This is a genomic window from Halopiger djelfimassiliensis (genome assembly GCF_000455365.1).
In the GTDB taxonomy this organism is placed as follows: Archaea; Halobacteriota; Halobacteria; order Halobacteriales; family Natrialbaceae; genus Halopiger_B; species Halopiger_B djelfimassiliensis.
The window spans coordinates 685,382-740,435 of the sequence record NZ_HG315684.1 but is presented as its reverse complement, the minus strand read 5'-3'; the positions used below and the strand labels follow the sequence as shown (position 1 = coordinate 740,435).

Annotated in this window: 63 protein-coding genes and 1 tRNA gene (2 of these 64 cut by a window edge); 22 read left to right on the top strand and 42 right to left on the bottom strand. The window is 65.2% G+C overall.

Annotation, left to right across the window (positions count from 1 at the left end):
* Positions 1-330: the beginning of a class I SAM-dependent methyltransferase gene (locus TX80_RS03630; protein ID WP_049921509.1), read on the bottom strand. It extends 387 nt beyond the left edge of the window; 330 of the gene's 717 nt are visible here — the first part of the coding sequence; the start codon lies at positions 328-330; its stop codon lies off the left edge, out of view.
* Between the two features lie 50 nt (positions 331-380).
* On the bottom strand, positions 381-1,157 hold the full coding sequence (locus TX80_RS03625; RefSeq protein WP_049921508.1) for an NAD(P)H-hydrate dehydratase: 777 nt from the start codon (positions 1,155-1,157) through the stop codon (positions 381-383).
* 130 nt (positions 1,158-1,287) lie between these two features.
* On the opposite strand from TX80_RS03625, the gene TX80_RS03620 reads away from it, so the two are divergent.
* Positions 1,288-1,911 (top strand): phosphoribosyltransferase, encoded by a 624-nt coding sequence (locus tag TX80_RS03620; protein WP_049921506.1) that lies wholly within the window; start codon positions 1,288-1,290, stop codon positions 1,909-1,911.
* A gap of 13 nt (positions 1,912-1,924) precedes the next feature.
* On the opposite strand, the gene TX80_RS03615 is transcribed toward TX80_RS03620, so the two are convergent.
* From TX80_RS03615 to TX80_RS03610, 3 genes are all read right to left on the bottom strand, one after another.
* Positions 1,925-2,677, bottom strand: coding sequence for a TraB domain-containing protein (locus TX80_RS03615; RefSeq protein WP_049921505.1), 753 nt, complete (start codon positions 2,675-2,677; stop codon positions 1,925-1,927).
* 101 nt (positions 2,678-2,778) lie between these two features.
* Positions 2,779-2,919: a rubrerythrin-like domain-containing protein gene (locus TX80_RS18885; protein WP_154658564.1), complete on the bottom strand. Its 141-nt coding sequence runs from the start codon at positions 2,917-2,919 to the stop codon at positions 2,779-2,781.
* Positions 2,920-3,033: 114 nt separating this feature from the next.
* Entirely contained in the window at positions 3,034-5,973 is a 2,940-nt protein-coding gene (locus TX80_RS03610; protein WP_049921504.1) for a bacterio-opsin activator domain-containing protein, read from the bottom strand.
* A 100-nt stretch (positions 5,974-6,073) separates the two neighbouring features.
* Here TX80_RS03610 and TX80_RS03605 point away from each other — a divergent pair, with 100 nt between their 5' ends.
* On the top strand, positions 6,074-6,736 hold the full coding sequence (locus TX80_RS03605) for an ERCC4 domain-containing protein (protein WP_049921502.1): 663 nt from the start codon (positions 6,074-6,076) through the stop codon (positions 6,734-6,736).
* 28 nt (positions 6,737-6,764) lie between these two features.
* On the opposite strand, the gene TX80_RS19300 is transcribed toward TX80_RS03605, so the two are convergent.
* The 4 genes from TX80_RS19300 to TX80_RS19295 form a co-directional block, all read right to left on the bottom strand.
* Complete coding sequence (locus tag TX80_RS19300) at positions 6,765-6,938, bottom strand: DUF7556 family protein (protein WP_195893026.1); 174 nt, start codon at positions 6,936-6,938, stop codon at positions 6,765-6,767.
* Between the two features lie 249 nt (positions 6,939-7,187).
* On the bottom strand, positions 7,188-7,394 hold the full coding sequence (locus TX80_RS03600) for a DUF2196 domain-containing protein (protein WP_049921501.1): 207 nt from the start codon (positions 7,392-7,394) through the stop codon (positions 7,188-7,190).
* A 67-nt stretch (positions 7,395-7,461) separates the two neighbouring features.
* Entirely contained in the window at positions 7,462-7,869 is a 408-nt protein-coding gene (msrB, locus tag TX80_RS03595) for a peptide-methionine (R)-S-oxide reductase MsrB (protein ID WP_049921500.1), read from the bottom strand.
* A 95-nt stretch (positions 7,870-7,964) separates the two neighbouring features.
* Entirely contained in the window at positions 7,965-8,126 is a 162-nt protein-coding gene (locus TX80_RS19295; RefSeq protein ID WP_195893025.1) for a hypothetical protein, read from the bottom strand.
* A 418-nt stretch (positions 8,127-8,544) separates the two neighbouring features.
* On the opposite strand from TX80_RS19295, the gene TX80_RS03590 reads away from it, so the two are divergent.
* The 4 genes from TX80_RS03590 to TX80_RS19290 all read left to right on the top strand — a co-directional run bounded on the left by TX80_RS03590 (position 8,545) and on the right by TX80_RS19290 (position 12,772).
* A complete protein-coding gene (locus TX80_RS03590; protein ID WP_049921499.1) occupies positions 8,545-9,792 on the top strand; it encodes an ornithine cyclodeaminase in 1,248 nt (415 codons plus the stop codon).
* A 78-nt stretch (positions 9,793-9,870) separates the two neighbouring features.
* Positions 9,871-11,505, top strand: coding sequence for a bacterio-opsin activator domain-containing protein (locus TX80_RS03585; RefSeq protein ID WP_049921498.1), 1,635 nt, complete (start codon positions 9,871-9,873; stop codon positions 11,503-11,505).
* A gap of 81 nt (positions 11,506-11,586) precedes the next feature.
* Positions 11,587-12,543, top strand: a complete 957-nt coding sequence (locus TX80_RS03580) for a phytoene/squalene synthase family protein (protein WP_049921497.1) — start codon at positions 11,587-11,589, stop codon at positions 12,541-12,543.
* 76 nt (positions 12,544-12,619) lie between these two features.
* Positions 12,620-12,772 (top strand): hypothetical protein, encoded by a 153-nt coding sequence (locus tag TX80_RS19290; RefSeq protein ID WP_195893024.1) that lies wholly within the window; start codon positions 12,620-12,622, stop codon positions 12,770-12,772.
* A gap of 118 nt (positions 12,773-12,890) precedes the next feature.
* Here TX80_RS19290 and TX80_RS03575 read toward each other — a convergent pair whose 3' ends face one another.
* The 4 genes from TX80_RS03575 to TX80_RS03560 all read right to left on the bottom strand — a co-directional run bounded on the left by TX80_RS03575 (position 12,891) and on the right by TX80_RS03560 (position 16,958).
* The gene (locus TX80_RS03575) at positions 12,891-13,580 is read right to left on the bottom strand and encodes a YqjF family protein (RefSeq protein ID WP_049921496.1); all 690 of its coding nucleotides are present in this window, start codon (positions 13,578-13,580) and stop codon (positions 12,891-12,893) included.
* A 97-nt stretch (positions 13,581-13,677) separates the two neighbouring features.
* The gene (gene cruF, locus TX80_RS03570) at positions 13,678-14,541 is read right to left on the bottom strand and encodes a bisanhydrobacterioruberin hydratase (RefSeq protein WP_049921495.1); all 864 of its coding nucleotides are present in this window, start codon (positions 14,539-14,541) and stop codon (positions 13,678-13,680) included.
* A 1-nt stretch (position 14,542) separates the two neighbouring features.
* Complete coding sequence (locus TX80_RS03565) at positions 14,543-15,412, bottom strand: prenyltransferase (protein WP_049922187.1); 870 nt, start codon at positions 15,410-15,412, stop codon at positions 14,543-14,545.
* A gap of 10 nt (positions 15,413-15,422) precedes the next feature.
* Positions 15,423-16,958, bottom strand: coding sequence for a phytoene desaturase family protein (locus TX80_RS03560; RefSeq protein WP_049921494.1), 1,536 nt, complete (start codon positions 16,956-16,958; stop codon positions 15,423-15,425).
* Between the two features lie 221 nt (positions 16,959-17,179).
* Here TX80_RS03560 and TX80_RS03555 point away from each other — a divergent pair, with 221 nt between their 5' ends.
* Both TX80_RS03555 and TX80_RS03550 read left to right on the top strand, forming a co-directional pair.
* A complete protein-coding gene (locus TX80_RS03555; RefSeq protein ID WP_049921493.1) occupies positions 17,180-19,057 on the top strand; it encodes a formate/nitrite transporter family protein in 1,878 nt (625 codons plus the stop codon).
* 81 nt (positions 19,058-19,138) lie between these two features.
* On the top strand, positions 19,139-19,855 hold the full coding sequence (locus TX80_RS03550; RefSeq protein WP_154658585.1) for an SDR family NAD(P)-dependent oxidoreductase: 717 nt from the start codon (positions 19,139-19,141) through the stop codon (positions 19,853-19,855).
* A gap of 119 nt (positions 19,856-19,974) precedes the next feature.
* On the opposite strand, the gene TX80_RS03545 is transcribed toward TX80_RS03550, so the two are convergent.
* Both TX80_RS03545 and TX80_RS03540 read right to left on the bottom strand, forming a co-directional pair.
* Complete coding sequence (locus TX80_RS03545; protein ID WP_076580984.1) at positions 19,975-20,259, bottom strand: translation initiation factor eIF-1A; 285 nt, start codon at positions 20,257-20,259, stop codon at positions 19,975-19,977.
* Between the two features lie 78 nt (positions 20,260-20,337).
* On the bottom strand, positions 20,338-20,850 hold the full coding sequence (locus TX80_RS03540; protein WP_049921490.1) for a hypothetical protein: 513 nt from the start codon (positions 20,848-20,850) through the stop codon (positions 20,338-20,340).
* 154 nt (positions 20,851-21,004) lie between these two features.
* Between TX80_RS03540 and TX80_RS03535 the strand changes: the two genes are divergently transcribed.
* Positions 21,005-21,892 carry a sulfurtransferase gene (locus tag TX80_RS03535; RefSeq protein ID WP_049921489.1) on the top strand — a complete coding sequence of 296 codons (888 nt, stop codon included), beginning with the start codon at positions 21,005-21,007 and terminating at the stop codon, positions 21,890-21,892.
* Positions 21,893-21,952: 60 nt separating this feature from the next.
* Complete coding sequence (locus TX80_RS03530; protein WP_049921488.1) at positions 21,953-22,159, top strand: hypothetical protein; 207 nt, start codon at positions 21,953-21,955, stop codon at positions 22,157-22,159.
* Between the two features lie 40 nt (positions 22,160-22,199).
* Here TX80_RS03530 and TX80_RS03525 read toward each other — a convergent pair whose 3' ends face one another.
* The 13 genes from TX80_RS03525 to TX80_RS03465 all read right to left on the bottom strand — a co-directional run bounded on the left by TX80_RS03525 (position 22,200) and on the right by TX80_RS03465 (position 32,338).
* A complete protein-coding gene (locus TX80_RS03525; RefSeq protein WP_049921486.1) occupies positions 22,200-23,195 on the bottom strand; it encodes an amidohydrolase family protein in 996 nt (331 codons plus the stop codon).
* A gap of 71 nt (positions 23,196-23,266) precedes the next feature.
* Entirely contained in the window at positions 23,267-23,482 is a 216-nt protein-coding gene (locus tag TX80_RS03520) for a hypothetical protein (protein ID WP_049921485.1), read from the bottom strand.
* A gap of 113 nt (positions 23,483-23,595) precedes the next feature.
* Positions 23,596-24,018 (bottom strand): hypothetical protein, encoded by a 423-nt coding sequence (locus tag TX80_RS03515; protein WP_049921484.1) that lies wholly within the window; start codon positions 24,016-24,018, stop codon positions 23,596-23,598.
* A 61-nt stretch (positions 24,019-24,079) separates the two neighbouring features.
* Positions 24,080-24,835 (bottom strand): adenosylcobinamide amidohydrolase, encoded by a 756-nt coding sequence (locus TX80_RS03510; protein ID WP_049921483.1) that lies wholly within the window; start codon positions 24,833-24,835, stop codon positions 24,080-24,082.
* Position 24,836: 1 nt separating this feature from the next.
* Positions 24,837-25,874, bottom strand: a complete 1,038-nt coding sequence (locus tag TX80_RS03505) for a pyridoxal phosphate-dependent aminotransferase (protein WP_195893043.1) — start codon at positions 25,872-25,874, stop codon at positions 24,837-24,839.
* A complete protein-coding gene (gene cobT / locus TX80_RS03500) occupies positions 25,864-26,889 on the bottom strand; it encodes a nicotinate mononucleotide-dependent phosphoribosyltransferase CobT (protein ID WP_049921481.1) in 1,026 nt (341 codons plus the stop codon). The genes TX80_RS03505 and cobT overlap by 11 nt, the downstream gene beginning before the upstream one ends.
* Before the next feature lie 3 nt (positions 26,890-26,892).
* The gene (locus TX80_RS03495; RefSeq protein WP_049921480.1) at positions 26,893-27,465 is read right to left on the bottom strand and encodes an NTP transferase domain-containing protein; all 573 of its coding nucleotides are present in this window, start codon (positions 27,463-27,465) and stop codon (positions 26,893-26,895) included.
* Positions 27,465-28,223, bottom strand: coding sequence for an adenosylcobinamide-GDP ribazoletransferase (gene cobS, locus TX80_RS03490; RefSeq protein WP_081661432.1), 759 nt, complete (start codon positions 28,221-28,223; stop codon positions 27,465-27,467). Before cobS ends, TX80_RS03495 begins: the two co-directional genes overlap by 1 nt.
* A complete protein-coding gene (gene cbiB / locus TX80_RS03485) occupies positions 28,223-29,185 on the bottom strand; it encodes an adenosylcobinamide-phosphate synthase CbiB (RefSeq protein WP_049921478.1) in 963 nt (320 codons plus the stop codon). Before cbiB ends, cobS begins: the two co-directional genes overlap by 1 nt.
* Positions 29,186-29,216: 31 nt before the next feature.
* Positions 29,217-29,855: an HAD family hydrolase gene (locus tag TX80_RS03480; RefSeq protein WP_049921477.1), complete on the bottom strand. Its 639-nt coding sequence runs from the start codon at positions 29,853-29,855 to the stop codon at positions 29,217-29,219.
* Positions 29,856-29,929: 74 nt separating this feature from the next.
* Positions 29,930-31,135: a M24 family metallopeptidase gene (locus tag TX80_RS03475; RefSeq protein ID WP_049921476.1), complete on the bottom strand. Its 1,206-nt coding sequence runs from the start codon at positions 31,133-31,135 to the stop codon at positions 29,930-29,932.
* An 87-nt stretch (positions 31,136-31,222) separates the two neighbouring features.
* Positions 31,223-31,834 (bottom strand): translation initiation factor IF-2 subunit beta, encoded by a 612-nt coding sequence (locus TX80_RS03470; RefSeq protein ID WP_049921475.1) that lies wholly within the window; start codon positions 31,832-31,834, stop codon positions 31,223-31,225.
* Positions 31,835-31,951: 117 nt separating this feature from the next.
* Positions 31,952-32,338 (bottom strand): DUF5789 family protein, encoded by a 387-nt coding sequence (locus TX80_RS03465; RefSeq protein WP_049921474.1) that lies wholly within the window; start codon positions 32,336-32,338, stop codon positions 31,952-31,954.
* A gap of 180 nt (positions 32,339-32,518) precedes the next feature.
* On the opposite strand from TX80_RS03465, the gene TX80_RS03460 reads away from it, so the two are divergent.
* Complete coding sequence (locus TX80_RS03460; protein ID WP_049921473.1) at positions 32,519-33,277, top strand: creatininase family protein; 759 nt, start codon at positions 32,519-32,521, stop codon at positions 33,275-33,277.
* A gap of 150 nt (positions 33,278-33,427) precedes the next feature.
* Positions 33,428-33,934: a hypothetical protein gene (locus TX80_RS03455; RefSeq protein ID WP_154658563.1), complete on the top strand. Its 507-nt coding sequence runs from the start codon at positions 33,428-33,430 to the stop codon at positions 33,932-33,934.
* Between the two features lie 768 nt (positions 33,935-34,702).
* Here TX80_RS03455 and TX80_RS18485 read toward each other — a convergent pair.
* Together TX80_RS18485 and TX80_RS03450 are read right to left on the bottom strand one after the other, a co-directional pair.
* Entirely contained in the window at positions 34,703-35,353 is a 651-nt protein-coding gene (locus TX80_RS18485; protein WP_081661431.1) for a class I SAM-dependent methyltransferase, read from the bottom strand.
* An 893-nt stretch (positions 35,354-36,246) separates the two neighbouring features.
* Positions 36,247-36,320 (bottom strand) — tRNA-Tyr (locus TX80_RS03450).
* Between the two features lie 129 nt (positions 36,321-36,449).
* On the opposite strand from TX80_RS03450, the gene TX80_RS03445 reads away from it, so the two are divergent.
* The 3 genes from TX80_RS03445 to ftsZ all read left to right on the top strand — a co-directional run bounded on the left by TX80_RS03445 (position 36,450) and on the right by ftsZ (position 38,617).
* The gene (locus tag TX80_RS03445; protein WP_049921471.1) at positions 36,450-37,064 is read left to right on the top strand and encodes a double zinc ribbon domain-containing protein; all 615 of its coding nucleotides are present in this window, start codon (positions 36,450-36,452) and stop codon (positions 37,062-37,064) included.
* Positions 37,065-37,250: 186 nt separating this feature from the next.
* Positions 37,251-37,427 carry a ribbon-helix-helix domain-containing protein gene (locus TX80_RS03440; RefSeq protein ID WP_049921470.1) on the top strand — a complete coding sequence of 59 codons (177 nt, stop codon included), beginning with the start codon at positions 37,251-37,253 and terminating at the stop codon, positions 37,425-37,427.
* Positions 37,428-37,429: 2 nt separating this feature from the next.
* Positions 37,430-38,617, top strand: coding sequence for a cell division protein FtsZ (gene ftsZ / locus TX80_RS03435; RefSeq protein WP_049921469.1), 1,188 nt, complete (start codon positions 37,430-37,432; stop codon positions 38,615-38,617).
* A 653-nt stretch (positions 38,618-39,270) separates the two neighbouring features.
* Here ftsZ and ncsA read toward each other — a convergent pair.
* From ncsA to TX80_RS03420, 3 genes are all read right to left on the bottom strand, one after another.
* Entirely contained in the window at positions 39,271-40,230 is a 960-nt protein-coding gene (gene ncsA, locus TX80_RS03430) for a tRNA 2-thiolation protein NcsA (protein ID WP_049921468.1), read from the bottom strand.
* Positions 40,231-40,333: 103 nt separating this feature from the next.
* A complete protein-coding gene (locus tag TX80_RS03425; RefSeq protein ID WP_049921467.1) occupies positions 40,334-40,855 on the bottom strand; it encodes an NUDIX hydrolase in 522 nt (173 codons plus the stop codon).
* A gap of 243 nt (positions 40,856-41,098) precedes the next feature.
* Positions 41,099-41,836 carry an alpha/beta fold hydrolase gene (locus TX80_RS03420; protein ID WP_049921466.1) on the bottom strand — a complete coding sequence of 246 codons (738 nt, stop codon included), beginning with the start codon at positions 41,834-41,836 and terminating at the stop codon, positions 41,099-41,101.
* A 121-nt stretch (positions 41,837-41,957) separates the two neighbouring features.
* Here TX80_RS03420 and TX80_RS03415 point away from each other — a divergent pair, with 121 nt between their 5' ends.
* Complete coding sequence (locus tag TX80_RS03415; protein WP_049921465.1) at positions 41,958-42,629, top strand: DUF7095 family protein; 672 nt, start codon at positions 41,958-41,960, stop codon at positions 42,627-42,629.
* Between the two features lie 13 nt (positions 42,630-42,642).
* Here the strand turns inward: TX80_RS03415 and TX80_RS03410 are convergent, their stop codons facing one another.
* From TX80_RS03410 to TX80_RS03400, 3 genes are read right to left on the bottom strand one after another with little or no spacing between them, the layout of a single operon-like run.
* Positions 42,643-43,428 (bottom strand): ABC transporter permease, encoded by a 786-nt coding sequence (locus TX80_RS03410; protein ID WP_049922179.1) that lies wholly within the window; start codon positions 43,426-43,428, stop codon positions 42,643-42,645.
* Positions 43,421-44,383 (bottom strand): ABC transporter ATP-binding protein, encoded by a 963-nt coding sequence (locus TX80_RS03405; protein ID WP_049921464.1) that lies wholly within the window; start codon positions 44,381-44,383, stop codon positions 43,421-43,423. Before TX80_RS03405 ends, TX80_RS03410 begins: the two co-directional genes overlap by 8 nt.
* A 55-nt stretch (positions 44,384-44,438) precedes the next feature.
* Positions 44,439-45,089 carry a helix-turn-helix domain-containing protein gene (locus tag TX80_RS03400; protein WP_049921462.1) on the bottom strand — a complete coding sequence of 217 codons (651 nt, stop codon included), beginning with the start codon at positions 45,087-45,089 and terminating at the stop codon, positions 44,439-44,441.
* Positions 45,090-45,733: 644 nt separating this feature from the next.
* Between TX80_RS03400 and TX80_RS03395 the strand changes: the two genes are divergently transcribed.
* The 3 genes from TX80_RS03395 to TX80_RS03385 are packed head-to-tail and all read left to right on the top strand — an operon-like array spanning position 45,734 to position 47,627.
* Positions 45,734-46,345 (top strand): DUF6230 family protein, encoded by a 612-nt coding sequence (locus TX80_RS03395; RefSeq protein ID WP_049921461.1) that lies wholly within the window; start codon positions 45,734-45,736, stop codon positions 46,343-46,345.
* Between the two features lie 6 nt (positions 46,346-46,351).
* Positions 46,352-46,918, top strand: a complete 567-nt coding sequence (locus TX80_RS03390; RefSeq protein WP_049921460.1) for a DUF6114 domain-containing protein — start codon at positions 46,352-46,354, stop codon at positions 46,916-46,918.
* A gap of 37 nt (positions 46,919-46,955) precedes the next feature.
* Positions 46,956-47,627 carry a hypothetical protein gene (locus TX80_RS03385; protein WP_049921459.1) on the top strand — a complete coding sequence of 224 codons (672 nt, stop codon included), beginning with the start codon at positions 46,956-46,958 and terminating at the stop codon, positions 47,625-47,627.
* 55 nt (positions 47,628-47,682) lie between these two features.
* On the opposite strand, the gene TX80_RS03380 is transcribed toward TX80_RS03385, so the two are convergent.
* Positions 47,683-48,480: a class I SAM-dependent methyltransferase gene (locus TX80_RS03380; protein ID WP_049921458.1), complete on the bottom strand. Its 798-nt coding sequence runs from the start codon at positions 48,478-48,480 to the stop codon at positions 47,683-47,685.
* 138 nt (positions 48,481-48,618) lie between these two features.
* Complete coding sequence (locus TX80_RS03375; protein WP_049922177.1) at positions 48,619-49,488, bottom strand: deoxyribonuclease IV; 870 nt, start codon at positions 49,486-49,488, stop codon at positions 48,619-48,621.
* Positions 49,489-49,588: 100 nt separating this feature from the next.
* On the opposite strand from TX80_RS03375, the gene TX80_RS03370 reads away from it, so the two are divergent.
* On the top strand, positions 49,589-50,269 hold the full coding sequence (locus tag TX80_RS03370) for an HAD family hydrolase (protein WP_049922176.1): 681 nt from the start codon (positions 49,589-49,591) through the stop codon (positions 50,267-50,269).
* Here the strand turns inward: TX80_RS03370 and TX80_RS03365 are convergent.
* Positions 50,263-51,099, bottom strand: a complete 837-nt coding sequence (locus TX80_RS03365) for a lipoate--protein ligase family protein (RefSeq protein WP_049921457.1) — start codon at positions 51,097-51,099, stop codon at positions 50,263-50,265. The genes TX80_RS03370 and TX80_RS03365 overlap by 7 nt on opposite strands.
* A 194-nt stretch (positions 51,100-51,293) precedes the next feature.
* On the opposite strand from TX80_RS03365, the gene TX80_RS03360 reads away from it, so the two are divergent.
* Entirely contained in the window at positions 51,294-52,202 is a 909-nt protein-coding gene (locus TX80_RS03360) for a serine/threonine-protein kinase RIO2 (protein ID WP_049921456.1), read from the top strand.
* A 469-nt stretch (positions 52,203-52,671) separates the two neighbouring features.
* On the opposite strand, the gene TX80_RS03355 is transcribed toward TX80_RS03360, so the two are convergent.
* Positions 52,672-52,890, bottom strand: coding sequence for a HalOD1 output domain-containing protein (locus TX80_RS03355; RefSeq protein WP_049921455.1), 219 nt, complete (start codon positions 52,888-52,890; stop codon positions 52,672-52,674).
* A gap of 20 nt (positions 52,891-52,910) precedes the next feature.
* On the opposite strand from TX80_RS03355, the gene TX80_RS19645 reads away from it, so the two are divergent.
* Positions 52,911-53,084 carry a hypothetical protein gene (locus tag TX80_RS19645; RefSeq protein WP_154658562.1) on the top strand — a complete coding sequence of 58 codons (174 nt, stop codon included), beginning with the start codon at positions 52,911-52,913 and terminating at the stop codon, positions 53,082-53,084.
* 421 nt (positions 53,085-53,505) lie between these two features.
* On the opposite strand, the gene TX80_RS03350 is transcribed toward TX80_RS19645, so the two are convergent.
* Both TX80_RS03350 and TX80_RS03345 read right to left on the bottom strand, forming a co-directional pair.
* Positions 53,506-54,624 carry a FecCD family ABC transporter permease gene (locus tag TX80_RS03350; RefSeq protein ID WP_049921454.1) on the bottom strand — a complete coding sequence of 373 codons (1,119 nt, stop codon included), beginning with the start codon at positions 54,622-54,624 and terminating at the stop codon, positions 53,506-53,508.
* Between the two features lie 7 nt (positions 54,625-54,631).
* On the bottom strand, positions 54,632-55,054 hold the 3' end of the coding sequence (locus TX80_RS03345) for an ABC transporter substrate-binding protein (RefSeq protein ID WP_049921453.1). 720 nt of this gene lie beyond the right edge of the window; only the last 423 of its 1,143 coding nucleotides appear in the window; the start codon falls outside the window, past its right edge — the gene reads right to left on this strand; the stop codon is at positions 54,632-54,634.

Below are 55,054 nucleotides of genomic sequence, written 5' to 3'. Positions count from 1 at the left end.
CGACTCCGCGCGGGCGTCACGGAGCCGTACCGGAACGTCGTTCTTCCGGGCCGCTCGGTGCGCCCGCTTTCGCATGTGCGGGTCCGGTTCGATGGCGTGGTACTCGAGACCGTCGTCCGCGTTGGCGGCGACGAACGGAACCATCGCTCCGTTTCCGATGCCGAGTTCGAGGACACGCCCCGAGAGGTTCCGGGCGAGATACGTCCGGTGGGGCTTCATCGACGGCGGTTCGGGCAGCCATCGATCGTACACCGCCGCGAAGAGCGGGTGGGAAACGGTCGGCTCCGAACCGTCTCCCGTCGAGGTTCCGTGCGGGTGGTCGTCGGACATTCGTCTACTCGAGGTGACGATCAACTGACGGATAACCGTTTCCCCGACGGCTACCGGATCGTGTTCGGAATGCTGTCGATCACGTCGGTCGCGAGGACGCCGGGTCCGTATTCGGCCGTCGCCAGCTCGCCGCTTTTGCCGAGGATCCACGCGCCCAGTTCCGCCGCCTCCCGCCGTTCCATCCCCTGCCCGAGCAGCGAGGCGGTGATCCCGGCGAGCGTGTCACCGGTCCCTGCGACGGTCAGCGCCGACGTGCCGGTCTCGTTGTGCAGCCGTTCGCCGTCGGCGACGATCTCGTCGACGTCCCCCGTCAGCGTGATCACCGCGCCCGTCTCCTCGGTGAACGTCTCGAGCGACCCGTAGGTCTCGTAGATCGGGTCGTCTTCGGAACCACTCGGCGTGAGCACGGCGTTCGAGAGGTCGGCCTCGAGCGCGGGTTCGATCGCGAGTGCGTCGACCACGACCGGGATGGAGACGGAGTCGATCGTCTCACAGACCGCCCGCGTTTCCGCGTCGACCAGGCCGGGACCGATCACGAGCGCGTCCGCCCACTCGCTGACATCGCGGGTTCGCTCGACCGCGCCCTCGTCGAACCGCTCGCCGGCGTAGTAGCTGACGAGCAGGTTCAGCGAGTGGCTCGCGACGATCTCGTAGATGTTCTCGGCGACGAGCGCGCGAACGTGGTCCGATCCCGTCCGAAGCGCGGCCGTTCCGACGATCGCCGGCTGATTCGGATAGTCGATGCTGCCGCCAACGACGGCGACGCGGCCGCTTTCCGTACCGGACTCCTCGGACACGTTCGACAGCGTTCGTTGCAGGCGTCCCATACGGGTCGTCGCGAGGCTCCGGTCGTAGGCGTTGGGCAGGCGTGTTCCGGTCGCTTCCGGGCGGCGGATCGGCTGCCGTCGTATGCCACGTCAAACCGTAGTGCGTGGGCGATCTACGTCCGTTAGACCCATGTTCGACGACAGGACCGACGCCGGCAACCGGCTCGCGGCCGAACTCGAGCGCCGCGGACTCGAGGCCGATATCGTCCTCGGGATCCCGCGCGGAGCCTTGCCCGTCGCCCGGCCCGTCGCGGATGCGCTCGGGGCCGAACTGGATATCGTCGTCGCCCGGAAGATGGGCGCGCCGAACAACCCCGAACTGGCCCTCGGCGCGGTCGCGAGCGACGGCAGCACCCGGTACAACGACGATCTGATCGATCGGCTCGACGTCTCCGAGACCTATCTCGAGGAGATCCGCGACGAAGAGGCCGAAAACGCGCGCCTGAAGGCCGATCGGTACCGGGAAACGGACGGCATGCCGGATCTGCGCGGGAAGCGCGTGGTCGTCGTCGACGACGGCGTCGCGACCGGGGCGACCGCGACGGCTTGTCTGCGGCAGGTTCAGGAGGCCGACGCCGACACCATCGTCCTTGCGGTCCCCGTCGGCTCGCCACAGTCGATCGAGTCCCTCGAGCGGGAGGCCGACGAGGTGATCGCGCTCCGGACGCCCCAGAACTTCCGCGCGGTGGGCCAGTTCTACCGGGAGTTCGGACAGGTGACCGACGAGGAAGCGATGGCCTACCTCGAGGGCTGACCGTCGGGGGTTCTCAGTCGATCGGAATGCGGGTCACCGTCCGCGACGGCGATCGGACCGGGACCGGCGTCTCCCCGTCGTCGTCCCGCGACTCGAGGTCCTCGAGGCGGCGCTCGATACCGAGGTGATGTCCCGCCCCGACGACCGCGACGACGTCGTGGCCCTCACGCCGGAGTGCGTGAAGCCGCGCGGCCATCGCCCGATCGCGGCGGTCGATCAGTACGTCCGTCAGCTCCGGGAGGAACCACCGGAGCTGTTCGATCGCCGGCTGGACGTCCTCGCCGCTCGTGATGTCCTCGAACGGCAGCGTGAGCAGTTCGAACTGCGCGACCTGCTGGCTCGGGGGCATCCGCTGGGCCCGGACGAACAGTTTCGGCAGGAGGTCCGGACCGACCCGTGAGGAAAGTGCGGCGACGGTCTCTTCGATCGGATCGTCGATGAGCGCGACGTCGGTCCCGAGTTCGGCGGCGGTCTCGATGGCCGTCTCCATGTCGGTCTTGCCCGGATCGAGCCCGTACAGTCGGACCACTGTCCGCTGGACCGCTCGCAACACGTTGTAGGCGGCCGCAGTCGCCGGCGGAAGGTCCCGGGCCAGTTCGAACGGAGTCTCTCGATCGGTTCGCTCGAGGCGTTCGTACCGTCGCTCGTCGAGTTCGACGGCGACGAGATCTGGCTCCGTCTCGCGGATCGTCGTTCGCACGCGACGGCGGTGGGTCGGCGAAAAGTGGACGCTCGGGACGACGGTGATGGATCCGGTGGCGGACATCCCCTCGACGTTCGCGCTCTACGGTCTTGAAACAGTGGCCTGCGGTACCACTAACCACGAAAGGGGACGATCCGCCACCGGTGTCCAATGGGACGACGCCGTTACTCGATCGGCGTCCGCCGGTTGCGCATGTCGGCACCACAGTCGGGGCATGCGCCCGGGGTCGACGCTTGCACGACGGTGCCGCACGCGAAACACTCGTATGTCGATTCCTCCGCCGGGTCGTATTCGATGTCTTTCATGGTGATTCGACCGTCTCCGCCGGGGGAGCACAACGGTCGCGATCGAACACTATTCGGAAGACGTGGATGAGCGTACTCGTCAGATAGCTAGCGCCTCCGAATCAGTAGGGTTCACTATTCAACCGTAGGTACAGTATTTGCCGGAAGGCCGAGTTCGTCGAACAGGAGGTCGAAGAGTTTCCGCTGGACCGTCCGGTTGTGTCGGTAAAACGCTGCGGGCGAGATCCCCAGCGTCTCGGCGATTTCCTCGCCCGATCGGTCCCGCGGCGACTCGAAGTAGCCGCCGTAGTAGGCCAGTTGCACGACCTCGAGCTGTCGTTCGGTAAGTCGGTCGAGTATCTCCGACCGGAGGTCCCGCGGCGTGGTTCGATCGACGCTCCGTTTCGACCTGAGTTCGACGTCCGAGAACGTCTCCGAGACGACGGTCGCACTCCCTCGAGCATCGACGCTTCGTGGGACGTCGACGACGATCCGGGCACGCTCGGGCGTGGCTTCGACGCTCCGCAGGACCACGCCGTGGTCGGCGAGCCGAAGGGCGAGAAACGGCCGCGAAAGCTCCACGAGGACCGTCCCGCCGGGCTCGCGTTCGGTGCCGGACCCGGTTCCGGCGTCGTCGCCGTCGGACGCGTCGTTGATCACCTGCGCACCCTCGACGGCGACGAGGTCGTCGGCGACCGAGACGACGTCCGTGGGCGGACACCCTTCGACGGTGACGAACACCGCGGCAGCGTCTTCCCGCTGTCGAATGCCGCCGTCGAACGAGAGCACACACTCGGCCCGCCGGGCGAGTCGCGTAAAGACGAAACTCCCGTCGCGAACGTCGAACTCGAGGCGCGTACTCGCGTTCGACAGGAGCGCGCTCTTTCGCTCGACCGCCGCGATGGCGGAGGCGATGGTCTCGCCGAGTTCCTCGAGGACGGCCCGCGTGACCTCGTCGAACGCGTCGGGACGGTCGGCGTAGACGGTCATCACGCCGTAGGTGAACTCGTCGTACGAGAGCGGGACGCCGATGACCGACTGGTACTCGCGTGGAAGCGCCTCCTTTCGCCACGACTGGCCGCACTCGTGGAGGGCATCGGCGACGTTGGAGACGACGGTCACCTCGTTCGTTCTCGCCGTCCTAACCGCCGGTTCGGTTGCAGCCGCCGTCAGCGAAAGCGAGACCCCGTCGAGATAGTCCCGACCCTGTTCCGTTCCGCCGTGAGCGCGCGACGCCAAGCGATCGCCGCCGGGGTCGACCGCCCCGATCCAGGCGAACGAGAACCGATCGGCGGCGGTGAGACGGTCACAGACCGCGGCTTCGATCTCCTCGCGCGTCTCCGCCTGTACCAGCGCCTGGTCGATCTCCCGGATGATCTCGTTGATCCGGTTGAGTCGCGTGAGCTGTCGATTCCGTCGCTTGAGTTCGCGGTCCCGTTCGCGGAGGGTTCGTTCCCGCTCGACCCGGTCGAGCGCGGCCTCGGCCGTCGCAGCCAGCAGGTCGGTGAGTTCCCGCGAGACGTCGTCGAACGCGTCGACGGTCGCCGATCCCGCAACGAAGACGCCGTGATCGCCAAGCGGGACGAACGCGGCGCTTCTGATCCCGGTGGTCGGATCGGACAACAGCGGCGACTTGTGAACGTCCGCGAAGAACCGGCTCTCGCCTTCGACGAAGACGTCGCCGGGGATGCTGTCGCCGCCGGGCTGGTGGGCAGGTAACGGGCCGTGTAACGCGTCCATTCCCGGCGAACGGGCGGCCGGTTGCAACACGTTCTCGTCCGTCTCGAACAGGTACGCGGCGCTCGCTTCGAGATCGAGGACATCGGTTGCGTCCTCGACGACGAGGGTGGCGATTTCGCGGTCCGTTTCGGCGTACAGCAGTTCCCGTGCGGTCCGGTGGAGCGCCGTCAGTGCCTCCTCGCGGCGTTTTCGTTTCGTGATATCCCGACAGCTATAGAGGACCGTCCCGCCCTGGATGTCGACCTCGCGGACGTTGACGAGCAGCGTGTGTTCACGACCCGCCTTGTCCGTCGCCGTACACTCGATGTTGGTCAACACGCCTTCCGTCGCCAGCTCCTCGCGGTCGAACAGGTCCGCCTCGAGGAGTTCGTCGATCGTCCCCATCTCGTGGATCTCGTCGTCGGAGTAGCCGAAGATGAAGTGGACGTTCGGACAGACGTACGTAAACGCCCCGTCGTCGTCGGTGATGAGGACGGTATCGGTCATGTTGTTGAGCGTCACCCGGTGAAGCTGTTCGGACTCGCGGAGTTCCCGCTCGAGGCGGACCCGCTCGGTGACGTCGGTTGCCCGCGCGAGCAGGGACACGACAGTCCCGGAGTCGTCCCGCACGGGCCGGACGGTCACCTCGAGTGCGTACGACTCGCGCTCGCCCGGCGGCTCGTCGGTCGCGCGGGTCCGGGCAACCTCCCGGTGGACGACCTCGCCGTTTGCCGCCCGGTCGACGGCGTCTCGAACCACGGATTCCCCCTTTTCGGCGCGCTGCCACAGCGATAACGTCGGGAACGGACAACCGAGAACGTCGTCCTCGGTCGCGTCGAGCGCCCCGAGCGCGGCCTCGCTGGCCCGCCGAACCGCCCCGTCCGGCTCGAGCACCCAGGCGTACGTCTCCGGATCGTCGAATATCGCGCCGAACTGGCGCGCTCGCGCCCGCCGTCGCCGTCGCTTTCGGCTCGTCGCCATCGCTCGCTCGAGGGCCGCGGCGAGGTCGTCGTCGGATCGATCGCGGGGAACGTACTCCGTGACCCCCGCGGCGACAGCGGCACTCGCAACCGCCTCGTCGCCGGCGTCGTCCGGAACGAGCACGACCGGAACCGTCGGATCGCGGTCGCGTAGCCGCTCGAGAAGAGCGACGCCGGTCCCGTCGGACAGCCGCTGGGCGGTCACCACGCAGTCGACGGGACCTGTCGCGAAACGCTCGAGAGCCGCCTGTGCGGTCGCGACCGTCCGGACGTCGGTGGGGCCGGCTTCGAGGTCGTTCGTCGCTGTACGCACGGGTTCGTCCTCGAGTCCGACGACGAGGAGTCGGCGCTCGTCGCCGGGCCGTGGGGAAACCATCGTTCGCTTCGCTACGGGCGGACGGGGATAGAAACCATCGCTTCGACCCGTTTTCGAACGAACCGATAGCCGTTCCCGTCTCGAGGACGTTCCCGCGGGTATGCGCGTTGCCGTCACCGTCGACGATCGGGAACCCGCCGGACTCGTGGCGGCCGTCCGCAACCATCCGGACGTGACCGACACCGGCGTCGAGCGGCTCTCGGCCGGCGACCTCGCTATCGGATCGGTGGGAGTCGAACGGAAGACGCCGCGGGACTACGTGACGAGCGCGATGGGGCGGTCCGGCTCCGATCTCACCACGCAGGTCGAGCGTCTGGCTGCGGTCTACGACCACTCGTACGTCCTCCTCGAAGGGGGGTTCGACGATTTCGACTCGCTTCGAACGGGCGTCTCGCCGGCGTCGATCCGTGGGTCGATAGCCTCGATTACGGCGCGTCAGGCGGTGCCGGTAATCCCCTGTACGGACCGCCGGACGCTCGTCGACTTCGCGGTTCGACTCGGCCGAAAACACGTCGAATCTCCCTCGAGCCGCCAGCTTCCGGCCGGCTCGGTTGCGAGTCAGCGCGAGCCGACGACCAAGCGAATGTACGGGTGTATCGAAGGGATCGGTCCCGAGCTGGCGACGGCGCTGTACGAGCGGTACCCGACCGTCGAGGAACTCCTCGGAGCGAACCGCGAGGAACTCACTCTGATCGACGGGATCGGCGAGGGACGCGCGAACGCGGTCTACGCCGCGTTTCGAGACGACGGCTCCGATGGCTGAAAGACCGCAAGCCCCGACGCGGCTGTCGTTATCGCCACTCCTCGAGGGAGGCGGTTTCGGCCTCGCTCATGGCGACCCAGACGTCGTCCCGCGCGATATCTGCGATGACGAGGTGTGGCCGCCCGTCGATTTCGTCGATCGCTGCGACGACGTCTCCGGTCTCACCCGATCGGCTTCCGATCGGCGCTGCGTCGGGCATCATAGTTAGTGATATTACTCTGTTGACTATGAATGTGTCGGATCTTTCTGAAACTCTGGTTGAATACCCAATCAGAATGGGTAGTGTTCCGCAGCTATCAAATATATTTCCAAAAATATCGACGATCTTCGACTGTATGGATGCTCCGCGGCTGAATCACGGGAGACCGATGGGGGCTTCGAGGTCGACGGGATTTGGGGTGCCGTCGAACGCACCAAACCGAGCCACACTCGAGTTCGGGACGTGGACCGGTTACTCGTCGTGGACGACGGACTGGACGTGGCCGACGGCACCGCTTTTCAGTTTGACGTGGGGCCCCTCGGGATCGTCGCCGTGAATCGTCCCGACCTCGCCGATGATCGGTTCGGTGTCCTCGGACTGGACGTCGGCATCGTCCTGAACGATTTCGACGGTCATCCCCTGACGCAGTTCCTCGGCGGTCGGTCGTTCGTTGGACATGGCCGACGGTGAGCCGGGGAGTTCGAAAAGCGTGCTGCCTGCACGTTCGGCGATACCGGTCGCTCCCTCACTCCTCGTCGAACTCGAGGGCGACGGAGTTGATGCAGTATCGCTTGCCGGTCGGTTCGGGGCCGTCGTCGAAGACGTGTCCGAGGTGACCGCCGCAGTTTGCACACAGCACCTCCGTCCGGCGCATGCCGTGACTGGTGTCGAGTCGGGTTTCGATGCGGTCGTCGTCGACGTCGGCGAAACTGGGCCAGCCACAGCCGGATTCGAACTTCGCATCGGAGTCGAACAGTTCGGTGCCACAGCCGGCACAGGCGTAGCTGCCGTCGGCTTTGTGATCGACGTATTCGCCGCTGAACGGCGGCTCAGTTCCGGCCTCTCGAAGGACCCGGTACTCCTCCTCGTCGAGTTCCGCCCGCCACTCCTCGTCGGTCGTCGGCTGATCGTGTCGGGGTTGCTCGTCGCTCATACGACTGCTAGAACGGAGACGACCAAGAGTCTGTTTCCACCCCTTTCCGATCGCGATCACCGCCGTCCTCGAGCAGTGTTACCGAACCGATCGATTCACCGGCGTGTGATGATGTCGGTACTCTCGCAGTTCGGACACTGGGTCATCCGGCCGAGTTTCGGAACGTCGATTCGTCCCCACTCCTCGCCGCCGCCGGGAGCTTCGAACCCGCAGTTGCGACACCGGGACCGTCCGGCAAACGCTGAGTCACTTGCCATACTCGGATATATGCCACTAGGTACCATATATGTTGGTCTCAATTGCCGTGACTGAACGCGACCGGATCGAAAGGAGCGTGTGACACGGTTCGGGGGCCACAGGAGAACGGGGTATCGCGGTCGTACTCGCTGACCCGTCCGAACCGATCGGAGACCACTGGGCCGGTGCCGACCCGAGCCGTCTCGCGGCCTCGTGTCGACGCATGGAACGTCTCGGTCGTTACGGGGACGAACGACCGAAACGGGATATCCGGTCGGGTGGGCGCGGGTGATCTCCGTGGGAGTCATCCACGTCCCGGTAAAAAAACGTTATCGTGACACACAGGTCGTGGAACGGCGGCAAGGGAAGGTGTGGGCGACGTTCCCGTCGTTTCACGGACACACACATTGACGGTCTCCGATCGTCAATTGTCCCCTAATGACAGTCGCACAAACCGTCGAACTCGAGGGACACATCATCGACTCGGGGACGATGGGGAACTGTTTCGGGGTCGTAATGGAGATGGGCGGCGAGTTCGAGGTCGAGGCGTTCGAGGTCGGCCGTCACAAACACGACGAGACGTACTGTCGAATGACGGTGCTTGCCGAGACGGAATCGGACCTGCGGGCGATCCTCCACGAACTCAACCAGCAGGGGGCGACGGTGGCCGATCCGCGTGACGCGAGACTCGAGACCGCGCCGGCCGATCAGGTCGTTCCCGTCGACTTTTACTCGACGACGAACCATCCGACCGCCGTCCGTATCGACGGCCAGTGGGTCGAGGTCGAAAACATCGAGATGGACTGTGCACTGGTCGTCGAGGGGATCGAGTCGGAAGCGGACGACGGGCCGCGGGTCTCCACCAAGGTCCTCAACGCCGTCGAGGAGGGTGATCTCGTCGTCACCGGCGAGAGCGGCATCAGGGTCGATCCACCGGAGCGACCGCGCGACGGGGGGAGTTCCTTCGGGTTCATGCAGGGAGGCGTCTCGAGCGAACGCCCCTCGGCGTCGCTGATCGAGGAGATCGCCGACGAGATGCGCGAGGTCAACGAGAGCGACGGGACCGTGCTCGCGGTCTGTGGGCCGGCGATCGTCCACTCCGGCGGTCGGGACGCGCTGGCGGACCTGGTTCGGGCGGGCTATATCGGCGCGCTCAGTGCGGGCAACGGCTTTGCGGTCCACGACCTCGAGCGGGATCTCTACGGAACCTCGCTGGGTGTCGATACGGAATCGCTCGAGCACCCACGAAAGGGACACAAACACCACATCTACACGATCAGCGAGATCGTTCGCGCGGGCGGCATCGCCGAGGCCGTCGCGGACGGGATCGTCGACGAGGGCGTGATGTACGAGTGTATCGAAAACGACGTCCCGTACGTCCTCGCGGGCTCGGTTCGTGACGACGGTCCGTTGCCGAACACCATCACCGACTCGATCGAGGCCCAGAACGCGATCCGCGAGCAGGCACAGGAGGCCGACATGGTGCTTATGCTTTCGACGCTGTTGCACTCGGTCGCCGTCGGAAACTGCCTGCCCTCGACGACGAAGACCGTCTGCGTCGACATCAACCCCGCCACCGTCACCCAGTTACTCGATCGCGGCAGCGCACAGGCCATCGGGATGGTCACCGACATCGGCACGTTCATCCCGATGCTCCGCGACGAACTCCTCGAGTCGACCCCGTAATCGCCACTGAACGGGGTTTGAGTCCGCCGTCTCGGGGCCCCACGGCCGTTAATACGTTGGCGATCCAATACTCACCCGATGGTCCACCGGCAGTCACTCGCCGAGGCGGCCCTCGAGACGCTCCCGATTACCGTCGCTGTCCTCGCTGCCGACGGCGAGATCCTGCTTACGAACCGCTCCTGGCGCGAGTTCGGACCGGACGGCCATCCCGACGACCACGTCGGCGTCAACTACATCGCGACCGCCAAAATGGACGCCGACGACGACGAGCACGCACGGCGCGCGGTCGACGGCATCGAATCGGTTCTGGCCGGCGACCGGGCGACGTTCGCGATGGAGTACCCCTGCCACTCGCCCGAGCGAAAGCAGTGGTTCATGATGCGAGCGAGTCGATTTACCGTCGACGGCGACACCCACGTCTCGGTCGTCCACCTCGAGATCACCGACCGGAAACTGGCGGAGATCGCCGCCGAGGAAACCGCCGCACAGCTTCGGGACGAACGCAGCACGCTCGAGCACGTCCTCGACCGCGTGGACGGTCTCGTCCGTGACGTAACCGACGCCGCCGTCGGGGCGGGCACGCGAACGGAGATCGAACGACGCGTCTGCGATCGGCTCGTCGACACCGAACCGTACGTGCTCGCCTGGATCGGCCGGGTGGACGTGACGAACAACCGTATCGCTCCCCGCGAGTGGGCCGGAGCCGACGACACCCCTCTCGAGGACGATGCCCTCGTCCTCGAGTCGGACCAGTCGCATCCGGCCGTTCGGGCTGTCGATGCGGATCGACCGCGGGTGATACAGGACGTCACGGCCTTCGAGGACGCGGACCAGTGGTGGCCCGCGAGTGCGGGCGATCTGTTCCGGTCTGTCGCCGCGCTCCCGCTGACCTACGGCGACGTGACATACGGCGTTCTCGTTTTGTTCGCCGACGAACCCGACTGCTTCGAGGACCGCGAACGCCTCGTCCTCGAGTCGCTCGCCGGGACGGTCGCAACCGCGATGAACGCCGTCGAGACCCGCCGAATGCTCACGACCGAGACGGTCGTCGAACTCGAACTCACGATCGACGATCCGTCGCTGTTCGCCACGGCGCTTTCGACCGCACTCGAGGCCCCGATCACCTATCGAGGACTGGCCTACGATCGTGACGGGACGCCGCTCGTGTTCTTCCGCGTCGGACACTCCGACGGCGCGACCGTCGCCGAAACCGCGACAGCGCTCGAGCCCGTAACGGCCGCCACGGTCCTGTCGTCGTACGACGACGGCGTTCTCCTCGAGTTGGCGCTTTCCGACGGGATCGTGACGACCCTCGCGGAACACGGCGCGGTCGTTCGGCGGTTCGCCGTCGCCGACGGCGTGGCGGATCTCACGCTCGATCTCCCCAACGGACAGTCCGCACGATCGGCCTACGACCTGCTCGAAACGCGGTACGATCGCGTCGAACTGATCAGCTACCGCGAGGACGAACAGCCGACGCGAACGCCGCGTGACCTCATGGCGGAACTCGAATCGGCGCTGACCGAACGCCAGGAGATGGCGCTGCGGAAAGCCTACTACGCCGACTACTTCGAGTGGCCCCGCGACGTCTCCGGCGAGGAGTTGGCCGAGTCGATGGGGATCTCCCGATCGACGTTTCACCAGCATCTCCGGGCCGCACAGCGGAAACTGCTCGACGAACTGTTCACTCACGACCCCACTAGTGAGGGGTAGCTATTTTGTAACCATCTGTCGTATCGAGTCCATCCGGAACGCGGTCAAAGCGTCCGGCAGGTTCCGGAGTCGTGAGTGAGAATGCAACGGGAACACGTCGATGCGAGCAAGGCGATCCAGAAGCGAACCGGGAAGACCTTCTACCTCGCGACGCGGTTTCTCCCACAGCGGGTCCGCCACGCAACACACGTGCTCTATGCGTTCTTCCGGATCGCCGACGAAATCGTCGACGACGCCGAGGGCGTGCCACCAGCGCGACAGCGCGCCGAACTCGAGGCGCTTCGCGCCCGGGCGCTCGGCGACGCCGAGCCCGACGACCCCGTACTCGAGGCGTTTCAGGACCTTCGGGTCCGATACGACATCGATGACGGGGAGATCGACCGGTTCGTCGACGCGATGGAGACGGACATCACGACCAGCCGCTACGAGACGTACGACGACCTCGAGTCGTACATGCGCGGCTCCGCAGCGGCGGTGGGCGTGATGATGACTGCGATCATGGAACTGGAGCCGGAACTGGAGTCGGCCGCGATCCCCCACGCCATCAAACTCGGCGAGGCCTTCCAGTTGACGAACTTCCTGCGGGACGTTCGCGAGGACCTCCTCGAGCGCGACCGGATCTACCTGCCACAGGAGACCCTGCGGAAACACGGGATTTCGAACGCGCAACTCGAGGCGCTCGAGTACTCCGACTCGTTCGCGGCGGCGATGGCCGACGAACTACAGCGGACGGAGTCGCTCTACCGCGAGGGCGTCGCCGGGATTCGGTATCTGCCCGCGGACTGTCAGCTCCCCGTCCTGTTGGCGGCCGTCCTGTACGCCGAACACCACGCGCTCATTCGGGCCCGGGACTACGACGTGCTCACGCAAGAGCCGTCCCTGTCGACGACGCGGAAACTGTGGTGTCTCGCGAAAACGCGCTGGCACTGGCACTGGAACCGCGACCCCGAAGCGGTCTTCCGGCGGGTCTCCGCCGTCCCGACCCTCGAGCGGGAGCAACACGAGCCCGGACCCGGCAGTCGCGTGCCGACGCAGTGATCCCCGCGGACGCACTTTAACCCCCTCGATATGGTGGTTGACACGCTGTGGGGACGGCCATCCTACGGGTTCGTGTATGTCAACCGACGATGCAGGCAGTTCGATCGACGTCGATCGACGCATGGCCCGGACGACCGCGATCGGTCTCGGCGTCTGGCTGACGCTTACGTTCGCCGCCGTCCTGTTGTTGCTCCTGTTCGGCGGAACGCTGGCCAGCGTCTTCGTCTGATCGTCGCGGGGACGACCGACCGCAACCGCGTTCTCGACCTCTCGACCGGCTCCCGACTCGAGCGAGTCGCCAGTGGCCCGGCTCGAATCGGCCCCGTCGAAGGATGCCAACTGCGAGATCACAACCGGGTGCTTCGTGAGGCGACCACGTCGAGGCCGGGACTGTAGTAAGAGACCGGATCGGCGTTCGGCTCGGCGAATCCGTGGGCCGAAAACAGCGTGTTCGTTTCGATTTCGGCGGCAGCCGGGTACAACGTCCAGGGCTCGTGTTCGACGTCCGTGTAGCGGATCGAGCCGTCTTGAGCTTCGGTGTAGAACCGATAGCGTTCGACCAGAAACTCGCCGAACGGATCGCTCGGGGCCGAAAACGGGTCGCCGGTCGGCCAGTACGTCCCCTCGTACTGGGCGGGCCGTGCGCCCGGATGCCGACGCCGGCTACTGAACGTGACGCGCCCGTCGGTCCGGCCCAGCGCGATGCGCGCGTAGTAGTAGGGGAGGTGATAGAAGAGCCGAGCACCGAGAACGCTCGAAACACCCTGTGCGTCGAGGCTAAAAAAGTAGACGCTCGGAACCCCGGCGTGAGTGACGTACGTTCTGACGTTGAGTTCCGGCAGTCGGATCCCGAGTGATTCGGGTACGCCCGCCGGTCGGACGGCGACGTTGGTGAACGGAACGATCGAGAGCCACGCCGAGCCGTCGTACACGTCGGCCTCGAGTTCGTTCGGGAGATGGGCATCCATCACGGCAGGATCGATCGGCCAGTTCTCGAACAGTAGCTGCCGCCATCCCATTTCCAGTGGAACGACCATAGCAACAGTCCGCCACACGAACAAAAATCGCTTTGGCACGGTCGGGTCCCCATCGGCTCCACGGAGTTACTAACGGGCAGGCGTGGAGGGGGACTCGTCATCCGACACCCGGAAGCGCCGTCCGCAGCAGGTCTCGATCGTACCGATCGGTACGCAACAGCCCCAAACAGAACAGGCCGGCCACGCCGGCCGCCAGCCAGTTGCCATAGAGGAGGTTGATCGTCCCCCAGAGCAACACGAAACTCACCAGATCGTCGAGGATGAACTCGCAGGCTCGAACCCGCTCGAGCAACGCCTCGCGGTCGAACGCGAGATCGACGAGGACGACGGCGACGGTACCCGAGACGAGCCAGCCGACGTAGTTCGAGCGCGGGACGCCGTAGTACGGGCCGGCGGGGACGTACTCCCAGAAGCCGATCGCCACGGCGGCGGGATCGAGGACCAGATCGATCGCCACCACGGCCGCGACCGCAACGGGGAGTCTGACAAGCGAGTTCACACGCCACGTCTCGAGCACCAGCAGCGTCAGCAGGTAGGCGTTCAATACGAGCGGAACGAAAAACAGCGGCAGGGCCAGCGGAATCTCGCCGAGGACCATCGGTCCAAGCTGGACGGCGTATTCGAACGCGCCGTATGGCCAACCCGTTCGCACGCCAACCAGCTCGATCGCGTAGGTATAGGCGGTCAGGACGCCGAGACAGCCGAGTGCCCGCCAGCCGATCCGCGGCAGGAGGCCGACCAGTAGCGGCGAGCGCATCACGACCGTCCCGACGAAGATAGCCAGCGGATTGTACGCCAGCGGTGCCGGGACCAGCGCCGCTGCACTCCCGACCAGCATCACCGCCCCGACGACGGGAAAGACCACGGCGATCGTAACCCGGTTCCCGCGGACGATCGTCTCGAGGCGTCGCTGGACGGCCTTTCGCGTGTCGCCGGGCCGTGAGACGGTTGGCGCGTCCACGTCAGACCACCCTCCAGAGCCCGCCCATCGTCAGCACGGTGCCGACGACCGTGTTGATCGCCGGGAACCACCAGTAGGCGCGATCGACGGCGACGCTCGAGGCGACGATCGCGACGACGAGTCCGGGGTAGACGAGCATGAGCGCGCCGAGTCGACCGTCGAGCGCGCCGAAGGCGGCCGCGCTCGCCAGCCAGCATGCGCCGCAGTAGGCGTAGGTACGGAGTTCGCCGAGGGCCGTCGCGGTCGTTCTGATCCCGGTCTCGCGGTCGGGTTCGATGTCGGGGATCGCCGAGAAGGTGTGCATCCCCATCGCCCACAGCCAGCCGCCGGCGACGGCAAGCGCCGGCGGCTGGACGCCCGACACGGCCGCGTAGGCCGCCCCACCGGGGGCAATGTAGAGTCCGTTCGAGACGGAATCGAGCACGGGCGTCGTCTTGAACCTGATCGGCGGGGCGCTGTAGGCCGCCCCGAGGACGAGAAAGACCGCGAGCCAGGGCCGGGCCGCGCTCGGGACCACCGGGACGAACGTCAGAGGCAACGCGGCACAGATCACAACGACGATCGGGACGTATCGCTGTCCCCGGTAGCGGCTCTCGCGTTCGTCTTTCTTCGGGTTCGCGGCGTCGATATCGCGGTCGTAGATGTCGTTGATGCCATAGAGGAAGACGTTCGCCGGAACGAGAAAGTAGAGCCAGAGCACGACCGCGGTCGGCACGAACAGGTCGTCGACGGTCTCGGCAGCGTAGGCGACCCCGATCATGACCGGGCCGGCGAGATACAGCCAGAACCGTGGTCGAGAGAGCGAAATCAGGTACGCAAGCCGATCGAAGCGGCCTTCGTTTCCGCCGGTCGCCGTCGAACGTGCGGTCATGGGTTCGTACTCACGATCGTTCCGTCGCGTCCGGCGTTTCGCGGCCACGTTCCGTCCGGCCCGGCCGCCCGTGATCCTCGAGTACCGTCTCGGCGGTTAGCTCGCCGCTGATAAGACACATCGGGACCCCGATGCCGGGCGTGGTGTCCCCGCCGGTGAAGTACAGCCCGTCGAGTTCGCTCGAGCGGTGTGGCGGCCGGAAGAGCGCGGTCTGGCGGAGGGTGTGGGCCAGCCCGAGCGCGGTCCCCTCGTAGCTGTTGTACCGATCGGCGAACTCCTCGATACAGAACCGTTCCTCGAGAACGATCCGATCGCGGAGGTCGGTGCCGGTGTTGGCGGCGATGTCCGCGAGGATCGCGTCGCGGTACTGCGCCCGGCGGGCCGGCGTGTCCTCGAGTCCGGGCGCGATCGGCACGAGGACGAACAGCGCGCTGTGTCCGTCGGGGGCGACATCGTCGTCCGTTTTCGACGGCACACAGAGGTAGTACGCGGGGTCGTCGGGCCACTGTGGGTCCTCGAAGATCCGGTCGAAATGGGGCTGCCAGTCCGTCGGGAGGACGAGCGTGTGATGTGCCAGCTCGTCGACCTCGCCCTCGACGCCGAGATAGAGCAGAAACGCCGACGGGGCGTACGTCCGCGCGTCCCAGTAGTCGGCGTCGTATCGCCGCCGCTCCGGCGGCAGCAGGTCCTGTTCGGTGTGGGCGTAGTCGGCGTTGCTCACCACCAGCTCGGGACGCAACGGACCCTGCGTCGTTTCCACGAGGAACGCACCCTCCCGGCCTTTGATCGCCGTCACCGGCCGGTCGGTCTCGTACGTGACGCCCAGCTCTCGGCCCAGTTCCGCGAGCGCGTCGACGACGGCACCGATCCCGCCGTCGGGGTACCAGACGCCGAGGTTGAAATCGACGTGGCTCATCAGGTTGTACAGCGCCGGCGTGTTCGTCGGCGACCCGCCGAGAAACACCAGCGTGTACTGCATGATCTGCTGGAGTTTCGGGTGGTCGAAGTAGCTCTCGACGTGGTCTTGCATCGATCCCAGCAGGGAGAGGCCACGTGCCTGCCGGGCCACGTCGAGATCGATGTAATCCCGGAGCCGGGTTCGATCCTCGTAGACGAAGTGTTGCATTCCGACCTCGTAGTTCTCGCGTGCCTTCTCGAGGTAGCGATCGAGGGCCTCGCCCGCGCCGTCCTCGTAGGTCTCGAAGACGGCTTTCGTTCGCTCGCGGTCCGGCGTCACGTCGACTCGATCGCCGTCCTTGAAGAAGATCCGGTAGTGGGGGTCGAGATGCGTCAGCTCGTAGTAGTCGCCGGGCGTTCGGTCGAAATCGGCGAAGAACCGCTCGAACACGTCCGGCATCAGGTACCACGACGGTCCCATATCGAACCGGAACCCGTCGCGCTCGAGGCGACTCGCGCGCCCGCCGAGTTGCTCGTTTTTCTCGACGACGTGGACGTCGGCACCCGCGTCGGCGAGGTAACACGCCGTCGAGAGTCCGCCGAACCCCGATCCGATCACGACGACGGACTCGCCGGCCAGCGATTGCATACTCGACCGTGACCGTCGGCGCGGGGAAAAACGTATGTCATACATACGTAGGGTTCGCCGCACTCGGCGGGCAGGGGCGGCCTCGAGAGAGGAGGGGACCCGTTCACTGTCGGTCGTTCCGACTGCTAGCGGGCGGACGACCGATCATCGAACATGACAAATACTGACTCGGATCATCCTCAAAGCCAAACGCTTAGTTCGTCCCGAGGTACGGTCCGACAATGAGTGATCACGAACGTCGTCGCGTGGAACCCGACCGCGACGACCGAGAGGACACGGAGGAAGCGTCGTCGTTCGACGGGGCGGATGCGGAGCGGGTCCGCGAGGCCGTCGACCGCTCCCGAAGCGGCGCTCCGGCGGCCGGGTCGGTCGTCCGTGACCGGTTCTCGTCCGACGAGGTCTTCCAGCGGATCGTCGCGGCCGCCGACGAAGAGGTCACGTCCGGCAGTCGCGAGCTGTTTTTCAGCGGCATCGCCGCCGGCTTCGCGATCACGATCACCGTCCTGCTGTATGCCTCGCTGTACGGGGCGACGGACGGACATCCCATTCTGAGCGCGCTGTTGTACCCGCTCGGGTTCATCTACATCATCATCGGCGGCTACCAGCTCTACACGGAGAACACCCTCCCCCCGGTGGCGCTGACGCTAGAGCGCATCACCAGCCTCCCCGCGCTCTTGCGCCACTGGACGATCGTCCTCGCGGGCAACTTCACCGGCGGCGCGATCGGTGCGGCGGTGCTCGCCTGGGGCGGCGTTCTCTCCCCCGAAGCGGCCGAGGCAGCGGCGTATCTCGGCACCCACGGACCGGAGGATACGGCCTGGTTACACCTGTTTACCAAGGCGGCCTTCGCCGGCCTGATCGTCGCCGGCGTCGTCTGGGTGGAGTACGCGGCCCGCGAGACGGTCGCCCGGATCCTGGTCGTCTACATGGCCTTCCTCGCGATCCCGATCGGGAACCTCTATCACGTCGTCACCTCCTTTACCGAGATGGCCTACGTGGTCTTTCTCGGCGAACTCTCGCCGTTCGTCGGCGTGTTCCACTTCGTGCTCCCAGTTTTGCTCGGGAACACAATCGGCGGCATCCTGCTCGTAACCGTCGTCAACTACTTCCAGACGAGCGAGGAACGACTCGAGTCCGCTCGCTTTGCGGGCACCGAGCGTCGCCTCTCGGTCAGGGAGTGGGCGTTCGGCGGCCTCGTCGGCCGGTCGTACGTCCCGCTGATCGACACCGCCGAAACGGCCGCGACGACCGACGGTGACGCCTGTCGGATCGTGGTCCCGATCGCGAACCCGCGTACCGAATCCCGGCTCGTCGAACTCGCCGGGACGCTTGCGAGTACCCGCGAATCCGCGATCGTCCACGTCGTTCACGTCGTCCAGACCCCCGATCGTCCGTCGGCGATGGGCACCGACAGACAGCGGTCCCGGATCGTCTCCGAGTCCGAGGACCTGCTCGCCGACGTTACCCGGCCGATCGAGGACTCCGGTGTCGACAGCCAGACCTCGACGATCGTCACGCACCGCTCGTTCGAGGAGATCTTCGACACCGCCGTCCGCGAAGAGGCCGATCTCGTCGTGATGGGCTGGGGCGACAACACCCTCTGGGACGCCGCTCGCGCCGAGCGGCCGATCAGCGAACTGACCAGCAAACTCCCCTGTGACTTCCTCGTGGTCAAAGACCGCGGCCTGGATACGTCGCGGATCCTCCTGCCGACGGCCGGCGGTCCGGACTCCGATCTCAGCGCCGAGGTCGCACGAGGTCTCAGTACGACCGTCGGGGCCGAGATCTCGCTGTTGCACGTCGTCGACGGCGAGGAGGAACGCCGGGCCGGCGAGGAGTTCCTCGAGGAGTGGGCCATCGATCACGACCTCCACGACGCCGAGATCATCGTCGACGACTCCGGTGACGTCGAGAAGTCGATCTGCCGTGCGGCCGACGACCACACGATGGTCATGATCGGCGCGACCGAGCGGGGCCTGCTCTCGAGGCTCGTGACGAGTTCGTTGCACCTCGACGTGGTCAACGAGGTCGACTGTTCGGTGCTGCTCGCCGAGCGCCCGAGCGAACGCAGCCTCTTCAAGCGGCTGTTCGGCCGGTAGCGCCTCCAGAGCGTCTTCTTCTCCGGAGTCGAACGTCGCCGATACGTTCCTTGTCAGGGACTGCGTACGTGGCCTATGGAACTGCACGAAACGACGGTCGTCGTCACTGGCGGTACACGCGGTATCGGCCGCGCCGTCGCCGCGGCCGTCGCCGACGAGGGTGCAACGGTCGTCGTCGGCGCGCGGGACGGCGACGCGGTCTCGGAGACGGTCTCCGCGCTCGAGGCTCGGCTCGAGTCCTCGAACGCGGACGCAACGGCGACGGGCGTCCGCACCGACGTCCGCGACGAGTTCGACGTCGAACGGCTGGTCGAGACGGCCGCGAAGGCGGGGCCGACGAACGGGATCGACGTCGTCGTCCCCGCGGCCGGCGTCTATCACGGCGAACCGGGTGCGACGCCGCTCGACGAGGCACCCTATTCCGCGTTCGACGATCACTGGCGAACGAACGGCCGCGGCGTCTTCGCGACGATCAGGGAGGCGATCGCGCACCTGAACGACGGCGCACGGGTGCTCGTTCCGACGGGAGCGGTCGCCCGCGACCACGAGCCCGGATACGGGGGCTACGCGGTCTCGAAGGCGACCGCGGAGGCGGTGGCCCGCGGGTTCGCCGCCGACACCGAGTACGTCGTCGGCTGCCTCGATCCGGGTCAGGTCGCGACGGCACTCACGAACGGACGGGGTCGCGATCCCGACTCCGTCGCGGGGCTGTTCGTCTGGGCGGCGACGGAAGCCAGTCCGGACGAGATCGACGGCAACGTGGTCGGACTCGAGACGTGGAAGCGGGCGACGAGCTAACGGTCGCCGATCTCCTCGCGGCGTTGTCCACGACGTGTCGTGAGCAACCACGGACAAGCGCCGCCGCTCGGAATCGATGCTGTCCGCGAGAGAATTACTGTGGTCGGTCGAACCGAGCGTTAGTCGATGTGTCCTTCACGGCGGAGTTGATCCGCGTCCTGACCGGTGTAGCGCCACTCGATGGTGGCTTTCTCGTCCTGCCAGTCCCATGGTTCGGCGACGACGATGTCGTCTTGTTCGATCCAGGTTCGGTATTTCATCCGGCCGGGGATACGGCCGAGACGTTCTTTGCCGTCCTCACACCGGAGCTGGACGTGGTTGCCACCGAGGTGTTCGGTTACGACGGCGAATACTTCATCGCTGTTGGGCATACGGAGATTCCGTCGCCCGGAGTCTTCTGTCACACCGTTTCTACGTGGGGCAGACGTTTAAACCATTGGAGAGCCATGGTAGCATGGCACTCGGTTTCGAACCGTCCTCGATCACAGCTCCCGGTCCGAATCCGGATTCTCGAGCTCCCACAGCAGCGACGGCAGAAACGCCTCGAGATTGTCGATGACCCGGCGCTCGCTGACGTGTAGCCCGTCACAGTGGTCGTGGGCCGAGTCCCGGATGTCGACGTGCAAGTCGCCGTCCTCGAGCCACACTGCAAGCGGGAAGACCGAACACCGGGTGGGCTTCCAGTCGTCCTCGAGATGGAGGGAACAGAGGCCGTCCTCGCGCAGGAACGCACAGGCACAGCCGTCGTCGGCGACGTGGTCCTCGCGGTCTTTTGCCTCCCGGGTGACGAACTTCTCGCCGCGAAAGTCCGTCGTCGTCTCCGCGAGGTTCGCCCGCTGGGCTAACTCGAGCAGATCCCGATCGTAGAGCAAGACCCCGTGGTGACAACACCAGGTACAGTCCTCGACGCACTCGAAGGTGAGATCGGGGTCGAACTCGACGACGACCTCGCGGTCGGGGTAGACCTCGACGCGATGCGGGGCGTCAGCGCTCACGTGTCGGCGGATGTGGCTCGGCCTGAAGTGCCTTTCTACCTCCACGCTCGGCCGGGGACCGATACCGACGGCCGCCTACTGGTTTGGTTGTCGATCGGTTCAGTCACGAACGAGCCGTGTTAGGCTTTTGCTGTTGTTCGTGGGAGTGCCGCCCATGCCCGAGTACGATACCGACGTGCTGGTTTCGGCGGACTGGGTCGAAGATCACCTCGAGGAGTTCCAGTCCGACGATCCCGAGTACCGCCTCGTCGAAGTCAACAGTCCGGAGTCCCCCGAGGAAGGCGATTTCCCGTCCCGATACGAGGAGGGCCATATTCCGGGCGCGATCGGGCTCCAGTGGGACGAGGACCTGTCGGATCAGGACGAGCGGGACATCCTGAAAAAGGACGACTTCGAGTCGGTCGTCGGAAATCACGGGATCAGCGAGGATTCGACGGTCGTCTTCTACGGCGACGGCTGGATCCCCAACTGGTTCGCGCTCTTTGCCTACTGGGAGTTCAAGTACTACGGCCACGACGATGCCCGCGTGCTCGACGGCGGGAAGGACTACTGGGTCTCCGAGGACTACCCGCTGACCGAGGACGAACCCGACTTCGAGGCGGTCGCGTACGACGCCAGCGGGCCGTTCGAGAGCATCCGCGCGTACAAAGACGACGTGGACAAGGCCCGCGAGGCGGGCATTCCGATGGTCGACGTTCGCTCGCCCGAGGAGTTCAGCGGCGAGATCATCGCCCCCGAAGGGCTTCAGGAGACCGCCCAGCGCGGCGGTCACATCCCCGGCGCATCGAACGTGCCGGTCAAGACCAACCTGCGCGACGACGGCCGGTTCAAGGGTCCCGACGAGCTCGAGGAACTGTACAGCGACGAGGGGATCGACGGCGACGAGACGGTCGTCACCTACTGTCGAGTCGGCGAGCGATCGGCGATCGCGTGGTTCGCGCTACACGAACTGCTCGGCTACGAGGACGTCCACAACTACGACGGCTCCTGGACCGAGTGGGGGAACCTCATCCGCGCGCCGCTGGAGAAAGGCGGGGGCTGAACGACGGCCCCGGCATACGCAACGGTCGCGGGTTTTCGGCCGGCCACCGTTTCGTCCGATATGGCAACGACAGATACCCGCGATCGGACGGAACTGCTGAAAAACGCCGGCGTCGTCACGACGCTCGTCGACGCGGTCATGGAGTTTTCGAAGGGCCGCCGCAAGAGCGGTGCTCTCCTTCTGGGCGCGGCCGCGGTCTCGTCGCGGATCCCCGGGTTCGGGACGGCGGTCTCGCTCCTGCTTCGGGCGTACCGGCGGCTCCGCTGAACTGCCCGCCGTCCGTCGGACGGCCGTTCCCGCCGCCGACTCACCGGAGCAGGCCCTCGAGCGTGCGGTGCCTGAGCGCCGCCTGCGCCTCGCGCTCGAGGTCGAACCGCTCGAAGAGATCGAACTGGGCGATCGACTGGCCGGGGTAGACGTAGTCCGTGCCGAACACCAGTTGTTCGGCGTGGGTTTCGAGGAACGCCTGTGCATAGTCCTCGTCGCGCGTGAGCGCGTTCCAGCCGGACGGCCCCCCGATATCGCCGTAGATGTTGTCGTACGACGCGAGCAGCTCGGCGACGCGCCCGCCCGGCTCGATCGGTCCGTCCGGGTAGCCACCCCTGTCGGCCCGCGTGACGTCCGCGGAGATGTGCGCCCACCAGCCGCTCGCATGGGCGATAAAATCGACGCTCGGGAACGACGCCAGTACCGACTCGAGTCGGGGCAGTCCGACCTCGTCGATCATCGCCTTGTCGTCGGTGTGAAACAGGATCGGCAATCCGCGGTCGGCACACAGTTCGTAGAGCGTCTCGAGCCGTGAATCGTCGATCCGGACGCCGGGTTTCAGTTCGCCGAACCCGCGTGCGCCACGCTGGACGTATCGATCGAGGAGTTCCGCAACCGGTTCCGTGTCGTAGACCAGGGTCCGCGGATCGACCGTACAGAAGGGAACGAGGCGATCCGGGTACGCCGCGGCTTCCTCGAGTATCCACCAGCTCGAGGCCTGCACCGGGTAGCTCTCGGGCGAGTCGAGCGCGAGGACGACGGCGCGGTCGACCCCGGCGGCGTCCATCCACTCGACGAGGCCGTCGGCATCGAGGGGGTCGCGATCCAGCGTCTCCTCGGGAATCAGGTGGGTGTGGGCGTCGAACAGCGGCTGGTCCGCGACGGGATCGGCCTCCGGCTGCGATGCGGCCGTTCCAGCGCTTCCGAGAACGAAAGCCCCGGCGGCGATGCCACGGAGTACCCGCCGCCGCGGTGCCGTCGCGGAGGATCCGGAGCGTCGGTCACCTTCGTCGGGCGCGTTCGGTGCGCGAGCCATATCCGACGGGTCCACCCGCGCGGGTAAAACGTCCCCCCGGACCGGTCGGGTCCCCGATCGATCGCGGCGGCTCAGTCCTCGAGGACGAGGTACGTCCGCGCGCCGCGGTGCTCGAGCGAGACGGCGTCGGTGTCGACGTTCGTCCGGACGAAGGATTCGATCCCCGCCGCGTGCAGGTCCGTCACGTCGATGCGACGCCGCTGTCGGTCCCGTTCGTCCCCGTCGAGGGATGGGCGTTCCTCGCGGTGCTCACTGCGGTCGGTCGTCCGGTCGACGATCAGCGTCATACCTCTCGATTGGACGGACAGTACGTCAAACCGATCCGTCCGCGGTGAAAGTGAAAGTGTACGCAGGAGGCGGTGAGGCCGGATCGTTCGCGGTTCGGCGAGGCCGACCGAGGTCAGCCCAGCCGTTTGATCTCGACCTCGTGGCGACCGGCGTCGGTCTCGAGGCCGACTGCGTCGACGATCGCCTCGCGGGCCCGCTCCTGCCACGCCCTGACGGCCTCGGCGTGGCGTTTGCGGAGCCGGGACGCCTCGTCCGGGTCGGCGGTGTCGAGTTCCGACTCGAGGTCGGGATACTCCGACACCACCGCGGGTTCGATGACGTCGGCGGGCCGGACATGGACCGCGCCGGTCAGTTCCGTATCGTCGACCCGGTAGACGTGGATGCGGGCCCGCATCCGGCCGTGAAACGGCGGCGTGATGCGGAGAACTGCCTCGCCGGGGTTTTCCTGTGAGTACGCGTAGGCGTCGACGACGTCGTCGGGCGACACCGCGATCGATCGGATCGTCGACGGATCGTCATCGTCGTCCGCGGGCATCGCCCGACGGTTCGGCTCGCGGGTGGTTAACGGTTACCGATCGCCGTCGACCGGCTCCGGATCACCCCGACGAAAGCGGCGGCCGAAACACCGCCGCCCGCCGGTCGGTCGAAACGCCGTGGGCCGCATCCGCGACCGAGCCGGGGCGGTCCGCGTTCCGCCCCTCGTAGTGGGCACGAAGCGAGGCACGCACCGCCTCACGGACGCAGGCGCGTGCCGCCGCTCCGACCGGTGTGGCGCTGCCCGAGAAGTCCGCGGGTCGGCCGGTCGGGTCGTGGCCGACGACGATTGCGTCGGTGGTCGTCCCGGGAAAGCCGGTGTCGGAAAGCAGCGTTGCGGCCTTCGCTTCCGCGGCGACCGCGATCAGGTTCGCCAGCGCACCGGCCGCCAGCGAACGCGTCGTCGCGAGGACGACGTTTACGGTTCCCGTCCCCGGCGTCGAATCCGCGCCCGACACACTCGAGGAGGACGCGCCGTCGGGGTCCATCGGCAACGCTGCGGGGTTCGAGATGCCGGCCGTCGCGACGGCCGTCACCGGGCCACACCGAGCGCCGCGGGCGTCGGCCGCCTCGACGCCGGTCAGTAGAACCGGCGGATCGCCGCCCCCATCGCCGTCGAACCCCGCCCGCTCGAGTCGGTCGGCGACGTACCCGTCGAGATCGGCACAGTCCCAGCCGTCGGGGACCGAGACGTTGTACGCGCAGTCGGCCACCCGTCGCCCGCCGTTCCAGCCGGTCGAGAGCCACTCCGTATCGAGCCTGCCGACCCGCACCACGCCGTCGCGACGGATCGCCTCGTAGGCGTCGGCTTCGGTCATGTCAGTCGTCCCCGGTTCGGACGCCGAGCGCGGCGAGCAGCCGGTCGTTCGCCTCGCGGTCCTTGACGGCGACGCGGACGTGCGAATCGAGCGTCCGGAACGTCGTCGCGTCGCGGATCGCGACCCCGTTTGCCCGCGCCGATTCGATCACGGCTTCCACGTCCCGGTCGCCGACATCACACAGGAGGTACGGGGCGTCCGACGGGGCGACGTCGAACCGCCGTTCGAGCGCCGCCCGGAGTCGATCCCGTTCGCGAGCGACGCGCTCGCGGGTTTCCCGGACGAAGTCGTCCCGTCGGAGACAGTACGCCCCGACCCGCGCGGCCGGCGTGCCGAGCGACCACGCGCGGCGGGCCGTCTCGAGGGCGTCCCGCCGCCGGCCGCTCGCGACCGCAAAGCCGGCCCGCAGTCCCGGCAGGCCGAACAGCTTGGTCAACGATCGGGCGACGATCACGGACTCCCGATCGAGACCTGCGGCCGACGGTAGTTCCGTGAACCCGAGGAAGGCCTCGTCGACCAGCAGCGTCGTCCCGGCCTCGCTACAGCGGGCCGCAAACGCCGCGATCTCGTCCGGGTCGGCCGCGTCGCCGGTCGGGTTGTTCGGCGTACACACGACCGCGAGCGAACACGGCTCGAGCACGTCGACCCCCAGTTCGAGGAGGTCGTCGTCCCGGACGAACCGCGCCAGTGCGCCCTGTAGTTCGATCTCGCGGGCGTACTCGCCGAAGCTGGGGTAGGGAACCAGCACCTCGTCGCCGGGCTCGAGGATCGTCTCCATCGCCAGCCGGATCGCGGCCAGCCCGCCGGGCGTCGGGATCACCCGGTCAGGGTCGCAGCCGACGAACGCCGCCGCGGCCGCCCGGAAGTCGGGGTAGTCGTCGTCGGGATACCGACGGGCGTCCTCGAGCGCGGCCTCGTAGACGTCCGCGACGCCGTCGGGGACGGACGGGTTGGTGTTGGCCGAAAAGTCGAGCAGGTCCCGGTCGGTCTCGCCGCCGTGGGGCACCCGTTGTCCGGTCCGAACCGAGTCAGGGTCCACGCTCACCCTCCGGTTCGTCCGCGGCTCCGTCGGCGTCGATCCCGAGGCGGGCACAGACGGTTTCGAACCGATCCCTGACCGCCGGCATCTCGCCGTCGGGAACGCACGCGAGCGCGCCGCCCATGGCGACGCCCTCCTTGGCCTCGCCGGCACAGTAGCGGGCCATCGCGACGTGGTCGCGCCCGTCGAATCCGGGATCGGTCGCCGTCAGGGAACAGTCGAGCCGATCGCAGGCGTCGCGCAGTCGGTCGCCCTGCTCGTCGGCGACGAACGACGTGGTCGCGATCGACAGCGGGTCCGCCACGCCGACGTGGCGAACCACCGCGGCGACGGCGACCATCTGCGTCCCGCCCGCGAGCGTCACGTCGGCTCCCGACTCGAGCGCGCCGGCCGCGATGCCCGCCACCGCGGGCTGGACCGGATCGCCGACGGCGCGGATCGCCGCGAGGGGGTCGCCCTCGCAGTCTCCCGGCTCGAGGTCGCTCGCGGCGAGGCCGTCGTCGACGACCCGTCGCTTGCGCTCGATCGGGTTCTCGGGGAGCGACGACGAGACGGTCGTCGGCTCGCCGAGGGCGGTGAGGACGCCGAGCGCCGTCGTCGTCCCGCCGGGGACGGTTTCGCCGATGACGAGTTCGTCGTCGGGCAGCCCCGCGCCGTAGTCTCGAGCGCGGTCGAAGATCGCCGCCGCGTCGGGGACGGCCTCGCGTTCGCGGACGTCGGCTCCCGGTTTCGCCCCGAGATCGACGGTCGGTGCGGCGGTCGGCTTGGCGAGTCCGGCGTCGACGACAACCGGATCGAAGCCGACGATCTCCCGGACGGCACGGGTCACCGCGGCGGGCGTCGGACAGCCGGTCGGACTGACCGGCGTGACCGGCGCGGCGGTCGGCTCGCCGTAGACGAGTATCTCGGCGTCAGCCGACGGCGTGTGTGCCATCAGCTCCGGGGCCGCGCCGGCGGCGCTGATCCCGTCGATCAGGGCCGTTTCCGTCGTTCCGGCGGACAGGAGGACGCGCATCGGTTACCGCCCCTCCGTCCGCTGGACGTGTGCCGCCGCGATTCGAGCGTCTTCGAGTCGATTCACGTTGACCGCGAGTCGCGTATCGTAGCTCACGTGTGTCATGGTCGTGTCCGTATCGCCGACTACGTTGACCCCGGTCGGCGCGAGGTAATCGTCAGGCTCGAGTCGCGCCTCGACGCTGACGCCGAGGCGCTCTTTGAGCCGTACCGGTACGCAGACGGTCAGCGAGGCGTCGCTGTCGCCGTAGACCGCGAGGATTCGATCGACGACCGGCCCGTCGAGCAACGGCACGTCAGCGGCGACGGTGAGGATCGGCGGCGTGATTTCGGGACGGTCGAGGAGGGCCATCAGGTCCGCGACGTAGCCGTCGCCGGCCGTCTCGAGCGTCGGGACGCCATCGTCCGTCAGGCGGGCCCGCGTTTCGGGTGCGTTCGGCGAGACGGCGGCGTACGTCGTTTCGATACGGCTTCGCTCGAGGCCCGCGAGCACGCGATCGATCATCGGAACCCCGTCGATCGGGTGGCGGGGTTTCTCGTGTGGACTCTCGAGCCGGGTTCCCCGACCGCCACACATCACAACAGCGTCCACGCGATCACCCCCGCGTGGACGCCGGCGACGCGTCCGATTTCGTTGGCCGCGCCGAAGATATCGCCGCTGATGCCGCCGAGGTGCCGATCTGCCCAGTACCACGGAAGGGCGAGTCCCGCGACGGCCCCACAGAGGGCGACCGCGGCGGCCGGATGGGGCCAGGTCGCCGCCGCGATCGGCGCGGCGACGACCGCGGGCGCGAGGAACGACCGGCGGGCCGTCGCCGCGGTGAACTGCCGGCCCATCCCCGGGTACCCCGCGCGGCCGAAACACGCCATCGCGGCCATGCCGAGTTTCGTCCCGACTTCGGCCGCGATCGCGATCGCGACCGCGGCGACGGGAGGCCGGCCGGCAAGGCCCAGGCCGGCGAGTGCGAGTGCCGTCACGGTTCCCGCGACCGCGAGCAGCGCACCCACGCCCGTCGTCGTGTCTTTGAGGACTTCTCGCCGGCGTTCGGCGTCGCCGTGGACGACGAGCGCGTCGCCGAGATCCGCGACGCCGTCGAGATGGTGGATCCCCGTCACCGCGTAGACCGCAAGCAGATACCCGAACGCCACGGTCGCCGACGGGAGTGCGTCGGCCGCAAGCAACGGGAGCGACGCCAGCGTTCCCGCCACGAGACCGACGATCGGGAACGCGGCCGGCGTCGACCGGAACGCGTCCCAGTCGCCGTCACGGTGGCCCACCGGCAGTCGCGTCAGGAACCCGACCGCCCCGCGAACGGCCCCGATCCACCGCCCCATCAGGTCCCCACCCCCGGCTCTCCCGCGAGCATCGACGCGGCGACCGTGGTCCCGGCTGCAATCACCACGGCGACGACGACCGCAACCACCGCGGCCAGACCGACGACGGTCACGGCCCGCCGGCCGTCCTCGAGCGTCGGTAACGCAGCGCCGGGATTGAGGTCGTACACGCCCGGTTTTCGCAGTCGAACCCCGAGAACGCAGGCGAGGGTCGCCATCGGCCAGCCCGAGTTCGGCGATGGCGGATCGCGCGCCCACCGGCGCGCTCGAGCGACCGCAAGCGGGTCAGCGGCGGCGACAGCGATCGACGCCGCCGTGAGCCGGGCCGGCAGCCACATCACGACGTCGTCGAGTCTGGCGCTGCCCGTCCCGATCGGCTTCGACCGGTAGCCGAGCATCGAATCCAGCGTGTTGACGCCCTTGACCCACGCGGCCGCCCCCGAAGCGGCCGGCAGCGATACCGGGGCCAGCAGCGCGAACGGGAGCACGGTCGCGACTAGCCCGTCCGCGAGGTTCTCCCCTGCGCTCTCGACGGCCGCACTGCGGAGTTCCGGCGGCGAGAGCGTCGATGTCTCCCGACCGACGAGCCCGCGGACCCGTTCGCGGGCCGTCTCAGGATCGGTGTCGCTCGCCGTCACGACCGCGTCGGTAAGCTCGAGCAACGAGCGCAGACTGGTCGTCGAAAAGAGGACGAGACCGGCGAGGACCGCACCGGCGAACCGATTCAGGTCGGCCACGACGAGGACGGCCCCGCTTGCGACGCCCGCGGCCACGAGCGGCAAGATGAGGGCGATCACGACGCCCAGCAGGCGCTGGCGTCGCTCGTCGTCGGTCCACTCCCTGTCGACGGCTCCGACGAGGCGGCCGAACCACGCGACCGGATGGGCGGCGTTCGGCGGCTCGCCGAGCAACAGATCGAGGCTAAACGCCAGCCCGAGCAACGCAAGCGTCGTCAGCGTCACGGCGCTTCCTCCGTGTCGGACGGCTCCCCGATCATGGCTCCCGCGACCTCTCGAGCACGTCCAGTCGCGTCGGAAGGGCGGAAAGCGGGGTCTCCTCGAGCAAGACGGCCGTTCCGCCGACGGCCTCGACGCCGCGATCGGTCGCGGGATCGTCGCCGACGTGGACGAGATCGGCGGGGTCGACGCCGAGTTCGGCGGCGGTCACCTCGAAGATCTCCGGGGCCGGTTTGCGCCACCCGCAGCCGACGCTCGTGACGATCGCGTCGAAGTCGTCGCGCTCGAAGGCCGATCTGACGAGCGTCCGGCCGACCAGTTCGGGAACGCTACAGTTCGAGCAGATCGCGACCGGCCCCCGCTTTCGGGCGGCTTCGACCGCCTCGCGCGCGCCGTCTCTGGTCTCGACGTCGGGATCGAACGCAGCGACGACCGCCCGTCTGGCCGCGTTTGCGGCGTTCGGAACGTTCCGACTCGCCAGCGCACGGGCCACGTGTGCCGGCAAAGGGATCTCCGCGCCCGCGGGCGCATCGACGTGTGGCTCGGCGTAGGCGTCGGCCCAGTCGTCGGGCACCGGAACGTCCCGTTTCTCGAGTTCGGCCGCGACGGCCGCGGCCGGATCGGCCGGCCGATCCGCGGTCACGAGCGTCCCGAAGAGGTCGAACGATACTCCCACGTGCGTGTAACTAGCACAAGTCGACTTTAGGTTCGCGGTTCGGTCGTGATCGCTGGGCGACACCGACCCCGCAGTCACTCGAGGGCGACGCTGTTCGACTCGAGATCCCGCGGGTAGTAGGTGAACCACTCGATCCCGTCCTCGGTGATCGCGATCGTATCCGAGTGCCGATAACCGTCCGTTTCGGTGTACAGCCCGGGCTCGATGGTCCAGACCTGCCCCGGCCGCATCACCGCGTCGTCGCCGTCGTAGGTCGTCGCCTCGGCCTCGCAGTGGTCGCCCCAGCCGCGATCGATGTACGGCGGCTCGTGACCGGCGAGCCCGATGTTGTGGCCGACGTGGTGCTGGGCGAGGTCCGCGACCCCTTGCTCCTCGAAGTACTCCCGCACTCGCCGATCGACGTCCGCGATCGGCACGCCGGGACCGAGCGCGTCGATCGCGATGTCCTGTGCCTCGAGCATCACCTCGAAGTAGTGGCCCTGCTCGTCGCTTGGCTCGCCGACGAACATCGTCCGCTCGAGTTCGGAGTGGTAGCCGTCGACGATCGCCGTCGCGCCCGTGATCAGCGTATCGCCCGCCTCGATTCGACGGTTCGCCGTGTGTCCGTGCGGGAGCCGCGTCTGCTCGCCCGTGATATAGCCCGCGTGCACCGGGCCGTCGCCGCGGGTCCGTGGCGCATACCGGTCGCCGAGCGTATCGAGCATCGCCCGCGAGGCTTCCATCGACGCGCGCTGGCTCACCGTCACCGGGTGTGCGCCGGGTTCGGTGTAGTCGGCGAGATACCGATGGCCGAGGTTCGCCCACTCGGCGGACTCGCGGATCAACGCCAGTTCCGTCTCGGATTTCTCCCAGCGCAGCCGCGACACCCACGACTGGGTGTCGACCGCCAGAAACTCGCTCAGGGCCGGCCCCTGGTACCCCATCGTTCCCGGTGCTCCGTCCGCATCGGCCGCGACGCGGTCCGCGCCCAGCCCCGCGAGCATCTCGGCGACCGTGCGAATCGGCTCGCCGCCGGGATAGTCGTCGTAGTGGTGGACCGCGTCGATCCGCGAGTTTTCGCTCGCGCGTTCGACCTCGAGACGCGGAACCGTGATCTCGATGCCGTCCGCCGTGACGGCGAGTGCGACCGGCCGCTCGGTCTGGAGGTGATCGAACCCGGTGAGATACTCGATGCTCGTCGCTCCGAACCAGAGGCCGGCGTCCGCGTCCGTTTCGGCGAGTCGGTCGCGAACGCGACCGAGACGCGTCTCGAACTCGGTCGCCGGAAGTCGTGCAGTCATCCGTATCCGTCGATCACTGCGTACCGCCGCAAAAACGTTGAGGTGCCGGCACGCGACGCCCCGTCCGTCCCGCCCGTCGATCGCCGCTCAGGCGAGTCGGGCGAACGCGAGGTTGCCGGAGATGTTCTTGATGTAGATGTCGACGACATCCCCCTCTTCGGCACCGGGGACGAAGATCGTATACTCCCCTTTCTCGGCGACGCCGTCGCCTTTGCGGCCCGTGCCAGTGATCTCGACCGTGTAGGTTTCACCCTCCTCGACGGCTTCCGCCTGCTGTTGCTGCTGGCTGCTCGAGGAGCGTTTCGTCACCGGCCGGAAGGCACCACAGGCGTCACAGCGAAGCATCGGCGTGCGGTCCTCTCGGACGAGTCGGGTGTCCGGCAGGCCACACTCCGAACAGAGGACGTACTCGTCGACGTAGGCGTCGACGGCGGCGTCGAAGTCCTGCTGGGAGAAGCTGCCGTTGTACCGGCCGCGCCCGTCCTCGAGTTTGCCGCTGGTTCCGAGTTCGCGCTGGACGAACCGGTGGAGGTGTTCGTCCTCGCGCGAGAGCACGTCGGCGATCTCGCCGAGGTTCGTAAACCGCGTAAACGCACCGTCTTTCTGCGTCGCAGCGTCGGGGATCTGTAACCGCTGTTCGTCGCCCCCGATATCGGGGACGTCGTCCATCGCTCGGTCGAGACTCGATTCGTAATCCATACACGAGAGAAGACGACCGGAACGTAAATCGGTTCTGCTATCCGTAGCTGGCAGTCGGACGGCGACGAATCGATCGGCGGTTTCGGCCGGCGGTGACCTGCTAATCGGCCGGAACCATCAGAGCGAGTCGCTGCTGCTCTCCCCGAGCGACCCCCCTTTCTCCTCGTCCAGTTCCGTCAGGTCGCGTTCGGGGTTCGCCTCGTTTGGACTCCCGGCCTCGCCGGTTATCTCGCCGTACACCGCCTCGCGGACCTCCTCGGGGTCCTCGAACTCCTCGCCGGTCAGCCGGTCGAAAACGCTGCCCAGCGACTCCGTCTCGTTTGGCATATCGATCGGCTCGTTGCCGTACTCCGCGGCGATCTCCTCGCTCGTGGTCGGATACTCGAGGTCGCCGAGGTGCCGTTCGACGTCCCCGAGGATCGACTCGGTACGGTCCGCTCGCCTCGATTTGCGCTGTTCGGCGCGATCCTGCGCACGGTCGCGGTCCGGGCCGTCGTCGGTCATACGCAGGGCTACCGGGACTCGAATTAAAAACGACCGGCCGGCGTCTGCGTGGCCGCTCGAGCGCTCGCAGGGACCGCCCTGCCTCGGTTTCGATGGCGACGGCCGGAACCAGTGGCGCTCGGCCGAACGACTACTGTCGATTTCGCAACGCTTTCCAACCGCGACTGCGTGCCTTCGCGTATGCCTTCTTGCCGCTCGCTTCTCCTCGAGGAGTTAGCATGGCCGGAAGTCGAATCGGCGCTCGAGGACGGGATGCGGACCGCCATCGTCGCAGTCGGATCGATCGAACAACACGGCCCACACCTCCCGTTGAACATGGACACGCTCGACGGCGACGAACTGGCGCGCCGGATCGCTTCGGAACTCGGCGATGCACTCGCAGCGCCCACGATCCGGCCCGGCTGTTCGGGACACCACATGGAGTTTCCCGGAACGCTTACCGTTCCGCCCGAGACGCTGATGGACACCATTCGCGCCTACTGTCGTTCGCTGGACGAGCACGGCTTCGAACACGTCGTTCTCGTGCCGACTCACGGCGGCAACTTCGGCCCCGTCAAAACCGTCACTCCCGATATCGGTCGGGAGATCGACGCAACCGTGATCGCGCTCGCGGACCTCGACGAACACATGCGGTTGCTCAACGAGGGCCTCGACGAGGCGGGCATCGAGTACGATCAGGACGTGATTCACGCCGGTGCCGCCGAAACGGCGATCGTACTGGCAGTAAACGAAGGACTCGTCCGGACGAACGCACTCGAGTCCGGACACGAGGGCGACGTTTCGGCGGCACGGCTGCTCAGCGAGGGCTTCGAATCGATCACCGAAAACGGCGTCCTCGGGGATCCCCGCGAGGCAACCGCCGAGGCCGGCGAACGGATCCTCGAGAGGGTGACAGCGGCGTACGTTGATCGAATCGAGGCCGAACGAAACGCAGTCTAATCTCTACGGTCAGCAGCCGACGTCCCTGTTCGTTCGAAAGCGAACTGCCCATCCGACGAACTGGATACCGGAGCAACGGCGTTACCAGCTGAATTCCTTCAGGAGATCGTAAACAGAAAACACTTATTGAGGATCCAATACTATTGCGGTATGCCCTCACTTCTATCGTCTCGCTCGGCGGTCGCTGACTCGGACAGGCTCACGTTTGCTGGCTTGCTTGGTGGCATCGTCATGCTCGGGTTGGCTTTACAGGTGTTTGTACTGGTTCAAACGCCGAGCCGGACATCCGAACTGAAACAACTCATCGCTCTGATACCGATCGTCGTCGGCGTGCTCACGTACGTCCGACACCGTCCGGCAACACCGGACTGGGAAATCGGTGCCGTCGCAGTATGGGGGGTGCTCGCCCAGTGGATCGCGTCTGCCGTCTGGTTCATCGTCGGACCCGCATTCACGGGCGGACCTTCGCTTTCAGCCGCCCTGCTGTCCGGCGCTTCCCAATTTCGCGCGGCGGAACTGCTACGGTTTCTCGGAACGGTCGCCGTCTTTGCCGGGTTCTACACCGTGGCAGCGTCCCGACGCGATCGATTGGTCGGTGGCATGATCGCATTGCTCGCCGTTCCGGTCGTGATAGTCGTCATCTATACGATCATCTAGCCAGCGCCTTGGCTGCAGGAAACACGGGATACGTGGGATTGATTCGCCGGTCGATAGCTGCTGTGGCTCTTCGCAATATTGGACGTCTGAGGCGAGCTCTTGGTCGGTTTAATCGTCGCTGACCCTTGGACAACGGCCCATACAACGTTGGTTCTCGAGTGGAACCAGCGCTGTCTCACCGGTTTTCGCTTGCTATGAAATACAGGCGATGGCATCGATCCGGTAAACGCACGGCTTTCGGATGAACGCACGTCCTAGAGACTGGAATGGGGCGACTCTAGAACGGATGTAAACACGTCTTCACGGGAATATTACGCTTCGACTGAAAACGAAGTCCGCCCTCCCCGATTTGAACAGGTGCCAGACGGTCGCGCTCACTGCGTTCGCGCGCTGCGACTGGCGTGTTCAAATCGTGTCGGTCGGATTTTCGGAGAAAATCCGCCCTCCCCGATTTGAACGGGGGACTGCGGCGGGATAACAGGGCTGCATCGGGCCATCTGCTCGGCTTCCCCGACCGACATCGTGGGTTCGCGGAGATGACAACCGATGACCCAAGACCTCAAACCCATCGCACCACAGAAGGCAGTCGACCTCTACCTCGCACAACGGGAGGACGACGCTTCTGAGAGAACCGTACAGGCCCACAGATACCGTCTCAAGCACTTCGTCCGATGGTGCGAAGGAAAACCTCACCAACCACAACGACCTCACTGGCCGCAGGCTGTACGAGTATCGGCTCTGGCGGAAAGATGTTGAACAGATTGAATATCATTTCCTTGCTTCAACGTGTATTGAAGTTTGAGGTCTATTATCAAGTTTTTCTATATCAGGTACATTTCCCTCCTGATACTTGCAACGTTCGATTTCTTCAAACCCTTCTTTTTCCAGCATATTTTCTATAGATTTGAAATCATATAGCCAGTAATGATTATTCTCTGGTTGAAATATAGATTTTCTTACTCTTTGGGCAACCATATCAATATTCTCTTTTCCCATCATTGTACGATTCACAAATATGTCTGCGGAAGATGTGTATTTTTCACTCCCATCAAGCTCAATATCGCCTAAATATTCAGAAATATACTTTTCTAAATCTGGTGTTACTATTCGTATTCGACCACCTTGTTCCAACACTCTGTATGATTCCGCAATAAGATCTTCAGCATCATCACGACCAAGATGTTCAATTGCGTGGGATGTGTATATGTATTCTACTGATTCGTCATCAAATGGCAGATCTTCTGAAAGATCGTGTGTCATCAAATTCGGAACGTCCCTCATTTCATCTGTGAATCCTATTCCAATATTTTGAAAGAATCGATGGATAAAGGGATATTTCGAGAGACGAGCGTCCCAAGATTTATCGATATTAATCCAACCATCAATCCCATCTGCACCGCATCCTAGGTTAAGATTCATAAAAAAGCATCTCAGTCCCAATCATTAGTACTCTGTGGTTGCTGATTCAGTGTGCGACTTCCCTGTACGTCGACAATGGGTATAATACGTGACAATGGAGTGGCCTTCACCGAGTGATTCCCATATAGAACGTTTGGGCGATTCTCAGAGGGAACTTCCAATCCTCAAATGAGTGCGTGGAACTTAACTCAGTTGCTGTTTGCTTTTCCGCTGTGATCGTGCCCCTTTTTGATCCAGCCCTCACCTCCTACGATGCACCCGATAGCTGTAGGACCAGAATTCTGACGATCGCCTCTGTCGAACTTCTCGACAGCCGATGCGGTCATCTCGACACCACACCTGTGTTATCTCTCCTGTTTACCATTCGACACGTGGTACTCTGGATTTCAGAATGAATCATCAACACCCTTCATTTAATATTATGACAATTGGGCAGTCCTTCACGAGGTGTTTCCCATATACTACATCGCAGATGTTCAGACTCAAACCGACCATAGTTGCATAAGTCTGGTTGCAAATCTGGGATATTTTCGGAGTCGGGGCGGCCTACCTATGTAAGGCAAGTTCGTCGCGTTCGTAAAAAGAAATCACGCCACTCAAATCCTATACCACCGATTGAGAACATGTCGTATCTTCGGGCGAAAGTTTCTAGGTTCCCCGACCCGTTCTACTATACGCGAACGCACGACAGCGGTAGCCCGAGTCAGGCAATCTGTTCAACCCAAACACGCCGAGATAGAATCGCACGACGTCGCGGCTCCACTCGGCTCCGAATCGTTTGGTGAAAAAGTCCGCCCTCCCCGATTTGAACAGGTGCCAGACGGTCGCGCTCACTGCGTTCGCGCGCTGCGACTGGCGTGTTCAAATCGTGTCGGTCGGATTTTCGGAGAAAATCCGCCCTCCCCGATTTGAACGGGGGACAAGCCGATCTACAGTCGGCTGCTCTACCAGTCTGAGCTAAGGGCGGTTGCACTTCTACGTAGCCGCCGTGGATAACATAAGGGTTGTTATTTTCGACGACGGCGAAGCGGCGAGTGACCGTGAACGGCAGAATGATTGATATAGGGGGCGTGTCAACACGGCAGTATCTCGCCCCATGAGTAAGATCACGTTCCGCGCGGACGACGACCTCGTCGAGCAACTCGAGGCGCTCGATCGTTCCAAGAGCGAAGCGATGCGGGAGGCGCTGCGCTCGTATCTCGACGAAGGGCCGTCATACGCCGAGGGGGGCAGCGGGGAATCGGACCGCTCCGGTCCGGACGAGGAACCGTCGATCGACGATCTCGTTCGCGAGCGGGTCGATGATCTCCTCGCGAAACGACTCGAGTCGTCATACGCGCACCCGCGTACTGGCGGCCGCGATGCGCAGGACGTCAACGTCACGATCTCGCTCGAGGGCGATGCGGTTCGGACGGCGACCCACGAAGGAATGCGGAGCCAGTCGCGCGGGAAGTCGGCCGGCGACGATGGCACCCACGCTCGAGGTCGGGATCGGGAGACCCAAGCTGCCGCCGCTTGCGGCCAGTGCGGTGAGTCAGTCGACGACGAGCACGTTTACTGTCCCAACTGCGGCGAGAAAACCTCCCATCGACTGTTCTGCGAGTGTGGTGACGAACTCCGGTCGGACTGGTCGTTCTGTCCGAGTTGCGGGCGTCGGACTCCTGCAGCCGACGTTCTCGAGTCGGAACGTCAGAACTCGAGACGGTCGTAAGACACGGAACGTCGTGTCTGACGAAAGCTTTATTATCCAAGACAGTATTCCGTTTACTCGCGTAAGACGGTCGTCTTACAGCGGAAGAGAGAGGACGAAAACGCCCGATGTCGGGCGGTTCCGGTGTAAGACACGCCGCGTCTGACAGGGGCGCGCCACCGTCTTACCCCAACGGGGAATACAACCATGGAGCGTGTGACACTGCGAATTCCGAAACAGCAGATCGAAGAAGTCGAACAACTGGTCGAAACGGGCGAATTCCCGAACCGAAGCGAGGCGATCCGGTCGGCCGTCCGTGAGATGATCAACGAACAGTACGACGGACACGAACAGTCCGGGAAACGGAACTGGGCCAAGGTGTAACAATGCAGGATATCGTACAAGACGCCCTCGAGAACGCGGAACAGGAAGCCCGTGAGATGGACGCCTCGCTCGACGAGGATGAGTTCGGCGATCCACGGATCGTCATCGTCGGTTGCGGCGGTGCGGGTAACAACACGATCAATCGATTGTACAACATCGGCGTCGACGGTGCCGACACCGTGGCGATCAACACGGACAAACAGCACCTCAAGATGATCGAGGCCGATACGAAGATCCTCGTCGGCAAGTCGCTCACGAACGGGCTCGGGGCCGGCGGCGATCCGTCGATGGGCGAACGCGCGACCGAGATGGCCCAGAGCACGATCAAGGAGGTCCTTGGGGATGCGGACCTCGTATTCGTGACCGCCGGCATGGGCGGTGGCACCGGCACGGGTGCCGCCCCCGTCGTCTCCAAAATCGCCAAAGAGCAGGGTGCGATCGTCGTCGGAATGGTCTCGACGCCGTTCAACGTCGAGCGCGCCCGCACGGTGAAAGCCGAGGAGGGCCTCGAGAAACTCCGCGAACAGGCCGACTCCATCATCGTACTGGACAACAACCGGCTGCTCGATTACGTCCCGAACCTCCCGATCGGCAAGGCGTTCTCGGTGATGGACCAGATCATCGCCGAAACCGTCAAGGGCATCTCGGAGACGATCACCCAGCCCTCGTTGATCAACCTCGACTACGCCGACATGTCGACGATCATGAATCAGGGTGGCGTCGCCGTCATGCTCGTCGGGGAGACACAGGACAAGAACAAGACCGACGAGGTCGTCAAAGACGCGATGAACCACCCGCTTTTGGACGTCGATTACCGCGGTGCCTCCGGCGGACTCGTCCACATCACCGGCGGCCCCGACCTCACCCTCAAGGAGGCCGAAGGCATCGCCGACAACATCACCGAGCGGCTCGAGGCCTCGGCCAACGTCATCTGGGGTGCCCGCATTCAGGAGAACTACAAGGGCAAGGTCCGCGTGATGGCGATCATGACCGGCGTCCAGAGCGCGCAGGTGCTCGGTCCGACCACCCAGAAGCAGGCCGACAAGTCCCGCGCGAGCATCGAGGGACTCAACGACGCCGACTTCGACGCCAGCAACAACGTCGAGACATCCGGTCCGGAGTTCGGTGCTCAGAGCGACGGCGGCCGTAGCGAAGTCGAACGACAGAACGGCGTCGACGTGATCCGGTAACCGGACGACAACACAGGTCGAATAGACCCTCGTCGATCAATACTCGGGGCCGTATACCGAGTGATTGCATCCGTTTACTCGGGTTTCGTTCTCGCGCAAACGATTTTCGTGGAGCGGATCGCGGTTACTGCGACACCGGGACCTGTAGCGAGTCACTGAGCCGAGATGTCGCCGGTACTTGCTTCCAGTCTCACCCGGATAACACTCGACGAGAGTTTCGTTCGGGTCCGTTCTCGGATCGAGCATGGATTCCGAATCACGTAAACTGGAGTCCGACGTTCTGAGAGGAACATTACCGTCGAAATAGTAGGTAGAGAGCATTCTTCCGTTCCGCCCAATAGCGCGCGGGGACTGCTCCGTGTTTCCGTGAACGACCGCCACTCGGAATCCGTCGTCGGTTTGTTCGATGAGTGTGGTCTCATGGACGTGAACCGTTATCTCAGTAATCGTTTCTCGAGACGATTCGCTCAACACCTTATTTGTTGAATGTGTGAATCCGTAACCCGTGACAAAATACGGAACGGTGGTTCTGATAACCGGTGGTGAGAAGTATTCTTTTGTAGAAACGTCGTGAGAAGCGCTCTTTTTACACCAACACGATGTGTTCGCTGCAGAGCACAATCCGTCATACTAACCGAGAAGACTAGCGCCAATCAGGCCAGCGACTCGAGCAGCGAGCACTTCCGACAGACTTCGCGAGTCGTCGTCGAGCCACACTCGACACACTCCCGGAGGTCGGCACCGTCGTCGCCGCTGAATTCGTCGGCGGCGATCGATGCCAGATCCTCGTAGCCGGCGAGGATAGAGTGGCGAGTGCCGGGGTGGTTCTCCTCGAGATCGTAGAGGAGTTGCTGGATCTCGCCGCGGTAGGCCTCGCTGGCGTGGGGGCACTCGGTGATGTGGGCCGGGAGGTCGTTGATGTGGGCATAGAGGGCGACTTCCTTTTCGGGAACGTCCCGCAGGGGTTTCGCGCGCGGGACGAACTCGTCCTGTTCGTCGCGTTCGGGGAGGGGACCGAGGCTGGCGTCGAAGTGTTTCGCGATCTGCTCGACGTCGCCTTCGAGGAAGTTCATCAGCGCCGTCTGGGCCTCGTCGTCGAGGTTGTGGCCCGTCAACAGGAGATCGGCCTCGAGTTCGTCGGCGTATTTCGAGAGCAAATCGCGCCGGAAGACGCCACAGTAGGCGCAGGCGGCCATGTTTTCGGGGTCGTCCTCGACGACGTCGTCCATCCGGACGCCGAACTCGTCCTCGTAACTGACGAGTTCGTGGCGGATCCCGAGGTCATCGGCGAGCTCGACGCAGGCGTCGACCGATTTATCGCGATAGCCCTCGATGCCCTCGTGGATCGTCAGGCCGACGAGTTCGATGCGGGGATCCTCCACAAAGGTGTCGTGGAGGATCCGCGTGAGGACGACACTGTCTTTGCCGCCCGAAAGGCCGATTACCCACGTCTCGGGGTCCTCGGGCGTCGCGTCCTGCGGAACGAGGTCGTCCCGCCGCACCCGGCGGCGCACCCGCTTTTCGACCGACTCGCGGAAGTGATCCGCACAGAGGTGTGCCCCGGAGTAGGCGGCGTGCATGACCGCCTCCTCGTCACACCGGTTACAGTCCATCGAGGGATCGTTGCCGGCGAACGCGTATGTCCGTTTCGTCTCGAGCGGCGTCCGCCGGCCTCCTCGAGTTGACGCGGGCACTCGAAGCGACGTGACCCGGAAATCAGTCGAAGAACGCCTGCCATCCCGGCGGTTCGACCGCTTCCGCCGGGAGTTCGTCGTACCAGCCGGTATCGTCGGCCTCCGGTTCGGCGTCGCTCGGATCGGTTACGGGCGTGGCGCTGAAGACGACGAACGACCGCCGGGCCGTCCGGTCGCCGTCCTCGGGGCGAACCTTGTGATCCCAGACGCCCTCAACGGCGTCGAGGTCGATCTCGAAACCGGCCTGCGTTTCGACCCACTCCCGCGCGGCCGCGGCGTAATCGTCGCCCGGAGCGACCGAGGCCGACGGGGGTTTCAGTCCGCACGTCCCGGTCACGCGCATCAATAGGATCGCACCGGTGTCGTCGCTGACGCCGGTGACGGCCATATTATTCAGCTCCGCGACCGTCTCGACGGTTTCGCGGTCGACGACGTTGATCTCCTCGTGAACCGGCACGTCGGAACGGGCACGGAGCGTCTCGAGGTCGGTGATCGCATCGATGGCGGACGGCTCTCCGGTCTCGTCGGTGGGATTTGTCGTCATGGGTCAGGGGAGGTATCGCTGTCTTCGATCGGTGGTTGCGACGCGATTCGCGGTCGGCTGACTGGTTGCGCGTCGCGGGCAGCCGTTCGAACGTGGTGATCGGTCGAAAACGAAGTGGATCGATACATATCGTGGTGGCAAACGACCGATCCTCTCAGCCGAACCGACTCGAACGGCGACACACAACTCCGGGCCTCACGGACTACACCGAGCACTCCGGATCTCGGCCTCGAGTCCTGCGTCCTAAGCCCGGACTGGTTCCTCTTCGTCGGCCGCGTCGGTTTCCTCGACGGCTTCGGCACCGTCTTCGAGAGCGGCCAGTAACGTCTCGACGTAGCGCTCGCGGCTGGTCGAGGAGAACAGTTCGTGGCCGCCGTCGTAGAGGACGACGTGTTCGGCGGGGACGCGCTCGCCGATCGGGCGGAGATCGATGAGCGGATCGCGAAGCGAGCAGAAGACGACCGCGTCGTGATCGATCGTCAGGAGGTCCTCCTGTGCGTGGCGGGTTTCCCGAACGAACGCCGGCGACACCCATCGGGGGGTCGTCGCGAGCTGGTGATCGGTTGCCTTCTCACCGATCGCCCGCCGTTCGAGCTCGCCGACCGGGAGGCAGGGAAGCGTCGTTGGAACGTTCGAAATCGCCTCGAGCAGCAGTTCCGGAACGTCGCCGCCGTACCCCCACCACGGACTCAGGTAGACGTGGTTGTCCGCACCGTCGAGGGCCTGCGCGACGAGCGCGCCGGCGCTGTGACCGAGCAACTGGTACTCATCGAGGTCGCGGACGTACTCGGCGACTGGCTCGAGCCAGTCGGCTTTGAAGTCCTCGATGTTGGTCGGGAGTTCGAAGGCGTGGACCCGATAGTCGGCGTCTGTCAGCGTTCCGATGAGCCAACTGACGTTCTCGTGGGTCCAGCGGTTGCCCCAGCCCATGACGAAGACGAGTTCCTCGTCGCCGTCCTCGTTGAAGACGCGGTGTCGCATACGGTTTCGTTGGTCGGGAACCGATAAAAAAGGTGCTCTCTTGACACGACCGACGATCCGGGTTCCGGCCGCGGGCCGGCGCTGAGAAACCGTTTTGCGCCTCGAGCGCTCACACCCGCTAATGAGTGGCTACCCCCGAAGCGACGCGGTCGACCGCCTCGAACGACTCGTCGGGACGGTCGAGAACGAACGGATGCCGGTTCCCGTCCGCGAGGTGTGGGCGTTCGGCGACGTCGCACTCGGACTCGATCCGGTCGAGCGACTCGACGTCTATCTGACCAAGGACATCCTGATGCGCGACGACAGCGACGCCGTCGAAACCGACGTGTCCGACTCGAGTGCGGCGCTCGGAGTCGAGGGAGTTGGCAAGTCCGTTCGGGCAGATTGGGCCGCCGAGTATCCCGAGTACGTGCGGGCCAACCCGAACGGCCACGCCGCCCCCGAGCGGTGTCTGGCCGCCCACCTGCTCGCGGACGACGAGGACGAGCCGATCCATCTCGAGGTCTGTAACGCGTCCTTCGAGGACAACGTCACCCAGCGGTTGCGCGGCGCGAAACGCCGGGAAGACTACACGCAACTGCTCGATCCCCGCGGCGTCTGTCTCTGGGCCGACGGGACCCGAAGCGAGGAGGCGTTCCGGAAGCTCCGCGAGAGCGACCTCGCGTTGCCGACGCTGTCCGACGCCCTCGAGATGCTGGGGCTGGGGGCCGAGGAGGCCGCGACGGCGGCCCGGCAACTCCACGCCTGGCGCGAAGAGCAGGACGGGGTTACGGTGCGGGGTGACGTGGTCTGACGACCGGATCGGCTCAGAGGTCGCGTCTCCGAAACCAGAACTGACTGACGACGACCAGCGCCAGCGTCATTCCGATGAGGATACCCGCACCGGCGAGGTCGTACGTTCCTTCGAGCAGGATTTCGTTCGGATCGAAGTACCGCATCGGGGCGATTGCACCCACTGCCTCGTAGTCGGTGCCCTCGAGCAGGGACTCGACGAGAAAGAGTCCGAAGGTGACTCCGAGGGCGACCCGCTGGGCGATGCTCGCTCGTTCGAAAACGACCGACGCGAGGAGGCCGATCCCGGCACAGGCAAACAGGAACGGGATCGAGAGGAGATGAAGCGCAAGCAGGTCCGCCGCATCGATCGATTCGCCGATCAGGTCCCCGCCGACGAAGACGACAAGCGGCGTCGGGACGTTGACGAGGACGATCGGGACGCTCATGGCGGCGAACTTCTCGCCGACGACGCGGGTCCGGGAAAGCGGCAGCGACAGGAGCAGGTCCATCCGACCCCGATCGACGTCGTCGGCGATCACGCCCGCCGTGCTGTAGGCGAGATAGAGCCCGAGCAGGATGACCCAGCCGAAGACGTAGAGTTCGACGGCGAGAAACCCCTCGAAGCTCGCAAACGTTTGGATCCCCATGACCTGTAACATCGGCTCGGGGTAGGCCTCGAGCAGCTCGTCCATGTCCACGGCCCCGCGAAAGGAGGGGTACACCCAGACGACGAGCGCGGCCAGCGCGGCCAGCGCGAGCGCGAGGACGGTGCTGCCGGTGAGCCGGCGTCGGCCGTCGTACCGCGCGAGTTCACCCATCGTCCGCTCCTGCGTTCGCACGCTCGCCTCTCCGGGGTTCGCGTTCGTCGCCCCCGTAAAACCGCATGAACACGTCTTCGAGCGGCGCTTCTTCGATCGAGAGGTCGAGCAGCCGATACTCGCGAAGCGCCGCGAGCAACGCGTTTACGTCGCCGGTGAACGTAAACGTACACTCGGTGACCGCCGACTGTGTGCGTTCGCTCGGCTTCGACGTCTCGGTCTCGAGGTCGTAGACGCCATCGACCGAGAGCACCTCGTGCGGAATCGCTTCGTCGGCGCGCAGTCGAACGACCTTGCCGCTCCTGTCGAGCAGCGATTCGACGGGTTCGACGGCGACGAGCCGGCCGTTTCGGATGATGCCGACGCGATCGCAGAGGCGTCGGACCTCGCTCAAGACGTGCGAGGAGAAAAAGACCGTCACGCCGCGGTCGCGCTCGGCCCGGAGGAACTCGGCGAACCGCTGTTGCATCAGCGGATCGAGTCCGCTCGTGGGCTCGTCGAGAATCGCCAGATCGGGGTCGTGCATGAACGCCAACACGAGGCCGAGTTTGCGGACGTTGCCGTGCGAGTAGTCCCGTACCTCGCGATCGAGCGGCGGATCGAACCGCTCGAGCAACGCCTCGCTTCGCTCGTCGCCCTTGATCGACGCGTGTAGCTCGAGGACCTCACGCCCGGTCACCGTCTCGTCGAACGCCGGGTTGTCCGGCAGGTAGCCCAGTCGTCGTTTCGCGTCGAGGAGGGCCCGCTCGTCGGTGACGTCGTGTCCCAGCAATCGTGCGGTCCCGGCGGTCGGCGAGAGAAAGCCAAGCAGCGTCCGGATAGTCGTCGTCTTGCCCGCGCCGTTCGGGCCGAGATAGCCGAAGATTTCGCCGCGTTCGACGTCGACCGTGACCCCGTCGTTCGCGACCACCTCGCCGTACGTTTTCGTGAGCGCTTCGAGTTCGATCGCCGCCATACCGACCCCGTTCGACGACTGTCCGTATGTAATTAGGCGTCGGGTCGTGAGAGGGTCAGGGGACGATCTGGGTGAGAATCGTCGATTCGATCTTCCGCAGGTGGCCGCCGACCGTCCCTCCGGTACAGCCCAGCTTCTCGCCGATGTCTTCGTGGGTCACCGCCCGCGGGACGTTGTAGTACCCCATGTCGACGGCCGTCCGAAGGATCTCCTGTTGGCGGTCGGTAAGTTGGGAGAACAGTCGATTCGTGTTCGGTTCGTACCGACCCGTCTTGAGGAGCTTGAGCCTGATTCCGTCGGGAACGTCCGGAATGGCCTCCTGAAAGCTCTTTACGTCGCCGATCATCGTGACCCGAAGACCACCACGGCGCGTAAACTCGAGGGGTGTATCGTAGATGAACTCGAACTCCCGGAGCATGCTCAACAGCCCGACGAGCCTGTTGTGTGCTTCGATGTGGGCGTAGGCGTGGTGTGTGCCGTCGACGGTCGAAAGCTGGTACTGGTTGATCATCGACGACTCCGAGAGGATCGATTCGAGAACCGTCCTGTCGCCCGAGAACTGGTAGAGCGCGACGATCGTCTCGTCGGCGAGGAGATTGACGTTGTGGAGGAGTTCGCGCGTAACGTCGGGGTGTTCCTCGATCCGCCGATCGAGCGGGTGCAGTCCCTCGTCGTCGGGGATAATGACGCATTTCGCGTATCTCATCGTCGAACGGTCACGACATCGTGGACGTATTTCCAATTATCGTTTACCATAATTATGGCGTCCGATCGGCGGCGATCCCTCGGGTCCATCGCTGCCGCGAAACTGCGACGAGCCGACGGAAAGCCGGCGGCCGTCGGGCTGAGCGACGGCAGGGAGAACCGCAGCGGTGAGCAACGGTAGTCGTGGTATCCGATACCTACACTCATGGGGGGGACGTGGTGCACCGATCGATTTCGAACCGTTTCGTTCGCATGCTCCGACACGAACGGTTCTCCCGGATAGTCGTTCCGCCGCGTTTCCGCGCCTCTTTATACCGAGGCGAATATGGCCGCCGTTAGGCGGAGAACGATGTCGGTACTTTCGGGCTTGCAGGGATAACTCTCGTCGTCCGGTGAGGTGTCCTCTCAAGCCCTCTCCGCGGGTTAAAATCTCTTCTAGATCGGATTCCGAATCAGAACCGAGATAATATTCGCACCCGGTCAGTTATAAATGCTCCCTCATACAAGGAGGAAAAATGATTTGAAATCGTGTTGGGTGTGCTCCTGTGACGCACGAGATGCGGCCACGAAGTCGAAGCGAAAACGGCGCGAAACGGGCGTATCGAACGAAAGCAACCGAACCGGCCGTTCGGAGGTGGACGTAGTATGTACCGCCGCAAGCGGCTGGTGACCGGGACCTGCACCTCGTTCCTGATCGTCACGCTTGTCGGTCTCATCGTCCTCTCATCAGGGACGGCCTATGCGACGGCGATGGCCACTGCCAGCGGCAGCGGGTTCACCGTCACGGCCGACGAGATCAGATCCGACGAGTTCCTCCTCTATCCCAGCGTCGGGGAAGACACCGAGGGGGAGACGCCGGTTGCTGTCGTCGAACAGCGTAACGTCGAGATCGACGGCATGGTACTAAGCGGGGAACAATCCGTTCCCCTGATCGACGGCTCGATGGAGATCTCGTTCGCCGCCGACGGAACGGTCGAAGCCGACGAGCAGTACATCAAACTCACCGACTTGCAGGCGGAAGAGGCGACGTTCAACGGACAGGTCGTCAACGCCAGGGCGAGCGATAATCCGGAACGGCAGTTCCAACAGACGGCCGGCGAAAACGCCGATCCCGAGAACGGCCACCTCACGGACATCTCCGGAGAGAGCCCCGGAATGGTCCAACAAGACGTCGAGATGGATGCGGTGTACCTCGCCTCGAACGAGATCACACTCCCCGGTCTCGACGTCGACGTGGAATTCCATTCCGACGGGTGATCGCCCATGTCTCCCGAAAACGGCCAGAACGAGTCCGAGTCCCCACCCACACGGGTCAGCCGGCGGATCGGCTCTCAGTGGAGCCGATTCAACGCCTGGCGAACGGGACGCCCGTTCCTGGGCGGTATCCTGCTGTGTCTGGGCGGCGTCCTCATCACCTGGGTTCCGATGCGGATCCTGCCGGATCTCGCCTTCATCGGCGGACAAATGGCGGGCTATCTCGCGATCGGGTCCCTCTTCGGCGTGTTCGTTTTTCTGTCGGGAGTCTACGCGCTGTACAAGCCGGCCAGCGCCGACGTGATCGGCGTCGTCGGGATCGTTCTGTCGATCTTCTCGCTGTTCGGATCGCTCGGCGGGTTGCTGATCGGCATGTTACTCGGCATCCTTGGCGGGAACCTCTGTCTCGCTTGGAAGCCGGGCGACGAAGCCACCGACGACGACGGCTCGGATCCGAGCGTGATCGACAAAGCGGCGGCCCGGATCGACGCGGGGTTCGATCGCCTCCTCGGCAAGATACGCCTTGCCTGTCGCGCGGGCATCGAACGCATCAAACGGCGGGGTATCGACGAGTGACGCCGGGACGAACCGGACCGACGAACCGCCCCGACGCATGATCCGGACCAGTGTGCTCGTCGTCGTGTTGGCCGTCGCCCTCGGCGGTGCCGCGGTCGGAACGTCCCACGTGGCCGGTCAGGCCGACGAGCCAGTCGTCACGGTCGACCTCGGGGCGATCGAAGGTGCGACCGTCTGCGCCCAGCAGTTCGCGCCGGATACCAACGGGATCGTCATTCGAAGCGACGATGGGAACGTCACGATCCACCTCGACGGGACCAGACGCGTCGAACTCGGGGAACCGCGCTCCTCCGAGGGAGCCATCGTGTTACGGACGGATCGGCGAAACGAGACGCTCAACGACCTCGCGGCGGCCGAGGAGTGTTTCACGGCTCGACGAACCGACATCGTCGTCGACGCCCGCTCGGTCGAGTTGCGGAGCCTCTCCGTGACCGAATACGCCGTCGAGGTCGGCTCGAAAAGCGACGTCCCCGTGCCCACCCCGTTCGACCCACCGCACGAAAGCGACGGTGAGGACGGGGGCAACGAAACAGATACTCGAGGTAACGAGCCCGATAGCCGGGTCGACGAGACCGACGGGCAGGGCAACGAAAGCGACGGCACCCCGAGCGACTCGGCTGGCGATCCCATATCGAACGACTCCGATGGCTGGAGCACGAACGCCAGCGGCCTGGTCGGCAGCGGACTGCGGGCGCTCCGACCGCAGTGACGGGAACGGAGCCGGCGCGCTCGGACCGGAAAACGCGGTCTCGGTCCGTTGCAGACTAGGGCACGCGGCCGACCGTCACGTAGAACGGGACGACTTCCTCGCGTCGATACTCGCGGTCGCGCATCTGCTCGATTACGGCTCGCCCCATCTCACGCCACGACCCCCGGAGGTCGTCGTACTCGCCTTCGGTGAGTTCGCCCGCGAGCATCGTCTCCCGGTCGTCGGCCAGTCCGTCGCCGGTCGCCTTGCGCCGGGCGGCTGCCAGCGCACTCTCGGTGTACGGCGGTTCGACCGTTCGCACGTGGTCGTACTGGCGGGTCTCGAGTAGCTCCAGCTCCGCCGCCTCGAAGGCCTCGCTGGTGTCCGCCCCGAGCGTGACGTCGGTGTCGACGCCTTCGAGATAGGCCTGCCGGGCGCGCCGCTCGAGCCGGTCCTCGTCGTCGACGCTGGAGTCGATCTCGACCGCAGCGTTGTCGGGTTCGACGGCCGCCACCAGGTCCGTCGAAACGCGGGCGAACTCGGCCACGGCGGCCGCTGGATCGGGGAGGTTGATCAAAAGCGCCTGACAGACGACGAGATCGAAGGCGTCGTCCGGGAACGGTAGCCGCAGGGCATCGCCGGCGACGGTCGGAACGTACTCGCTGGCGGCCGCGAGCAGCCCCGGATCGGCATCGCAGCCGATCACGTCTCCCGGTGACTCCGCGGCGAGAACGCGGCTCAGTTCGCCGGTCCCACAGCCCACGTCGAGGATCCGGTCGCGGGACTCGAGAGCCAGCGGCTCGAGGGCGCGTCTGGAGTCGTCCCACATCCCCTCGCGGGTCCGATTGAGATAGGATTCGGAGAACTCTCGCACGGCCCCCGATAACGGCGGCCCGAGTAAAAACGGGTCGATTCGTCGTGTCCGTCCCGGCTGCCGTCGGGTGCAGGGACACTCACTGCTCTCGCTCGGGTGTGCCGGCGAGCGGACCGCGTGCTGTGCCGATCGGAGCGGTCACTCCTCTCGGAGTTCCGTGACCTTCTCGATGTTCCACTCGAACCCGCGGCCGTCCTCGGTGGGTGTCTCGAGCGCGAACGGCAGGTCCCGGAGGTCCGGATGGTTGACGATCGCCTTCATGCCGTCCTCGCCGATGTACCCTTCGCCGATGTGGGCGTGTTCGTCCTTGTGCGTGCCGACGTCGTGTTTCGAGTCGTTGAGGTGGATGTACTCGAGGTACTCCAGCCCGACCTCGTCGTCGAACCGCTGGACGGTCTCGTCGACGGCTTCCGGCGTCGTCAGGTCGTTGCCCGCGACCAGCGTGTGCGCGGTGTCGATACAGATGCCGATGTCGGTTTCGGTGCGGTCGATGATGCCCGAAAGGTGTTCGAACTCGCCGCCGAGTTTCGTCCCGCTGCCGGCGTCGGACTCGATGAGGATCGTCACGTCGTCGGGGACGTCGAGCTCGTCGATGACGCTTGCGGCGTTGTCCAGCCCCTGCTCAACGCCTGCGCCCGTGTGTGCGCCCAGATGGACGTTCACGTACGGAATCCCGAGTTTATCGGCGGCGTCGAGCTCCGCCTGCATGCTCGCTTTGGACTTGCGCCGGAGGTCTTCCTTCGGGGTACAGAGGTTGACCAGGTACGCCGAGTGGATCACCCACGGCCCCTCGAGTTGCGTTTCGGTTTCCGTCCGGAACCCCTCGGCGGCCTCGTCGCTGATCTCGGGTTGAGCCCAGACCTGCGGCGAGGTGGTGAATATCTGTCCACAGTTGCCGCCGAACGCGACCTGTCGATGGACCGCGTTGCGGATGTCGTCGTACGGCGGCGTCTCGTCGTCGGAGGAGACGCGCGATCCGGAGATCGAAACGTGTGCGCCGACCTTTATCGTCATGGATTCCCGTCAGTACCGGGCCGTGATAGGTATAACGGAGCGGGCCGGCAGCCGACCGGAACAGTCAACCTACTGTCCAGAGTACGTGAAACAAGTGACGGAATACGAGACGGTTCTCTTCGACAACGACGGCATCCTCGTCGATCCGCCCGCAGCCGAGACACAACGCGAAGCGACGCAGGCCGCGTTTCGAGAGGTAGGGGTTACCGATATCGACGAACAGCACCTGAACGCGATCGTCACCGGCGTGACCGTCGACGGGCTCGCGGAACTCTGTACGGACTGTGGGATCGATCCGGAGACGTTCTGGGCAGCGCGCGAACGCCACGACGAACGATCGCAACTCGAGGCGTTCGAATCGGGAACGCGAGGCTGCTACGACGATGTCGCCTGCCTTACCGAGCTCTCTCAGCCCTGTGGCGTCGTCAGCAACAACCACCACAGTACGGTCGCGTTCGTACTGGAGTTCTTCGGACTTTGCCCGCTGTTTGATACGTACTACGGCCGGGAGAAGACCGTCGAAAGCCTCCGGCTGAAGAAACCGAACCCGCACTATCTCGAGCGGGCCCTCGCCGATCTCGACGCCGAATCGGCACTCTACGTCGGCGATAGCGAAAGCGACGTAGTCGCGGCCGACCGAGCGGGGATCGACTCGGCGTTCGTTCGACGGTCCCACTGCCGCGACGCGACCCTCTCGGTGACGCCGACCTACGAGGTCGCGACGCTCCACGAGGTCGTCCGAATCGCCGACGGTCGATCGGTCTGCACTCAGTGATCGTCGGCCTCGAGGGCCTCCCGGTCGCGTACCCACGCGTCGGTGCCGAACTTCCGGGCGGCGAGATCGCGGGCGGCCTCGAGTTCGCCGTCGCGCCAGTCGCCGTCGTCCGCGTCACACCAGTCACCCAGTGCCTCGGCGATCGCATCGACCGCCGCCTCCCGATCGATGCCGGCCTGTTCGCGGATGCTCGTCACCCGATCGGCGAAGGTCGTGGGCTCGAGATCCGCATCGAAGACGCCGACGTGGCGCTCCGGCTTGCGGTCGTAGCTGATCGAGCCGTGCTGGATGACCACGTCGCGCTGGCGGTACTGGGCGTTGCCGCTGATCTTGCCGGCATCCGCGCCCGATCCCGCGGGCGCGACGATATCATGTGCCGGGTTGATATCGCGCAGGTAGCACGAGGGCTGGTAGATCGCGTCCTGTTCGGCCGCCGCGAAGTCCGCGTCGACGCCCATCTGCTCGAACGCCTCGAGGATCGGTCGACAGAACAGTTCGTAACAATCCATCAGGTCGCCGGGCACTTCGTCCGCCGGCGCTACGATGGTGTACGAGATGTCGGCGTACCGGTCGTGATAGATCCCCCCGCCGCCCGTCTGACGACGTGTGACATCGATCCCCTCGCGTTCGCAGTACTCCCAGTCGACGCTGTCGGCGTCCTGTCGATAGCCCAGCGAGAGCGTGCTCGGCTCCCACGAGTAGACCCGCACCGTCCGCAGGTCGTCCTCGAGTGCGGTGCGTGCCGCCACCTCTTCGATCGCCATCTGTGTCGCCCCGGTACGGGGTTCGTCCCGGATCAGTCGCCACTCTCGCTCGGCGAGGTCGGTCATACTCGCTCAATTGCAAGCAATCCAGTTATGGATTGTGTCGATCCAACGCTTCGAGCCGACTGCGTCGCGTTCGACAGCGAATTCTATATCACGACATACGGTTCACAGGGGCTGCGTCCGGCACAAGACGCCCGCGGCCGACGGACGAATCACGCGTCACGACGTTTTTACGTTCACGCCGGTTACGCCGCTACATGGTGCGGAACGTCGCCGGATTACTGCCGGAACTCGAGGAAGAAGACTTCTATCTCCTTTCGGGCGTCGAACAGGGGATGCGCTTCTCCGAGTGGGTCCAGCGGGAGAAGCTCCCGAAGTTCTCCGGCCTGACCGAAGAGGAGGTCGACTATCGGCTCGAACGCTGTCTCAAGCGCGGGCTGATCGAGAAGAAGACGATCCAGTACGAGGGCTATACGCTTCAGTTCGAGGGCTACGATACGCTCGCGCTGCGGGCGCTCGTCGAGCGGGACACGATCGGCGAGTTCGGTTCGCCGCTTGGCGTCGGTAAGGAAAGCGACGTCTACGAGGTCCGTTCGTACAAACCGCTGGCGCTCAAGTACCACCGCGAGGGGTACACGAACTTCCGGGAGGTCCACAAGGAACGGGATTACGCCGCGGACAACGAGCACGTCTCCTGGATGTACACCGCCCGGAAGGCCGCCGAACGCGAACACGAGATCCTCGAGGGACTGTATCCGGACGTCTCGGTACCACGGCCCGTCGATCAGAACCGCCACGCGATCGTCATGGAGAAGATGGACGGCGTCGAACTCTCGCGGACGAAACTCGAGGACGAACAAGTGCTCGGCGTCCTCGAGTTACTGTTGGCCGAAGTCGCGCGCGCATACGAACACGGGTACGTTCACGCGGACATGAGCGAGTACAACGTCTTCGTCAACGAGGAGGGGGTGAAGATCTTCGACTGGCCACAGGCCGTCCCGACCGACCACGAGAACGCAACCGAATTCCTCGAGCGGGACGTGACGAACCTGATCGGCTACTTCCGACGCAAGTATCCCCAGCACGTTCCCGACGACCTCGACGCCGCCGACGTCGCTGGAGCCATCGCGGCCGGTTCGTTCGAGTCGCTCGAGGCCTACGTTTGAGCCGCGGGCGTTTCGGAACTGCGTTCTGACGACGGGATCCGGTTCTCGAGCGGCTGCGCTTCGGGAGCCGTAGCGTCTCCGTCGACCATCGGCTGTCCGACCGGTTATCTGATGAATCGGATATCGATATACGAAATCCGTCGGTTACCGTTCCGAAACCGATCCAATAGAATCGCTGGTATTTCAGACAATGGCGATTAATCGATGGAAGAAGAAGCGCACGAGCTTTTTTAGAGAACGCCAAGCACGTCCAAAGTGAGGACCTCTAGGTGGCCCTCGTCGCGCAACCGCCGACGGGACCTCGATCTCGACGCTACCGAGGACGTCGTCCGTCTCGACGGCGCAACGAACCCGTCTCAACCGGCGTGACCGAGACGCGTTCCCGTTCCATGGCTGGTCATCCGACAGCACAAGCGACAACGGCTCGAGAAAAGGGGGTGGTCGTCAACCGATCCGAATCGACGACCGGTCACCGATCCGCGTCGATCACCGTCACCTCGTCGGGGTCGGAGCCAACCACTACGCGGTAGCCGCCGTACTCGAATCGGACGGTAACGTCCGCGTTCGACTCGAGCACCGTGGTCAGCGCCTCGGGATCGACGGCGTCGTACAGCGGTGGCAAGGCCGATCGATCGCAACCCTCATGGGCCGCGATTCGTGTAAGTGCCGTGGCGAGTGCTGGATGCATCGTGATCGTCGGGGGAGACGGTGAGCGTCAGTACGAACGTCGTCTCGCAGTTCGAGCACGTTGCCGGCTCCGTGATCGGGGCGATACGAACGTCGGTGCCACAATCGCAGTGGAACGTTATTCTCGAGGTCATGATTGTCGGGTTACAGGCCCCGACGCAGCGGAACACACTCCAGCGAGCGACACAGCGATAGCTACGACTGGTTCGGCGGGACGTCGGCAAGTCTTTATTTCGCCAACGCCAATGGTGGATTGCTCCCGCTTCGCGGGGGCAATGGGCGAGTCGGAGTGCAAGCTTGGCGGCTGGGCACTCCGGCTCGGCGCACTTTCGTGCGCATCTCTGCGTTACGCAAGCAATCCTAAAGAACGTTAGGATACTAACTGGTTGGTCCGTTTCGATAAAACGCGATGCCCCCCAAGGGGGCGGGTAATTGCGCGGCGCACAGAGCGCGCCGCGCTCGAGGAAAGTCGGGTCTACTGATTCGAGACGGTACGCGGCACTGTGTTACTGATAGGATAGGAGAGAAACCCGAGGACCCGGCCGTCGCCGACGCGTGTGCCCGACGGGGGTGGGAACGGGCCGAAGGGGAGCGAGACAGCGACCCGCGGTCGCCGCTAGACCGACCCCATGTCCTCCTGCTTTCGCATCAGATAGAGGAAGTACGGCCCGCCGATGAGGCCGGTGACGATTCCGACCGGAAGCTGGACGGGGTTCAGGGCGAGACGTGCGCCGACGTCCGCTCCGACCAGCAACGCGGGGCCGACGAACAGACAGCCGACGAGGAGCCGTTTCGTGTCGTTGCCGACGATGTTCCGGACCATGTGCGGAACGATCAATCCGACGAAGCCGACGAGGCCCGCGACGGCGATCGCCGCGGCCGTCGACAGGATCGCGATCCCGGCAACCAAAAAGCGCACCCGTTCGACGGGCATGCCGAGCGATCGTGCGGTTTCCTCTCCCAGCAGTAGGACATCGAGCTGGCGCGTAACGGCGAAGGCCAACACGAGCGCGAGTATCGTAAACGGGAGCGCGATGCGAACCTGTTCCCAGTCCGTCCCGAGAAGCGAACCCGACAGCCACGTCTGGGCCGCCATCGCGATTCCCAGATCGTCGATGAAAAAGAACAGCGCCCGCTGGAGGGAGCCGAACACGGTGCCGACGATGACGCCGGCGAGCACGAGCCGGATCGGGCTGGTCCCGTTTTTCCACGCGATGGCGTAGACGAGCAGGAAGGCGAGCGCGCCGCCGGCGGCCGCTAGCAGCGGGAGCCATCCCATCATGCCCGAGAACGTCGTCAGTGTGAGTAGCACGACCAGCCCCGCCCCGTCGCTGACGCCCAGAATGTAGGGGCTTGCGAGCTCGTTTCGGGTCACGACCTGGAAGATCACACCTGAGACGGCCAGGTTCGCGCCGACGAGAATCCCGACGAGGATGCGAGGCAGGCGGATGGTCCAGACGATGTGTTGCCGGGTGGTAAGCCAGTCCGGCACGTCCGAACCGAGCAGAAACGCCCGCCAGATATCGACGTGAAAGAGTATCTGCGGGTCGAACACGGTCCGCCACGCTTCGCCGAACGTCAGCGGGTACGCGCCGAAGCTCACCTGCAGGAGCGTCGCGGCGAGGAGAACGCCGAGACTGCCGAGGATCACCGAAGCCAGACTGGAATCCAGCCACGCGCCCCTCGAGCGGGCGGATCGTGTGTCGTGGTCGGGTGTTGTCGATGACTCCGCCATCGATGGGCTATAACTCCCCGTTGATGATCTCCGCGAGCCGCTGTCGGTCGAAGAGTCGTTCGTCCTCGGGAATCTCGCTGATCGGCCCCGGCCACTCCCCGAACCGTTCCGGATAGACCTGCTTCGCGAGGGCTTCCGTCGAATAGAGGTCGACGATCGGACCCATATACTGGCCGCCGGTCCGGACGACGTTCCCGTTCTGGACCGCGGTCAGTTGCTGTCCGTTCGTATCGTTTTCGAACGGTTCGACGGACCTTTCGACGAACTCCTCGTGCGTTAGCGACGTGAGACCGCCGACGGCACCGATGTAGTCCGGATCGACGTCGAGGAGTTCCTCGTAGCCGATCGGCCCGTCGGGGGTTCGGCCGGCGAACGCATCCTGCAGTCCGAGCTCTCGGTAGGTCCTGGTGTTGTTCGCTTTGGCGTCGAT

Coding starts and splice junctions, on each gene's coding strand:
- TX80_RS03625 (WP_049921508.1), bottom strand. CDS start 1,157: ATGGGACGCCTGCAACGAACGCTGTCGAACGTGTCCGAGGAGTCCGGT.
- TX80_RS03620 (WP_049921506.1), top strand. CDS start 1,288: ATGTTCGACGACAGGACCGACGCCGGCAACCGGCTCGCGGCCGAACTC.
- TX80_RS03615 (WP_049921505.1), bottom strand. CDS start 2,677: ATGTCCGCCACCGGATCCATCACCGTCGTCCCGAGCGTCCACTTTTCG.
- TX80_RS18885 (WP_154658564.1), bottom strand. CDS start 2,919: ATGAAAGACATCGAATACGACCCGGCGGAGGAATCGACATACGAGTGT.
- TX80_RS03610 (WP_049921504.1), bottom strand. CDS start 5,973: ATGGTTTCCCCACGGCCCGGCGACGAGCGCCGACTCCTCGTCGTCGGA.
- TX80_RS03605 (WP_049921502.1), top strand. CDS start 6,074: ATGCGCGTTGCCGTCACCGTCGACGATCGGGAACCCGCCGGACTCGTG.
- TX80_RS19300 (WP_195893026.1), bottom strand. CDS start 6,938: ATGATGCCCGACGCAGCGCCGATCGGAAGCCGATCGGGTGAGACCGGA.
- TX80_RS03600 (WP_049921501.1), bottom strand. CDS start 7,394: ATGTCCAACGAACGACCGACCGCCGAGGAACTGCGTCAGGGGATGACC.
- msrB (WP_049921500.1), bottom strand. CDS start 7,869: ATGAGCGACGAGCAACCCCGACACGATCAGCCGACGACCGACGAGGAG.
- TX80_RS19295 (WP_195893025.1), bottom strand. CDS start 8,126: ATGGCAAGTGACTCAGCGTTTGCCGGACGGTCCCGGTGTCGCAACTGC.
- TX80_RS03590 (WP_049921499.1), top strand. CDS start 8,545: ATGACAGTCGCACAAACCGTCGAACTCGAGGGACACATCATCGACTCG.
- TX80_RS03585 (WP_049921498.1), top strand. CDS start 9,871: ATGGTCCACCGGCAGTCACTCGCCGAGGCGGCCCTCGAGACGCTCCCG.
- TX80_RS03580 (WP_049921497.1), top strand. CDS start 11,587: ATGCAACGGGAACACGTCGATGCGAGCAAGGCGATCCAGAAGCGAACC.
- TX80_RS19290 (WP_195893024.1), top strand. CDS start 12,620: ATGTCAACCGACGATGCAGGCAGTTCGATCGACGTCGATCGACGCATG.
- TX80_RS03575 (WP_049921496.1), bottom strand. CDS start 13,580: ATGGTCGTTCCACTGGAAATGGGATGGCGGCAGCTACTGTTCGAGAAC.
- TX80_RS03565 (WP_049922187.1), bottom strand. CDS start 15,412: ATGACCGCACGTTCGACGGCGACCGGCGGAAACGAAGGCCGCTTCGAT.
- TX80_RS03560 (WP_049921494.1), bottom strand. CDS start 16,958: ATGCAATCGCTGGCCGGCGAGTCCGTCGTCGTGATCGGATCGGGGTTC.
- TX80_RS03555 (WP_049921493.1), top strand. CDS start 17,180: ATGAGTGATCACGAACGTCGTCGCGTGGAACCCGACCGCGACGACCGA.
- TX80_RS03535 (WP_049921489.1), top strand. CDS start 21,005: ATGCCCGAGTACGATACCGACGTGCTGGTTTCGGCGGACTGGGTCGAA.
- TX80_RS03530 (WP_049921488.1), top strand. CDS start 21,953: ATGGCAACGACAGATACCCGCGATCGGACGGAACTGCTGAAAAACGCC.
- TX80_RS03525 (WP_049921486.1), bottom strand. CDS start 23,195: ATGGCTCGCGCACCGAACGCGCCCGACGAAGGTGACCGACGCTCCGGA.
- TX80_RS03520 (WP_049921485.1), bottom strand. CDS start 23,482: ATGACGCTGATCGTCGACCGGACGACCGACCGCAGTGAGCACCGCGAG.
- TX80_RS03515 (WP_049921484.1), bottom strand. CDS start 24,018: ATGCCCGCGGACGACGATGACGATCCGTCGACGATCCGATCGATCGCG.
- TX80_RS03510 (WP_049921483.1), bottom strand. CDS start 24,835: ATGACCGAAGCCGACGCCTACGAGGCGATCCGTCGCGACGGCGTGGTG.
- cobT (WP_049921481.1), bottom strand. CDS start 26,889: ATGCGCGTCCTCCTGTCCGCCGGAACGACGGAAACGGCCCTGATCGAC.
- TX80_RS03495 (WP_049921480.1), bottom strand. CDS start 27,465: ATGTGTGGCGGTCGGGGAACCCGGCTCGAGAGTCCACACGAGAAACCC.
- cobS (WP_081661432.1), bottom strand. CDS start 28,223: ATGGGGCGGTGGATCGGGGCCGTTCGCGGGGCGGTCGGGTTCCTGACG.
- TX80_RS03475 (WP_049921476.1), bottom strand. CDS start 31,135: ATGACTGCACGACTTCCGGCGACCGAGTTCGAGACGCGTCTCGGTCGC.
- TX80_RS03470 (WP_049921475.1), bottom strand. CDS start 31,834: ATGGATTACGAATCGAGTCTCGACCGAGCGATGGACGACGTCCCCGAT.
- TX80_RS03465 (WP_049921474.1), bottom strand. CDS start 32,338: ATGACCGACGACGGCCCGGACCGCGACCGTGCGCAGGATCGCGCCGAA.
- TX80_RS03460 (WP_049921473.1), top strand. CDS start 32,519: ATGCCTTCTTGCCGCTCGCTTCTCCTCGAGGAGTTAGCATGGCCGGAA.
- TX80_RS03455 (WP_154658563.1), top strand. CDS start 33,428: ATGCCCTCACTTCTATCGTCTCGCTCGGCGGTCGCTGACTCGGACAGG.
- TX80_RS18485 (WP_081661431.1), bottom strand. CDS start 35,353: ATGAATCTTAACCTAGGATGCGGTGCAGATGGGATTGATGGTTGGATT.
- TX80_RS03445 (WP_049921471.1), top strand. CDS start 36,450: ATGAGTAAGATCACGTTCCGCGCGGACGACGACCTCGTCGAGCAACTC.
- TX80_RS03440 (WP_049921470.1), top strand. CDS start 37,251: ATGGAGCGTGTGACACTGCGAATTCCGAAACAGCAGATCGAAGAAGTC.
- ftsZ (WP_049921469.1), top strand. CDS start 37,430: ATGCAGGATATCGTACAAGACGCCCTCGAGAACGCGGAACAGGAAGCC.
- ncsA (WP_049921468.1), bottom strand. CDS start 40,230: ATGGACTGTAACCGGTGTGACGAGGAGGCGGTCATGCACGCCGCCTAC.
- TX80_RS03425 (WP_049921467.1), bottom strand. CDS start 40,855: ATGACGACAAATCCCACCGACGAGACCGGAGAGCCGTCCGCCATCGAT.
- TX80_RS03420 (WP_049921466.1), bottom strand. CDS start 41,836: ATGCGACACCGCGTCTTCAACGAGGACGGCGACGAGGAACTCGTCTTC.
- TX80_RS03415 (WP_049921465.1), top strand. CDS start 41,958: ATGAGTGGCTACCCCCGAAGCGACGCGGTCGACCGCCTCGAACGACTC.
- TX80_RS03410 (WP_049922179.1), bottom strand. CDS start 43,428: ATGGGTGAACTCGCGCGGTACGACGGCCGACGCCGGCTCACCGGCAGC.
- TX80_RS03405 (WP_049921464.1), bottom strand. CDS start 44,383: ATGGCGGCGATCGAACTCGAAGCGCTCACGAAAACGTACGGCGAGGTG.
- TX80_RS03400 (WP_049921462.1), bottom strand. CDS start 45,089: ATGAGATACGCGAAATGCGTCATTATCCCCGACGACGAGGGACTGCAC.
- TX80_RS03395 (WP_049921461.1), top strand. CDS start 45,734: ATGTACCGCCGCAAGCGGCTGGTGACCGGGACCTGCACCTCGTTCCTG.
- TX80_RS03390 (WP_049921460.1), top strand. CDS start 46,352: ATGTCTCCCGAAAACGGCCAGAACGAGTCCGAGTCCCCACCCACACGG.
- TX80_RS03385 (WP_049921459.1), top strand. CDS start 46,956: ATGATCCGGACCAGTGTGCTCGTCGTCGTGTTGGCCGTCGCCCTCGGC.
- TX80_RS03365 (WP_049921457.1), bottom strand. CDS start 51,099: ATGACCGACCTCGCCGAGCGAGAGTGGCGACTGATCCGGGACGAACCC.
- TX80_RS03360 (WP_049921456.1), top strand. CDS start 51,294: ATGGTGCGGAACGTCGCCGGATTACTGCCGGAACTCGAGGAAGAAGAC.
- TX80_RS03355 (WP_049921455.1), bottom strand. CDS start 52,890: ATGCATCCAGCACTCGCCACGGCACTTACACGAATCGCGGCCCATGAG.
- TX80_RS03350 (WP_049921454.1), bottom strand. CDS start 54,624: ATGGCGGAGTCATCGACAACACCCGACCACGACACACGATCCGCCCGC.